Origin of the sequence: Anaeromyxobacter soli, from assembly GCF_022808855.1 — a bacterium.
Classification (GTDB): Bacteria; Myxococcota; Myxococcia; order Myxococcales; family Anaeromyxobacteraceae; genus Anaeromyxobacter; species Anaeromyxobacter soli.
In genome coordinates this window covers 57,672-112,921 of the sequence record NZ_JAKZLF010000011.1, presented here as the reverse complement: position 1 = coordinate 112,921, position 55,250 = coordinate 57,672, and the positions used below count along the sequence as shown (strand labels likewise).

The 55,250-nt window shown below is 74.8% G+C and carries 54 protein-coding genes, 1 tRNA gene and 1 pseudogene (2 of these 56 cut by a window edge); 20 read left to right on the top strand and 36 right to left on the bottom strand.

Annotated features, from left to right (window positions below; genetic code table 11):
- The 3 genes from MLV88_RS10585 to MLV88_RS10575 all read right to left on the bottom strand — a co-directional run.
- On the bottom strand, window positions 1-1,037 hold the 5' portion of the coding sequence (locus MLV88_RS10585; RefSeq protein WP_242338939.1) for an HNH endonuclease. It extends 169 nt beyond the left edge of the window; the window shows 1,037 of its 1,206 coding nt (coding positions 1-1,037); the start codon lies at window positions 1,035-1,037; its stop codon lies beyond the left edge, outside the window.
- 649 nt (window positions 1,038-1,686) lie between these two features.
- Window positions 1,687-2,469 (bottom strand): alpha/beta fold hydrolase, encoded by a 783-nt coding sequence (locus MLV88_RS10580; RefSeq protein ID WP_243337424.1) that lies wholly within the window; start codon window positions 2,467-2,469, stop codon window positions 1,687-1,689.
- 10 nt (window positions 2,470-2,479) lie between these two features.
- Window positions 2,480-3,442, bottom strand: coding sequence for a phosphoribosylaminoimidazolesuccinocarboxamide synthase (locus MLV88_RS10575; protein WP_243337423.1), 963 nt, complete (start codon window positions 3,440-3,442; stop codon window positions 2,480-2,482).
- A 53-nt stretch (window positions 3,443-3,495) separates the two neighbouring features.
- Between MLV88_RS10575 and MLV88_RS10570 the strand changes: the two genes are divergently transcribed.
- A complete protein-coding gene (locus MLV88_RS10570; RefSeq protein ID WP_242360933.1) occupies window positions 3,496-4,257 on the top strand; it encodes an RNA methyltransferase in 762 nt (253 codons plus the stop codon).
- Window positions 4,258-4,270: 13 nt separating this feature from the next.
- Here the strand turns inward: MLV88_RS10570 and MLV88_RS10565 are convergent, their stop codons facing one another.
- From MLV88_RS10565 to MLV88_RS10510, 12 genes are all read right to left on the bottom strand, one after another.
- Window positions 4,271-4,558 (bottom strand): hypothetical protein, encoded by a 288-nt coding sequence (locus tag MLV88_RS10565; protein ID WP_242355572.1) that lies wholly within the window; start codon window positions 4,556-4,558, stop codon window positions 4,271-4,273.
- 39 nt (window positions 4,559-4,597) lie between these two features.
- Window positions 4,598-5,713, bottom strand: coding sequence for a S1C family serine protease (locus MLV88_RS10560; RefSeq protein ID WP_242338930.1), 1,116 nt, complete (start codon window positions 5,711-5,713; stop codon window positions 4,598-4,600).
- Between the two features lie 121 nt (window positions 5,714-5,834).
- Window positions 5,835-6,152, bottom strand: coding sequence for a hypothetical protein (locus MLV88_RS10555; protein WP_242338928.1), 318 nt, complete (start codon window positions 6,150-6,152; stop codon window positions 5,835-5,837).
- A 169-nt stretch (window positions 6,153-6,321) separates the two neighbouring features.
- Complete coding sequence (locus tag MLV88_RS10550) at window positions 6,322-6,951, bottom strand: HAD family hydrolase (protein WP_242355570.1); 630 nt, start codon at window positions 6,949-6,951, stop codon at window positions 6,322-6,324.
- Window positions 6,948-8,468, bottom strand: coding sequence for an OmpA family protein (locus MLV88_RS10545; RefSeq protein ID WP_243337422.1), 1,521 nt, complete (start codon window positions 8,466-8,468; stop codon window positions 6,948-6,950). The genes MLV88_RS10550 and MLV88_RS10545 overlap by 4 nt, the downstream gene beginning before the upstream one ends.
- Window positions 8,469-8,625: 157 nt before the next feature.
- The gene (locus tag MLV88_RS10540; RefSeq protein ID WP_243337421.1) at window positions 8,626-9,570 is read right to left on the bottom strand and encodes an HD-GYP domain-containing protein; all 945 of its coding nucleotides are present in this window, start codon (window positions 9,568-9,570) and stop codon (window positions 8,626-8,628) included.
- Window positions 9,567-9,926, bottom strand: a complete 360-nt coding sequence (locus MLV88_RS10535) for a response regulator transcription factor (RefSeq protein ID WP_243337420.1) — start codon at window positions 9,924-9,926, stop codon at window positions 9,567-9,569. Before MLV88_RS10535 ends, MLV88_RS10540 begins: the two co-directional genes overlap by 4 nt.
- A 28-nt stretch (window positions 9,927-9,954) precedes the next feature.
- Window positions 9,955-10,608: a molybdopterin converting factor subunit 1 gene (gene moaD / locus MLV88_RS10530; protein ID WP_243337419.1), complete on the bottom strand. Its 654-nt coding sequence runs from the start codon at window positions 10,606-10,608 to the stop codon at window positions 9,955-9,957.
- Between the two features lie 117 nt (window positions 10,609-10,725).
- On the bottom strand, window positions 10,726-11,769 hold the full coding sequence (locus tag MLV88_RS10525; RefSeq protein ID WP_243337418.1) for a M50 family metallopeptidase: 1,044 nt from the start codon (window positions 11,767-11,769) through the stop codon (window positions 10,726-10,728).
- A complete protein-coding gene (gene amrA, locus MLV88_RS10520) occupies window positions 11,766-12,320 on the bottom strand; it encodes an AmmeMemoRadiSam system protein A (protein ID WP_243337416.1) in 555 nt (184 codons plus the stop codon). The genes MLV88_RS10525 and amrA overlap by 4 nt, the downstream gene beginning before the upstream one ends.
- A complete protein-coding gene (locus MLV88_RS10515) occupies window positions 12,317-12,739 on the bottom strand; it encodes an NUDIX domain-containing protein (RefSeq protein ID WP_242338914.1) in 423 nt (140 codons plus the stop codon). Before MLV88_RS10515 ends, amrA begins: the two co-directional genes overlap by 4 nt.
- A gap of 59 nt (window positions 12,740-12,798) precedes the next feature.
- Entirely contained in the window at window positions 12,799-13,995 is a 1,197-nt protein-coding gene (locus tag MLV88_RS10510; RefSeq protein WP_243337415.1) for a hypothetical protein, read from the bottom strand.
- A 189-nt stretch (window positions 13,996-14,184) separates the two neighbouring features.
- Between MLV88_RS10510 and MLV88_RS10505 the strand changes: the two genes are divergently transcribed.
- On the top strand, window positions 14,185-14,451 hold the full coding sequence (locus MLV88_RS10505; RefSeq protein ID WP_243337412.1) for a hypothetical protein: 267 nt from the start codon (window positions 14,185-14,187) through the stop codon (window positions 14,449-14,451).
- A 105-nt stretch (window positions 14,452-14,556) separates the two neighbouring features.
- Here the strand turns inward: MLV88_RS10505 and MLV88_RS10500 are convergent, their stop codons facing one another.
- Window positions 14,557-16,617 (bottom strand): AsmA family protein, encoded by a 2,061-nt coding sequence (locus MLV88_RS10500; protein WP_242355564.1) that lies wholly within the window; start codon window positions 16,615-16,617, stop codon window positions 14,557-14,559.
- A gap of 102 nt (window positions 16,618-16,719) precedes the next feature.
- Here MLV88_RS10500 and MLV88_RS10495 point away from each other — a divergent pair, with 102 nt between their 5' ends.
- Entirely contained in the window at window positions 16,720-18,330 is a 1,611-nt protein-coding gene (locus MLV88_RS10495; RefSeq protein ID WP_243337410.1) for a phospholipase D-like domain-containing protein, read from the top strand.
- Window positions 18,331-18,335: 5 nt separating this feature from the next.
- Here MLV88_RS10495 and MLV88_RS10490 read toward each other — a convergent pair whose 3' ends face one another.
- The 5 genes from MLV88_RS10490 to uvrA all read right to left on the bottom strand — a co-directional run bounded on the left by MLV88_RS10490 (window position 18,336) and on the right by uvrA (window position 26,128).
- Window positions 18,336-18,746, bottom strand: coding sequence for a VOC family protein (locus MLV88_RS10490; protein WP_242338904.1), 411 nt, complete (start codon window positions 18,744-18,746; stop codon window positions 18,336-18,338).
- A gap of 37 nt (window positions 18,747-18,783) precedes the next feature.
- Entirely contained in the window at window positions 18,784-20,721 is a 1,938-nt protein-coding gene (pepF, locus tag MLV88_RS10485) for an oligoendopeptidase F (RefSeq protein WP_243337408.1), read from the bottom strand.
- Between the two features lie 163 nt (window positions 20,722-20,884).
- Window positions 20,885-22,471, bottom strand: coding sequence for an NHL repeat-containing protein (locus tag MLV88_RS10480; protein ID WP_242360922.1), 1,587 nt, complete (start codon window positions 22,469-22,471; stop codon window positions 20,885-20,887).
- A gap of 29 nt (window positions 22,472-22,500) precedes the next feature.
- Window positions 22,501-22,896, bottom strand: coding sequence for a hypothetical protein (locus tag MLV88_RS10475; RefSeq protein WP_242338898.1), 396 nt, complete (start codon window positions 22,894-22,896; stop codon window positions 22,501-22,503).
- A 316-nt stretch (window positions 22,897-23,212) separates the two neighbouring features.
- Window positions 23,213-26,128, bottom strand: coding sequence for an excinuclease ABC subunit UvrA (gene uvrA / locus MLV88_RS10470; protein ID WP_243337406.1), 2,916 nt, complete (start codon window positions 26,126-26,128; stop codon window positions 23,213-23,215).
- Between the two features lie 149 nt (window positions 26,129-26,277).
- On the opposite strand from uvrA, the gene MLV88_RS10465 reads away from it, so the two are divergent.
- The 5 genes from MLV88_RS10465 (at window position 26,278) to cutA (ending at window position 30,516) form a co-directional block, all read left to right on the top strand.
- Window positions 26,278-27,300, top strand: coding sequence for a DMT family transporter (locus MLV88_RS10465; RefSeq protein ID WP_374112100.1), 1,023 nt, complete (start codon window positions 26,278-26,280; stop codon window positions 27,298-27,300).
- Window positions 27,297-28,247: a DMT family transporter gene (locus tag MLV88_RS10460; RefSeq protein ID WP_243337404.1), complete on the top strand. Its 951-nt coding sequence runs from the start codon at window positions 27,297-27,299 to the stop codon at window positions 28,245-28,247. The genes MLV88_RS10465 and MLV88_RS10460 overlap by 4 nt, the downstream gene beginning before the upstream one ends.
- 150 nt (window positions 28,248-28,397) lie before the next feature.
- On the top strand, window positions 28,398-28,952 hold the full coding sequence (locus tag MLV88_RS10455) for a chalcone isomerase family protein (RefSeq protein ID WP_242338889.1): 555 nt from the start codon (window positions 28,398-28,400) through the stop codon (window positions 28,950-28,952).
- Between the two features lie 74 nt (window positions 28,953-29,026).
- A complete protein-coding gene (locus MLV88_RS10450; protein WP_243337402.1) occupies window positions 29,027-30,172 on the top strand; it encodes an acyl-CoA dehydrogenase family protein in 1,146 nt (381 codons plus the stop codon).
- Between the two features lie 20 nt (window positions 30,173-30,192).
- Window positions 30,193-30,516, top strand: a complete 324-nt coding sequence (gene cutA, locus MLV88_RS10445; protein ID WP_243337401.1) for a divalent-cation tolerance protein CutA — start codon at window positions 30,193-30,195, stop codon at window positions 30,514-30,516.
- Window positions 30,517-30,544: 28 nt separating this feature from the next.
- On the opposite strand, the gene MLV88_RS10440 is transcribed toward cutA, so the two are convergent.
- On the bottom strand, window positions 30,545-30,889 hold the full coding sequence (locus MLV88_RS10440) for a hypothetical protein (RefSeq protein WP_242338883.1): 345 nt from the start codon (window positions 30,887-30,889) through the stop codon (window positions 30,545-30,547).
- Between the two features lie 38 nt (window positions 30,890-30,927).
- On the opposite strand from MLV88_RS10440, the gene MLV88_RS10435 reads away from it, so the two are divergent.
- Window positions 30,928-32,400 (top strand): serine/threonine-protein kinase, encoded by a 1,473-nt coding sequence (locus tag MLV88_RS10435; RefSeq protein ID WP_243337399.1) that lies wholly within the window; start codon window positions 30,928-30,930, stop codon window positions 32,398-32,400.
- Window positions 32,401-32,429: 29 nt separating this feature from the next.
- Here MLV88_RS10435 and MLV88_RS10430 read toward each other — a convergent pair whose 3' ends face one another.
- From MLV88_RS10430 to thyX, 4 genes are all read right to left on the bottom strand, one after another.
- A complete protein-coding gene (locus MLV88_RS10430; RefSeq protein WP_242336089.1) occupies window positions 32,430-33,617 on the bottom strand; it encodes an HD domain-containing phosphohydrolase in 1,188 nt (395 codons plus the stop codon).
- A gap of 79 nt (window positions 33,618-33,696) precedes the next feature.
- On the bottom strand, window positions 33,697-35,088 hold the full coding sequence (rho, locus tag MLV88_RS10425) for a transcription termination factor Rho (RefSeq protein ID WP_242336086.1): 1,392 nt from the start codon (window positions 35,086-35,088) through the stop codon (window positions 33,697-33,699).
- Window positions 35,089-35,427: 339 nt separating this feature from the next.
- Window positions 35,428-37,929 (bottom strand): signal peptide peptidase SppA, encoded by a 2,502-nt coding sequence (sppA, locus tag MLV88_RS10420; protein WP_243337398.1) that lies wholly within the window; start codon window positions 37,927-37,929, stop codon window positions 35,428-35,430.
- 105 nt (window positions 37,930-38,034) lie between these two features.
- Window positions 38,035-38,856: an FAD-dependent thymidylate synthase gene (gene thyX, locus MLV88_RS10415; protein WP_242336080.1), complete on the bottom strand. Its 822-nt coding sequence runs from the start codon at window positions 38,854-38,856 to the stop codon at window positions 38,035-38,037.
- 97 nt (window positions 38,857-38,953) lie between these two features.
- Between thyX and MLV88_RS10410 the strand changes: the two genes are divergently transcribed.
- Entirely contained in the window at window positions 38,954-39,433 is a 480-nt protein-coding gene (locus tag MLV88_RS10410) for an acyl-CoA thioesterase (protein WP_242336077.1), read from the top strand.
- A gap of 31 nt (window positions 39,434-39,464) precedes the next feature.
- Here MLV88_RS10410 and MLV88_RS10405 read toward each other — a convergent pair whose 3' ends face one another.
- The 4 genes and pseudogenes from MLV88_RS10405 to MLV88_RS10390 all read right to left on the bottom strand — a co-directional run.
- Window positions 39,465-39,947 (bottom strand): FHA domain-containing protein, encoded by a 483-nt coding sequence (locus tag MLV88_RS10405; protein ID WP_242336074.1) that lies wholly within the window; start codon window positions 39,945-39,947, stop codon window positions 39,465-39,467.
- A 134-nt stretch (window positions 39,948-40,081) separates the two neighbouring features.
- Window positions 40,082-41,794, bottom strand: a complete 1,713-nt coding sequence (locus MLV88_RS10400; RefSeq protein WP_242372582.1) for an aldehyde dehydrogenase family protein — start codon at window positions 41,792-41,794, stop codon at window positions 40,082-40,084.
- Window positions 41,795-41,925: 131 nt separating this feature from the next.
- Entirely contained in the window at window positions 41,926-42,318 is a 393-nt protein-coding gene (locus MLV88_RS10395) for a metallophosphoesterase family protein (RefSeq protein WP_243337395.1), read from the bottom strand.
- A gap of 130 nt (window positions 42,319-42,448) precedes the next feature.
- Window positions 42,449-42,775 (bottom strand): annotated as a pseudogene (locus tag MLV88_RS10390) (metallophosphoesterase); the annotation flags it as partial.
- A gap of 324 nt (window positions 42,776-43,099) precedes the next feature.
- On the opposite strand from MLV88_RS10390, the gene MLV88_RS10385 reads away from it, so the two are divergent.
- The gene (locus MLV88_RS10385) at window positions 43,100-43,549 is read left to right on the top strand and encodes a peroxiredoxin (protein WP_242336064.1); all 450 of its coding nucleotides are present in this window, start codon (window positions 43,100-43,102) and stop codon (window positions 43,547-43,549) included.
- A gap of 105 nt (window positions 43,550-43,654) precedes the next feature.
- On the opposite strand, the gene MLV88_RS10380 is transcribed toward MLV88_RS10385, so the two are convergent.
- Window positions 43,655-43,861 carry a helix-turn-helix domain-containing protein gene (locus MLV88_RS10380; RefSeq protein ID WP_011985507.1) on the bottom strand — a complete coding sequence of 69 codons (207 nt, stop codon included), beginning with the start codon at window positions 43,859-43,861 and terminating at the stop codon, window positions 43,655-43,657.
- A 125-nt stretch (window positions 43,862-43,986) separates the two neighbouring features.
- Here MLV88_RS10380 and MLV88_RS10375 point away from each other — a divergent pair, with 125 nt between their 5' ends.
- Together MLV88_RS10375 and MLV88_RS10370 are read left to right on the top strand one after the other, a co-directional pair.
- Entirely contained in the window at window positions 43,987-44,499 is a 513-nt protein-coding gene (locus MLV88_RS10375; protein ID WP_242336061.1) for a peroxiredoxin, read from the top strand.
- A gap of 10 nt (window positions 44,500-44,509) precedes the next feature.
- Window positions 44,510-45,208 (top strand): selenoprotein B, encoded by a 699-nt coding sequence (locus MLV88_RS10370; protein ID WP_243337394.1) that lies wholly within the window; start codon window positions 44,510-44,512, stop codon window positions 45,206-45,208.
- Between the two features lie 85 nt (window positions 45,209-45,293).
- Here MLV88_RS10370 and MLV88_RS10365 read toward each other — a convergent pair whose 3' ends face one another.
- A complete protein-coding gene (locus MLV88_RS10365; protein ID WP_242336055.1) occupies window positions 45,294-46,802 on the bottom strand; it encodes a hypothetical protein in 1,509 nt (502 codons plus the stop codon).
- 201 nt (window positions 46,803-47,003) lie between these two features.
- Here MLV88_RS10365 and MLV88_RS10360 point away from each other — a divergent pair, with 201 nt between their 5' ends.
- The gene (locus tag MLV88_RS10360; protein WP_243337393.1) at window positions 47,004-48,011 is read left to right on the top strand and encodes a DUF4388 domain-containing protein; all 1,008 of its coding nucleotides are present in this window, start codon (window positions 47,004-47,006) and stop codon (window positions 48,009-48,011) included.
- Window positions 48,012-48,126: 115 nt separating this feature from the next.
- Complete coding sequence (gene trhA / locus MLV88_RS10355; RefSeq protein WP_243337392.1) at window positions 48,127-48,792, top strand: PAQR family membrane homeostasis protein TrhA; 666 nt, start codon at window positions 48,127-48,129, stop codon at window positions 48,790-48,792.
- A gap of 6 nt (window positions 48,793-48,798) precedes the next feature.
- Here trhA and MLV88_RS10350 read toward each other — a convergent pair whose 3' ends face one another.
- Both MLV88_RS10350 and MLV88_RS10345 read right to left on the bottom strand, forming a co-directional pair.
- Window positions 48,799-49,809 (bottom strand): GTP-binding protein, encoded by a 1,011-nt coding sequence (locus MLV88_RS10350; protein ID WP_242336045.1) that lies wholly within the window; start codon window positions 49,807-49,809, stop codon window positions 48,799-48,801.
- Between the two features lie 102 nt (window positions 49,810-49,911).
- Window positions 49,912-50,583, bottom strand: a complete 672-nt coding sequence (locus tag MLV88_RS10345; protein WP_242336042.1) for an HAD family hydrolase — start codon at window positions 50,581-50,583, stop codon at window positions 49,912-49,914.
- Between the two features lie 121 nt (window positions 50,584-50,704).
- On the opposite strand from MLV88_RS10345, the gene MLV88_RS10340 reads away from it, so the two are divergent.
- The 5 genes from MLV88_RS10340 to MLV88_RS10320 all read left to right on the top strand — a co-directional run bounded on the left by MLV88_RS10340 (window position 50,705) and on the right by MLV88_RS10320 (window position 54,137).
- Window positions 50,705-52,021: a bifunctional ornithine acetyltransferase/N-acetylglutamate synthase gene (locus tag MLV88_RS10340; RefSeq protein WP_242336039.1), complete on the top strand. Its 1,317-nt coding sequence runs from the start codon at window positions 50,705-50,707 to the stop codon at window positions 52,019-52,021.
- Between the two features lie 154 nt (window positions 52,022-52,175).
- Entirely contained in the window at window positions 52,176-52,766 is a 591-nt protein-coding gene (locus MLV88_RS10335; protein ID WP_242360437.1) for a hypothetical protein, read from the top strand.
- Window positions 52,767-52,805: 39 nt separating this feature from the next.
- Window positions 52,806-52,877, top strand: a tRNA-Cys gene (locus MLV88_RS10330).
- 183 nt (window positions 52,878-53,060) lie between these two features.
- Window positions 53,061-53,726, top strand: coding sequence for a 4Fe-4S binding protein (locus MLV88_RS10325; RefSeq protein ID WP_243337391.1), 666 nt, complete (start codon window positions 53,061-53,063; stop codon window positions 53,724-53,726).
- A gap of 96 nt (window positions 53,727-53,822) precedes the next feature.
- Complete coding sequence (locus MLV88_RS10320) at window positions 53,823-54,137, top strand: hypothetical protein (protein ID WP_242360435.1); 315 nt, start codon at window positions 53,823-53,825, stop codon at window positions 54,135-54,137.
- A gap of 3 nt (window positions 54,138-54,140) precedes the next feature.
- Here MLV88_RS10320 and MLV88_RS10315 read toward each other — a convergent pair whose 3' ends face one another.
- The gene (locus MLV88_RS10315) at window positions 54,141-55,175 is read right to left on the bottom strand and encodes an NAD-dependent epimerase/dehydratase family protein (protein ID WP_242370951.1); all 1,035 of its coding nucleotides are present in this window, start codon (window positions 55,173-55,175) and stop codon (window positions 54,141-54,143) included.
- Window positions 55,172-55,250, bottom strand: partial view of an AMP-binding protein gene (locus MLV88_RS10310; RefSeq protein ID WP_243337390.1) — the end only. 4,646 nt of this gene lie beyond the right edge of the window; only the last 79 of its 4,725 coding nucleotides appear in the window; the start codon falls outside the window, past its right edge — the gene reads right to left on this strand; its stop codon occupies window positions 55,172-55,174. The genes MLV88_RS10315 and MLV88_RS10310 overlap by 4 nt, the downstream gene beginning before the upstream one ends.

The following is a 55,250-nucleotide window of genomic DNA, read 5'->3' as shown; positions in this document are numbered from 1 at the left end:
TTCTCGACCGTGGGCGGTCCCCCGAGGGCGGCGGGCTGGATGTGGTCGAGCTCGAGCTTCCAGCGGCTGTTGCAGCGGCAGCCGTCCGGGCCGACCCAGGCGCAGCGCCCCCCGTCGCGCTTCCACACGGCGCGGCGCACTATCGCCGGGATCGTGGACCTCGCCGCCGACGGCTTGACCGCGGCCATATTCGCCGCTGCCTCATTCGAGGCGGCCTGCTTCGCGCCCTTCGTCTTCCGCTCCGGCGCGACCGCGCCCTTCCGCTTGCCGTGCTTCTCGATGGCGCAGCGGATCGCCTCGCGGAGCACCGCCGCGAGGTCGCCGTCCGGGACCTTGTGCGACAGGAGCGACCGGAGCGTCTCGAGGTCCTCCTTGCAGGCACGGTCGAGGGTGACCCGGAGCGACCAGTGGGTCTCCGAGACGGCGAGGGTCTCGGCCCTTCGCTTCGGCTGCGCGAGGATCGGTGGGGTCGCTGGGAGCGGACCGGTGGTGGGTCCCGGATCGAGAGCCGGCTCCGCGGGGCCGTGCGCCGTCGCCATTTCGGCCCGCTCCGATCCCGAGAGGGGCAGCGCTGCGCTCGCCGCGGCGGGGGCGCGCTCGGCCAGCTTGCGGAGGCCTGCGCACGGAGCGGTGCGCGCCTGGATGGAGGCGACGAGGTGCTCGACCTCGGCCCGGGTCCTGAAGGCTGCGCGAGCGAGGAGGTCGTCCACGTTCTCCTCGGTGAGCACCTGGCCGAGGAGCGCCACGGTGGAAAGGCAAAGGCGCCCATCGCGCAGCGGAGCCTCGAGGACCGGGAAGCGGCGCAGCACGCGCATGGCCTGGATGCGCCGGCCTGCGGCGCCCTCCCGCAGGTGGAGCGCCTCCAGGCAGTAGCTCCAGAGAGACGCATGGCCGGCCTCGACGAAGGCGCGGCGCTGATCGAACTCGTCGAGGTGCAGGAGGAAGTCGACCTGGACGTTCCGTTCCTCTCCGGCGAGCTCGCGCAGGCGGATCGCGAGCGCGTTCGATTCGAGAGAAGCGGGGGCGAGCGCAGACATGGGGGTGCACCTCCAGTACATCCTTCGTAGCACGCGATTTCCGGAGCTCCGGAGACGCTCCAGGTCCGCGTCTGGCCGCCGTTCTCCGGCGCTCCCTCGTCAATGCCCCAAGGCGACCGGCGCGTGCTTCACGCGCGAGAATCGTGCGCGAGAGCGGCCTTTCCGCGCCGCCCGTATGCCCGAGGGCGATCGAGGCGAGAAGGCGTCAATGGGAAATGTTTCACCCGCCGCATCTGGGACGTCTTGCCTCGTCGCGAGAAGAGCCGCGGCACCGGGCGGCACTACCGCTGGCGATAGTTGTCGCCCAAGGTGAATACGGTCGACCTCGAGCTGCGGAAACGCCTTCGAGAAGTCCGCGCGCACCTCGCGCGAAGTCACGCCGTCGCCGCGCCCGGTTCGACACGACGAGACGCTCGCCTGCTCCGCCGCCTTCCCGCGTTCATCGGGGTCGAGCACGAGCGCGTGCGCCGACCCCGTCGATGCTCCGAATCCGTCATGCGCACGGAAGCCGTGGTCGAAACACCCGCCGCTCGTCCGGCGAGTACCCGCACTTGTGACGAATGATGAGGGCTTCGCCCCTCCCGCGCTTCGCGCGGGGCCCCTCCCGCGAAGGCCCGTTCGACTGTGCGACCACCCTCCCGTGCTGCGGCTAGGCTCTGCGACCCCGCGCCGGCGCGCGCGGGCGTGCCGCGACGCGGGCCGCGAGCTCCTCGAGGTGCGCGAGGCAGGCGTGCGGGGCGCGCTGAAGGATCATGTGCGGCGCTTCGAGCTCGACCACCTCTGCGTCGGGGCGCAGCGCGAGGAGCTCCTCGCCGACGTCGGTGCGGATGAGCCGGTCGCGCCTCGGCGAGAGCACGAGGATGGGCGCGTCGACCTGCAGGAGCGCGTCGCGCACGTCGACGCGGAGCGCCTCCATCGCGCGGAGCGCCATGACCTCCGGCGCCGTCCTCCCCACCGCCTCCTGTACCTCGCGGACGAGCGCGTCGGGCGCCTCCCAGCCGGTCATGAAGTGGCGGACGAGGAGGGCAGGCATCGGCAGGCCGAAGAGCCGGGCGCCGACGAGCCCGCGGATCGGGTGGAGGAGCGGGTGGAGCGGCCGGTGCAGGAACGTCGCGGCGAGCACGAGGCCGGCGAGGCCGCGCGGCCGCTCGGCCGCGAGCCGGATCGCGATGGGACCGGAGAACGACTCCGCCACCAGCAGGAACCGGCCGGGCGGAAGGGTCGCGCGGACGCGATCGACGAGCGCGTCGTAGCCGAGCGGCGCGCCGGGAGGGAAGGAGACCACCACCGGCGCGATGCGCCGCGGCGCGGCGGCGAGGAGGGGCGCGAAGAGCCGGCCGCTCCCGTCGATGCCCGGGAGGAGGAGGGCGGGCAGGACAGCGCGGGGGCGCCGCGCCTCGCTCGCCACGCGCGTCGTCCGGCCCCGGCTCAAGCGCGGCCGGCTAGCCGAGGTAGCCCTTCGCGCGGAGGTTGCGCTGGATCCGCTCCTCGACCGAGCCCACGTCCGACGCGAACGTCTCGCCGGTGAGCCGCTCGAAGACCTCGATGTACTTGCGCGCCAGCATCACCCGCACGTCGTCGGAGAGCGCCGGGGGCGTGCCGTGGCCGGAGAACCCGTGCTCCTTGATGAGCCACTGCCGGATGTTCTCCTTGTCGAGCATCTCCTGCTCGGCGCCCTTGGCGAAGCGATCCTCGTAGCCGTCGGCGACCCAGTAGCGCGAGCTGTCGGGCGTGTGGATCTCGTCGATGACGACGAGCTTCCCGTCGATGGTGCCCATCTCGTACTTGGTGTCCACGAGGATGAGGCCGCGGCTCCGCGCCCACTCCTGCCCGCGCTGGAAGAGCCGCTCCGCGACGGCGGTCGCCTCGCGCCAGAGCTCCTTCGAGACGAGGCCCTGCGCGAGGATCTCCTGCTCGCTGATGGGCTCGTCGTGCTTGCCGTACTCCGCCTTGGTGGAGGGCGTGATGATGGGCCGATCGAAGCGCTGGTCCTTGCGGAGCCCCTTCGGCCACTCGATCCCGTAGGCGCCCGCCTTGCCGGCCTGGTAGTCGCGCCAGAGCGAGCCCGTGATGTAGCCGCGGATCACGATCTCGATGGGCAGCGGCTTCGCCCGCTTCACGACCATGACGCTCGGGTCGGGCAGGTCGACGACGTGCGTCGGCGCGAGGTCCTTCACCTTCTCGAACCAGAAGGCGGTGAGGCGGGAGAGCACCTCGCCCTTGAACGGGATCGTGCCGAGCACGTGGTCGAACGCGGAGATGCGATCGGTCGTGACCATCACGATCTCGTCGCCGCGGGCGTAGTTGTCGCGGACCTTGCCGCGGTACAGCTCGCCGAGCGCGGGCAGGTCGATCTGGCGGAGGGTGTGGGGGAGCTGAGCGCGGAGCTTGTCGTCCGGGATCATGGGCGGGATGTTATACGTCGCGCCCTCACATGGAACCGGGAAAAGTACGGATCGTGCTTCACCGCCCGCAGAGCGCCGACAACATCGGCGCCGTCGCCCGGGCGATGAAGAACTTCGGCCTGTCGCGCCTCGCGATCGTGGCGCCGCCGTCCTGGGCGGGGCGTCCCCGCAGCGGGGGACCGGGCACCGCCCGGGAGGACGTCCTCGCGCGCGCCCGGCGCCTCGCGCGGCATGCGTCCGACGTCCTCGAGGCCGCCGAGGTCCACGCGGACCTGCGTGGCGCGCTCGGCCCCGCCTCCTGGACCTGCGGCACCACCTCGCGCGCGGTGGAGGGGCGCCCCTTCCTCGATCCCGCGGCCCTCGCCGCGGAGGTCGCCCGGCGGAGCGTCCAGGGTGAGGTCGCGGTCGTGTTCGGGCAGGAGCGGCGCGGGCTCTCCGACGCGGAGCTCGAGCTCTGCCAGGCGGTCTGCTCGATCCCGACCTCGCCGGCGTACGACTCGATGAACCTCGCGCAGTCCGTGGCGGTGCTCGCCTACGAGATCGGCCGGCCGCGGCAGGTTTCCACGCCGCAACCGGCCGCGGCGGAGCCCGCGCGGCACGCGACGCCAGCGCGGCACGCGACGATCGAGGCGCTGTGGGACCGCATGAGGGCGCTCCTCGGCGCCGCGGGCTACCTGAACCCGCAGAACCCGGAGCACATCCTCGCGGACCTTCGCCGCCTGCTCGCGCGCGCGGAGCCCACGCAGCGCGAGGTGGAGCTCCTCGTCGCGGCGGTTCGCGCGCTCGAGCGGACGTTGCGCGAGCGCGCGCGGTGAAGGAGCCGCCGGGCTAGGCCGAGGCGGCCGCGGCCTGGTTCTTCTTGCGGCTCTTCTTCCAGGCCTCGAAGTGCTCCTGGCAGAGCCCGTGCTCGACGACCTTCTTCTTGCAGTCGGGCTTCGAGCAGGTGTCGTAGCGTCCGGGCCGGCCCTCGAGCTCGCCGCGGCGGAACTGCTTGTAGTGGAAGAAGCAGAGGCCCTTCGCGCGGTAGGCGCGCTTGCAGCCCGCCACCGTGCAGGTCTTGGTGCCGCCGCCCTTCGCGCGAGGCGCGGCCTTCTTCGTCTTGGTCGTCTCGGCCATAGAGGGGCGCTAGATACCCGACCCGAGGTCGGATGGCAACTAGCGACCCTCGCCCGCGACGGCGGCCCGGGCCTGGGCGGCCTTCGCGCGCTCCTGCGCGGGGACCTCGGCGAGCGAGATCCGCAGCGAGCGCTCGGGCCCCTGGCCGCGGCGCGTCCTGACCTCGACCTCCCGGCCCACACCGGCCGTCGACACGTACCAGCGGAGCCTCGAGGGGGTGCGGACGTCGTGCCCCTGGAATCCGGTGATCACGTCGCCGACCTTCACGCCGGCGGCGGCGGCGGGCCCGCCGTTCGCGACCTCGGTCACCACCACGCCGCGGGTCTCGTCTCCGCGCGGGACCTCGCGGACCGCCACGCCGAGCCAGCTCCGCACCACGCGGCCGTGGTCGCGCAGCTGGCCGATGATCTCCTTCGCCATGTTGATGGGCACGGCGAAGCCGATCCCCTGGCCGGTCGCGTTCACCGCCGTGGCGATGCCGATCACCTCGCCGCGCAGGTTCAGCACCGGGCCGCCCGAGTTGCCCGGGTTGATCGACGCGTCGGTCTGGATGAAGTCGTACGTGCCGGGACGGCCGAGCGGCGCGATGTCGGTCCGGCCGGTGTGGCTCACGATCCCGAGCGTCACGGTGTGGTCGAGCCCGAAGGGGCTGCCGATCACGAGCACCCACTCGGCCACGGCGACGTGGTCGGAGTCGCCGAGCGGGACGAACGCCAGCGGCCGCTTCACCTCGATCTTGAGGAGCGCGACGTCGGACTCCGCGTCGACGCCGACCACGCGGGCGGGCACGCGGGGCGTGTCCGAGCCGAAGTCGACCTCGACCCCCTCGGCGCCCTCGACCACATGGGCGTTCGTGACGACCCAGCCGTCGCGGTGGATGACGAAGCCGGAGCCGATCCCCTTGCGCGGGCCCTCGTTCAGCTTCTCGAACAGGTCGCGGAGCTCCTCGTCGTTCGCACCCGGCGGCGGCGCCTGCGTGGTCACCACCCCGACCACCGCGGGGATCGCCGCCTCGGCCAGCCTGGAGAGATCCGGGAGCCCCTGCGCGGCCTGCGGCACCACCTGCGGAGCCTTCGCCTCGGTGTACAGGGGGCGTGCGGCGTCGCCCGGTCCCGCCGCCACCCACGCCGCCGCCACGAGCGCCGCCCAGGACATGACCACCTCACACCCGCGAAGCGCGGGCTCCCGAACAAGGTGGGGACCGCGCCGGAGGCGGCGCAAGGAGGCGAAGCTGGGGGTCGTCCGCGCGTCCGGCGCGCGCGCCGCGGCGCGGCCGCTAGGGGTGGGCCCGGAGCTCGTCCTGGAGGACGCGATCCAGCGCGCGCCGGTCGGCCTCGGTGTGAGCCTCGCTGGGCCGCGTGCGGGACGGTCCCTGCGCGACGCGAGCCTGCGAGCGGGCGGTCGGCCGGCGGTCGGCCGGCGGCTTCGAGCCGAAGTGGCCGGCGAGCTCGTCCCAGCCGCGCTCCACGAAGACCGGGAAGCTCCCGGCGCGGTCCCAGCGTGCCGCGAGCGTGCGGCCGCCGACGGGCACCCAGAGCCACAGCGCCGCGAGCACGGCGCCTGCGAGGACCAGCTTCGCGAGGAGGCGGAGCATGCGAACCGGGTAGCACGGGGGCCGCCGGCGAGCGAGTTTTGGGCGAGCACCCGTGGGGGCGGCTCGCGCGGAGCCCGGTCGATGGGGTCGCGTCACGACGCGCGCGCTGGCGCCGGCGCAGGCCGCCCGCGTGCGCCGCGGCGGCGACGGGATCGAGAGGTCCTTCGCCTCAGCGCAGGTAGGGGGCGAGCTCGGCGGCGTCGTCCACGAGCACGGTCGCGCCCGCCCCGGCGAGCTCCGCGCGCGACCCGAGCCCCCAGGTCACCGCGACGACGGCCACGCCCGCGGCGCGCGCGGTCGCGACGTCGACGCGGCTGTCGCCGACGAACACGGTGTCGGCGGGCGCGGCCCCGACCTCGGCCATGATCTCGAGGGTCCCGGTGGGATCCGGCTTCCGGGGCGCCTCGTCGCCCCCGACGATGGCGACGAAGCGATCGGCGACGCCGAGCCCGGCGAGGATCTTGCGAGCCATCGCGCCCGGCTTGTTCGTGTGGACCGCGAGCGCGCGCCCGGCCGCGGACAGCGCGGCGTCGAGCCCGGGATAGAGCCGCGTCCGGTCGAGGCAGTGCGCCTCGTAGTGCTCGCGCCAGAGGACGAGCGCCGGCTCGAGGAGCTCGTCGTGCGGGGCGATCGCGCGGGCGAGGAGCAGGCGCGCCCCCTCGCCCACGAACCCGCGGATCTCGTCGCTCCTGCGGGCCGGCAGGCCGAGCGCGGCGAGCGCGTGGTTCACCGAGGCCGCGAGGTCGTCGATCGAGTCGACGAGCGTGCCGTCGAGATCCAGGATCGCGAGGCGGGTCAACGCGTCCCCGCACCGCCGTCGAGGATGGTGAACTCCACGCGCCGGTTCTTCGCACGCCCGAGCGCGGTCTTGTTGGAGGCGACCGGGTGGTCCTCGCCGTAGCCCGTCGGCTCGAGCCGCTCGCGCGCGACGCCCTTGCCGGCGATGTAGCGCGCCACGGTGCGGGCGCGCCGTTCGGAGAGGTCCTTGTTGTACGCGTTCGAGCCCACGTCGTCGGTGTGGCCCTCGACGCGGACGCGGCGGAGCTCCGGGTGCGCCGCGAGGATCCCGCCGATCGCGTCGAGCACGGGGAACGACTGCGACCGCAGGGTGTCGCGCCCGGTGTCGAACTGGATCGCGTCCTTGAGCGAGAGCCGCTCGGTCTCGATCTCGACGAGCGGCTCCTGCTCGCCCACGGGGCAGCCGTCACGCGTCGCCGGGCCGGGCACGGTGGGGCAGCGGTCCTCGCGGTCGGGGATCTCGTCGCCGTCGCGATCGGGGCAGCCGTCGAGCTCGGCCGGGCCCGGCTCCGCGGGGCAGGCGTCGCGCGCGTCGGGGACGCCGTCGCGATCGCGATCCGGCTCGCCGGCGTCGCCCGTCCGCGCCGTGTCGAGGGCGAAGCGGATCCCGCCGAAGACGCGCCACGACTCGCGCCCGTAGCCGGCTGCGCCGAGGCCGGTGCCCCCGCCGAGCTCCACGGCGACGCGATCGGAGAGGAAGGCGCGGAGCCCCGTGCGCGCGGAGAGCGGGGCGCGGTGGCGATCCGTCGAGAGGTCGTTGCCGCGCGGCCAGCCGCCGCCCACCTCGGCGATCGCGCGCCACTGCCGCGCGGCGCCGGGAGCGGTGAGGTCGTAGGACCCGCCGAGGGACCAGGTCGGCCCGTCGTTCACCACGAGCTGCGCCCACTGGCCGCGCTCGCGGAGGACGTAGCCGACCTGGGCGTCGAGCCGCGCGCGGCCGAAGGCGCGGGTGAGCACCACGCCGGGAACGGCCATCGGCCCCTCGCCCGTGAAGGCGGTGCGGTCGCCGGTGGGCGCGCGCAGGTCGAGGAGCGCGGCGACGCCGATCCCGAGCGGCGCGCTCGCCGCCTCGAGCAGGGCGAGCTTCGCGACGAGCCGGACGTCGCCGAGCGCGCTCCGCGCGATGGGGGCGACGAGCGGCCCGGTCACCCCGCGGTCCTGGAGCAGCGAGAGATCCGATCGCTGGTAGAGCGCGACGGGCAGATCGAGGCCGAGCTCGAGCCGACCGAGCGACGCGGCGGCGAGCAGGTGCGCGGAGAGGCGCGAGGCGAGGGCGTCCTCGCGCGCGTCGCCGAGCTGGAGCGCGAGCAGCCCGTCGGTCCAGTCGAGGAGGAGAGCGGCGCCGATCCGCCCGCGCGGCGCGGTCGCCGCGGTCTCGAGCGTGAAGCCGCCGTCGAGCGACAGCGCCGGGCGCGTGGGGTCCGGGTCGAACCCGCGAGCAGTGGGGTCGTCGGCCGGGGCCGCCGGGACGGCAGCGAGGAGCGCTGCGAGCGCCAGGACAGGTCGGACGGTGCGCATCCGGCGAGCTTAGGCGAACCGTGCGAGGAGGCAAGCCGACGTCCGCCCACATGCGCGCCCGGAGGGCGCACAGCGCCCCCGGACCTCGCTCGCTCCGGCGCGGCGTCGTCCCGCCTGCGCGCCGCGTCCGCGAGCGGCCACGCACGTCGGGCGCGCCTCAGGCGGCGGACGGCGCGCGCGCTGCGGCGGCCCGGCGGCGCAGGACCGCGAGGAGCGCGTCGTGCACGGCGGGGTCGATCTGCGTCCCGCGCAGCTCGGCGAGGAGCGGGAGCGCGTCTCCCTCCGCGAGCCCGGACTGGTACGGGCGGGTCGTGGTGCAGGCGTCCCAGGTGTCGGCGGCGTTCACGATGCGGGCGACGAGCGGGATCTCCTCGCCACGCAGGCGGTCCGGGTAGCCGTCGCCGTCCCAGCGCTCGTGGTGTCCGCGGATGGCGGGCACGGCGCTGCGCAGGAACTCGACGCCGGCCACGATCTCGGCGCCGGTCACGGGGTGGACCTCCACGAGCGCGCGCTCCTCCGGCGTGAGCGGCGAGCGCTTCGCGAGGATCGCGTCGGGCACGCCGATCTTGCCGATGTCGTGCAGGATCCCGCCGTACACGAGGGCGGCGACCGTCTCCCGCGGCAGGCCCAGCTCGCGGCCGATCTCGGCGGCGAGCTCGGCCACGCGCTCGGAGTGACCGCGCGTGTAGGGGTCCTTCGCGTCGATGGCGGAGGCGAGGCTCCGCAGGGTGTCGAGGTAGCCCGCCTCGAGGTCGTGGATGAGCCGGCGGTTCTCGGCGTCGTAGCGCGCGAGCTCCCGCGACATGTGGTTGAAGCCGAGGGCGAGGTCGCCGATCTCGTTGTGCGCGCGGACCGCGACCTCGCGGCCGAAGCGGCCGCGCGCGATCTCGAGCGCGCCGCGGACGCACTCGGCAATGGGCCGGGTGACGCTCCGCGCGACGAGGGCCGAGAGCACGGCCGCGACCACCAGGGCGCCGGCGGACGTGGCGACGCTCGCGGCGTCGAGCTGCGCGTGACCGCGGGCGAGGAGCCCCACGACGAGGGAGGCGGGCGCGGCGGCCGCGCACGCGACGAGGAGCAGGAGGGTGCGCTGGAGCCTCATGCGGTGGCCGCGGCGCGGGCGAGCGCCCGCGCCAGGCTCCGGCGGGAGACGGGCTTCTCGAGCACCACGGCCACCAGGTCGGCCCCCTCGAGCCCGCGCGCGCTGCCGTCCGTGACGGCGGTGAGGAGCACGGCCGGCGCCGCCACGCCCGCGGCCCGCATGGCGCGAAGCGCGTCGAGGCCGGAGAGGCGCGGCATGAGCAGGTCGAGCACGAGCACGTCCGGGCGCTCGCGCGCGGAGAGCGCCACCGCCTCCACGCCGTCCGCCGCGGCGACCACCGCGTGGCCGAGCTCGGCGAGGAGATCGGAGACGAGCGCGCGGATGAGCCCGTCGTCGTCGGCGATGAGGACCTTCACGGGCGGGGGAGGATAGCACGGGCGGGCATCACGGCCCGAGGCCCACCCACACCGACCCGTCGTCGTACACCTCGCGCTTCCAGATCGGCACGTCCTGCTTCAGCCGCTCGATGCAGGCCTCGCAGGCGCGGAACGCCGGCGTGCGATGCGCGGCGGCGCAGGCGATGACCACCGCCGCCTCCCCCGGGGCGAGGGCGCCCACGCGGTGCACGATGGCGACCTCGACGCCGTGCGCGCGCGCCACCTCGGCGCCGATCTCCGCGAGCTTCCGCTCCGCCATGGGCGCGTACGCCTCGTACTCGAGCCGGACCACCCGCTTGCCGTGCGACTCGCCCCGCACCGCGCCGGTGAACGTGACGACGCCGCCGCGGCCCGGGCCCGAGACGGCGTCCACCACCTCGGCGAGCGTGAGCGGCCGGTCCACCACCAGGAAGCGCGGTGCGCCGCCCGAGACGGGGGGCACGATGGCGACCTCCGCCCCGTCGCGCAGCGGCGCGTCGTCCGGGGCGAACTCCTGGTCCACCGCGATCCGGCAGCGCGGCAGGATGCGGGCGAGGGCCGGGTGGGCGGCCTCGAGCGCGCGGCGCAGCTCCGCGACGGAGGCGGGCGCACGCTCGAGCGTCTCGCGGGAGGCGCCGGCCGCCTCGCGGGCGCCGGCGAAGTAGAGGATCTGGATCGGCATCGGGTCTAACCTAAAGCACGGTTCGCGGTGCGCGATCACGTTCGCGCGCCGCGCCGCCGTTCGGGGCCGCGCGCCGGCCGGCCGCCCCAGGCAAGACCCCGCGGTCCAGGGCCGCCATCACCGGCCGAGGAGCCGCGCCAGGTCGCCGAAGACGGTCACGGCGATGATGAGGACGAGGAGCGCCACGAAGCCGGCGAGGTGGACGTAGCTCTCGACCTTCTCGTTCACGCGCCGCCGCGTGATCATCTCCCACGCCAGGAACACCAGCCGGCCGCCGTCGAGCGCGGGGAGGGGCAGGAGGTTCAGGATCGCGAGGACGATCGAGATCGTCCAGACGAGGGCGAGGAAGGGCTCGGCGCCCTGCCGCGCGCCGCGGACGAGCTCCTGCGCGATGCCGACCGGCCCGGAGAGCTCCGCGCGCTGCTTGCCGGAGAACATGCTCCCGAACGCGGCGAGCTGCGCCCCCGCGGCGGCGTTCGTCCGGCGGAGGCCCTCCACGAGCGCGCCGGCGGGGCCGCGCCGCACCGCGACCTGCGCCTGCGCGAACCCGACGCGGCCCACGCCCCCGTCGTCGCGCGGCGTGATGGGCAGCGAGCGCCGCTCGCCGCCGCGCTCGAGCTCGAGCACGATCGGCTCGCCGGGGTGGCGCTGCAGCTCGGCCACGAGCGCGCGGAAGGAGTCGACCGGGGCGCCCGCCACGGAGAGGATACGGTCGCCGGGCTCGAGGCCCGCGACGGCCGCCGGCATGCCCGGCATGAGCGCGCCGACGCGCGGTGCCGGGTCCGGGGCGCGGAGGCCGATGGTCGCGAGGAGCGCCGCCGCGACGATCACCGCCGTGACGTAGTTCGCCGCGGGGCCGGCGACGATGACGAGGAAGCGCCGCCAGGCGGCCTGGTTCGCGTAGGCGGTGGGATCGTCCGGCGCGACGTCGTCGCCGGGCGACATCCCGGCGATGCGCACGTACCCGCCGAGCGGCAGGGCGGAGATGGCGAACTCCGTCTCGCCGCGCCGGAACGAGGCCACGACCGGCCCGAAGCCGACGCTGAAGCGCTCGACGCGCATGCCGGACCGGCGCGCGGCGAAATAGTGCCCGGCCTCGTGCAGGATGATGAGGAGCGACACCGCCAGGACCGCGGCGGCGATGGCGAGGACGGTGCTCACGACTCCGCTCCCTCGCCGAACTCGTCGGCCTCGAACACCTCGACCTCCGTCTCGGGCTCCTGCCACGCGCGCGCGGGGAGCCCGGCCTTGAGACAGCAGCGAGAGAGGAACGTCTCCGCGTCCCAGCCCTGCTCGAGCGCCACCTTGGGCAGGAGCGCGCCGCGATGCCAGCCTCGCCGGACGAGGACCCCGTGCGTGCCCACCTTCACGGCCCGCCGGTCGTCGAGCCGGTGGGGCGGGGTGAGGACGGACACCGCCACGCGCAGCTCGGCGATCTCGTCGGGGCGCAGGGGCGAGAAGCGCGGGTCCTCCTTCGCGGCGGAGACCGCCATGCGCGCGACCGTCGCGGCGAGCGAGCCCTCCGGGCGGAACGTGCCGACGCACCCGCGCAGCGCGTCGCCGACGTGGAGGGTGACGAACGCGCCGCGCGCCTCGGCGAGCGATCCCGAGGCGGGGAGCGCCGGGGCCGGGGCGACGCCGAGGTGGCCGAGGATCGAGCCGCGGGCGATGCCGAGGAGCGCCGCGCGCTCCGTGGGGGAGAGCTCGCTCATGGACGCCGCCGCGCGCCGGTGAGCAGGTAGGTGCGCGCGTCGCGCAGGATCTCCGCGTGGTCGAAGGCGAGCGGAGCGGGGAGCGCGTCCCAGGGGAAGGCGCGCGCCTCCTCCGCGTCGTCGGCGCCGGCGGGGTCGCCCGAGGCGCGCCCGAGGAACACCGCGCTCACCGTGTGGCGGCGCGGATCGCGGCGCGGGTCGGAGTAGACGTAGAGGAGCTCCTCGAGCCGGACCTCGAGCCCGGTCTCCTCGCGCGCCTCGCGGATCGCCGCCGCCTCGAGCGTCTCGCCCACGTCCACGAAGCCGCCGGGCAGCGCCCAGCCGGGCGGCGGGAACTTGCGGCGGACGAGGACGACACGATCGCCGGGGAGGAGGACGACCACGTCCACCGTCGGCGAGGGGCTCTGGTGCTCCGGCATGGGCGAGACCTAGCGCGAGGGCGGGCGGGGGGTCAAATCGTGAAGGGCCAGGGCGGCGCTCACCGGGGCGTGACGATGAGGGGCGGCGCGCCGGGAGAGGGCGGGGCGCCTGCCGGCTCGCCGGGCCCCGGCGCGAGCGGGAACGCCTTCTCGACGAGGAGCCGCGCGAACGGCACCGCGTGCGGTGGAGCCCCCGCGACGAGCGCCCGGGCGGTCGCCGCGGCCGAGCGCGCGTGGGCGACGTCCCCCCGCGCCTCGAGGTGCTCGGCGACGGCGAGCAGGCGGCTCGCGTGCCGGCGGCGCCGCCCCTCGTCGAAGTAGGCGTCCACGGCGTTCGCCACCACGCGCGCCATCTGCTCGGCGCGCTGCCGGTCGTCGATGTACAGCGGGGACACGCCGACCTCGTCGAGCTTCGCGGCGACCTCGCGCAGGTAGCCCTCGTCGGCGAGCCAGCCGCGGAAGAGCGGCAGGTCGTGGAGCTTCGCCGAGGCGGCCACCGCCTCGCGCTCCTCCTCCTCGGCGAGGGGCGGGAAGCGCGCCGCGGGGTCGGCGAGCGGCGCGGCCGGGCCGAGCTGCGCGAGCCACAGGTCCGCGCCCTCCGGCACGCGCTGCCCGCTCGCGTCGTTCAGCGCCCGCGCCGCGGCGACGAGAGAGCGGGCCCGCGCGCGGTCGATCTCGCCGACGCCCATGGTCGCGCCGCGCTCCACGAGCCCCTTCGCGAACGCCCGCCACTCCTTGCGTCCGAGGAGCCCGACCTGGAGCTCGACGAGCCCGCGAACGTCGGACACGACCGCCTGCGCGACCTCGATGCCCTTGCCCGGCACGTTCCGGGGGAGCCACACCGCGCGCTCTCCCTGACCGTCGATCGCCGAGGCATAGGCGGGCAGCGGCGGCTCGGCGGGCGCGGCGGGGGCCACCGCGGGGGCGCGCGGCGGCTCGGGCACCGCGACGCCTCGCGAACGCAGGACGTGCAGGCTGCGCTTCGCCTCCTTCGCGACCTCCTTCCCCGAGTGGCCGGCGAGCGCCGCGAGCACGTCGGCGCGCCCGGCGACGAGCGACGCGCGGCAGAGCGCCGCGGCGAGCGGAGGCGGCAGGGTCGCGATCTCCTCCGGCTTCGCGCGGGAGAGGCCGAGGAGGAGCCGCGAGGCGCGGCCGGCCTCCTCGCGCGGCACGCCGGCGAGCGTGGCGATCTCCTGGCTCTCCACGTTGGGATCCCGGAGGAGCGCGAGCAGCCGGTCGACGTCGAGGGTCGTCATCGAGGGCAATGTAGCGGCGGGTCCGGAGGCGATCCACCTCGTGTCCTGCCCCGTGCGAGTGCGCCGCGGGCGGCCGCGCCCTCCTGCCGCGATCGGCCTTCCGCGTTGACACCGCTCGGGAGGCCTCTCTACGCTGCATCCGGTTCGCGGCCGCCTGCGCGGTACGTCACCCACGGAGGTTCACACATGATGAAGACCCTGCTCGCGGCGACGGCCGCGCTCGCCCTCCTCGCGGCGCGACCTGCGTCGGCGTGCGACGGCGACTGCAAGAACTGCCCGCAGCATGCCCAGGCCGCCGCTGCCGGCGAGGGGAAGAAGGGCGCGGAGGCCGCGCCTGCCGCCCAGTGTCCCTGCGCCAAGGAGGGCAAGGCGTGCAAGTGCGGCGAGAAGTGCCAGTGCCCGCACTGTGCCGCCCACAAGGGCCCCCCGAAGAAGGCGGAAGAGAAGAAGAGCTAGCCCGGACGTCGCCGGATCCGAGGCCGACGGCTGCTCCGGAGACGGGGCGGCCGTCGCACGTCTCGAGCGCGGGTGAGCCGTGAATCGCTGAGGGTGCGCGGGCCGTCACCGCTTCCCGCCGAATCCCTTCAAGAGCCCCTCGACCGCGTCGCGCCCGCGCTCCACCTGCTTGCGGGCGCCCTTCACCGCCTCGTGCGCCTCCCCTCGCGCGAGGTTCGCGACCGCGGTGTCCGCTCGCACCGAGACGCTGGGCGACTCGAGCGTGCCGCCGAGCGCGAGCGGGACCTCGAGCGTCTGCGGCAGCGGCAGGCCGCCCGGGACGACGCGGGCGAGCGCCGCCTTCGGGACGGAGGACGTGCCCTCGAGCGCGAGCCGGCCGTCGAGGCCGACGCGACCGCCGAGCGCGAGCTTCCCGAACGGCGTGTCGACGGTCACGGGCGCCCTCGCCACGAGGAACCCGTCCTTCACGTCGAACTCGCCGGCGAGGTTCTTGAACTCGGTGCGCCCCTTCGCGCCGCTCACCTTGCGGGCCGCGCCGCCGCGGCCGAGCTGCTCGAGCCCCCGCGCCACGCCGCCGAGCACCGCGTCGCCGAGGTCGGTCGTGACGAGCGCGCCGTCCTTCACGGTGAGCGCGGCGAGGCCGGTGAGCGCCTGGCGCAGCTTCGCCCAGTCCGTCCCCTTGCCGACGACGTCGAGCGTGCCGTCCAGCTTGCCCGTCAGCGGCTGCGCGCCTGCGAACGCCTGCAGCGCGCCGCCCAGATCGAGCGCCGAGAGCTTCGCGGCGAGCCTCCAGGTCGGGACCTTCTCCCCGAGCGCGATGTGCGTGCCGGCCCCCGAGACCCGGCCGCCGAACACGGCCGCGTCGAGCTCCTCCACGGTGAGCACGCCCTTCACGAGGCTCACGCGGGCCTTCACGTTCTTCGCCTGGAGCCGGCCGCTCCTCACCTCGGCGAGGGCGACCGTTCCGCGGACGCTCGCGGCGCGGAGCCGCTCGCGCATCGCGGCGGGCACCAGGTCGCCGCCGCGCGGCGGCGCCGCCTCCGCCTTCTCCGGGAGGAGGCCCATCACCGCGTCGAGATCGAGCAGCGACCCCGTCACGACGAACCAGGCCGCGAGCGGCGGGGTCCCGACGGAGGCGTGGCCGCCGAGGTCCACGCCGGGGCCGCGGAGCGTGAGCTCGGTGAGATCCACGCGCGAGGCGGCGGGCCGCGCCGGCGACCAGGTGGCGAGCGCGCGGAAGTGGCCCGACGCCGGTTGGCCACGGAGCCTCACGTCCTTCAGCCCGCCGGAGCCGTCCACCTTGTAGGCCCGCCCTTCGCCGGTGGTGACCTTCGCCTCGAGGGACGCCGCGCCGCCGCGGACGAGCGCCCCGAGCTCTGCGGGGAGCAGCGCGCGGAATCGATCGAGCGGGAGCGCGCCGATCTGGAGCCCGCCCGTGATGAGCGGCCAGTCCTCCGGCCGCCGGGGCACCCCGTCCGGCAGGTGGTCCACCGAGAGCTGCGCGTGGAGGTTCTGCTGCGCGCTCGCGAACGCCGCCGCGACGCGCACCTCGAACGGGAGGCCGGGGCCGACGCCCGTCGCCTCGAGATCGAGCTGCTCGAGCGCGACGCCCGCGTCGTCACGGCCCGCGCTCCGGTCCACGAGCCGGATCGCCGCCCCCTCGATCCGAACGCGCTCCACCACGACGCGCGTCGCCGCCCCCGCGACCTGCGGCGGCTCCGCGGCGGTCTCGGGCTTCCCTTCGCCGAGCCCCGCGTAGTTCCAGGTGCCGTCCTTCGCGCGGACGAGGTTCACGATGGGCTTCACGAGCACGACCGAGCGGACCTCGACGTCCTTCCCGAGCGAGCGGAGGAGCGGCCACAGGCCGAGGTGCACGTCGAGCGACTCGGCGGCGACGAGCCCCGGCTCGCCCGCGCGGCCCGCCACGGTGAGGCCCCGCAGCGCGACGCGGGCCTCGGGGAGGAGGTGGAGCTTCGCGGTCGTGACGGCGACCTCCCGGCCGAGCGCCCGGGACGCCTGCGAGAGCACGAGATCCGCGACGCGCCTCGTGACCGCGGCCGAGTCCACGAGGAGGAGGAGCGCGGCGACGAGCACGACGAGGAGCCCCGCCGCGGCGCCCGCGAGGAGGAGGAGCCTGCGCGCGACGGGACGCCCGCCGGTCGCCATGGTCGAAACGTCTGCTCCCGCTGGCGGGACCGCAAGGGGCGCAGCGCGCGGCTGCCCGGGCGGGAGCGTGCAACGAGGGCTCCGGCGGGGAATGCTTGGGGTGTGACTCGTGCCCAGGGATCGGCCGTCCTCCCCACCGCCCGGGGCGCCGCGGGCGCTCCGGGCGGCCGCCGCGCGGGCCGCGCGACGCTCCGCTTCGTGGCCGAGCAGGCGTTCACGCGGGCCGCGGGGGCGCCGCTCGTGGGGGGCAACGCGGTGCGTCTCCTGCGCGACGCCGGGGAGAACTTCCCCGCGTGGCACGAGGCCATCGCGGCCGCACGGGAGAGCGTGCTCTTCGAGGCGTACATCTTCGCGGACGACCGGGTCGGCCGGCGGTTCGCGGAGCTCCTCGCGGAGAAGGCGCGCGCCGGCGTGCGCGTGCGCGTCCTCCACGACTGGCTCGGCGGGATCGGCGAGGCCTCCTCGCGCTTCTGGCGGCGGCTCGCGGACGCGGGGGTCGAGGTCCGCACGTTCAACCCGCCGCGTCTCGACAGCCCCATCGGCTGGATGGGGCGCGATCACCGCAAGAGCATCGTCGTCGACGGGCGTGTCGGCTTCGTCACCGGGCTCTGCATCGCGGAGCGCTGGGCGGGCGACCCGGCCCGCGGCGCGGAGCCGTGGCGCGACACCGGCGTGGAGGTGCGAGGGCCGGCCGTGGCGGATCTCGCCCGCGCGTTCGCGCAGGTCTGGGACGAGGCGGGAGCGCCGCTCCCGGACGAGGAGCTCCCGGACCCCGCTCAGGTGGCCGCGGCGGGCGAGGTGGCGTTGCGCGTCGTCGCGAGCGAGCCCGCGACCGCCGGGCTGTACCGGCTCGACCAGCTCGTCGCGGCGATGGCGCGCCGCTCCCTCTGGATCACCGACGCGTACTTCGTGGGCACGGCGGCCTACGTGCAGGGGCTCCGCGCCGCCGCGCACGACGGCGTGGACGTGCGGCTCCTCGTGCCGGGCGACTCGGATCTCGGCCTCGTGAAGCGCCTCTCGGTCGCGGGCTACCGACCGCTGCTCGAGGCGGGGGTGCGGATCTTCGAGTGGAACGGGGCGATGCTCCACGCGAAGACCGCCGTCGCGGACGGGCGCTGGGCGCGCGTGGGATCGTCGAACCTGAACCTCTCCTCCTGGCTCGCGAACTGGGAGCTCGACGTCGCCATCGAGGACGAGGGCTTCGCGCAGCGGATGGAGGACGCGTACGAGGAGGACCTCGGGCGCGCGACGGAGATCGTGCTCGACGCGCGTCACCGCGTGCAGCCCGTCCGTCCCGTACCGCGCCTGCGCCGGCCGCGACCGCCGGGACGGCGGCGCCGCCGCGAGGGCTCGGCGGTCGCCGCGGCCGGCGCGCTCCGCATCGGCAACGCGGTGGGCGCCGCGCTCGGCGGCTATCGCGTGCTCGGCCCCACCGAGGCGCGCGTCCTCGCCGTCGCCGCGGGCGTGGTCCTCGCGCTCGGCGCGGTCGCCGTCCTCTGGCCGCGCGTCATCGCGACGCCGCTCGCGGCCCTGGGACTGTGGCTCGGGATCTCGCTCGCCGCGCGGGCGTGGCGGCTGCGGCGGCACGGGGCGGGCGCCCCCACTCCCGTGGAGCGCTCCGCCGAGGAGGCCGCCGTGGCCCGGCGCGCGCTCGCCGGGGAGGACGAACCGGACCGCTCCCGCGAGGACGCGGGGCGCGACGCGCGCGCCTGAGCAGCTCAGCCGGTCGCGATGGCGTCGTAGCCTCGGCCGCTCAGCTGGAGCAGGCAGAGCCCGTGCCCGAACGGATCGGCGAGGAGCGCGAGCCGGCCCCACGCGTGCGCCTGCACCTCGCCCTCCTGGGTCGCGCCCGCGGCGAGCGCGCGGCGGAGCGCGGCGTCGAGGTCGGGCACGACCACGTCGAGGTGGACGGGGGTCCAGTGCCGCGCGAAGTCCCGCACCTGCGCGGACGCCGCGCTCGCCCGGCTCCCGGGCGCCTTCGCGAGGAGGTCGATCGGGCACGGGCCGCCCAGCATCTCGACGCCCCCCGCCCCGAAGCGGCGACCGGGGGAGAGCGAGAGCGCCTCCGAGTAGAACCGGACGGCGCGCTCGAGGTCGGGGACGTCGACGCAGATGCGGAGCTCGGTCATCCGGGACGTGTAGCGCGAGCGCCGGGCGCGCGCCCGCTCACCGCGCCGCCCGCGGGTGTCCGGCGCGCCCGAGGATCGCGTCCATCTCGTCCATCACGCGGTTCATCTCGTCCATGGCGGCGGCGAACGGCGCGGAGGTGGTCATGTCGACGCCCGCGTCCTTCAGGAGGTCGATCGCGTAGCGCGACCCGCCCGCGGAGAGCATCGCGAGGTAACGGTCGCGGGCCGCGGTCCCGCCCGTCACCGCCTCCTCGCGGATGGCCTTCGCGAGCGAGGTGGAGGCGACGAGGCTCGTCGCGTACTGGAACACGTAGAAGTCGTAGTTGAAGAAGTGGGGGACCGAGGCCCACTCGACGCCGTAGCGCGCGTCGACGCGGCAGAGGCCCTGGGCGTGCCCGTAGTACTTGCGGACCAGCTCGAGGTAGAGCGTCGAGAGCGCCTCCCCCGAGAGCGCCTCGCCCTTCTCGGCGCGCTCGTGCACGGCGAGCTCGAACTCCGCGAACATCGTCTGGCGGAAGAGGGTGGTGCGGAGCGTCTCGAGGTGCCGGCCGAGGAGGAAGAGCCGCGTCGCGTCGTCCTTCGTCCGGTCGAGGACCCGGTGCAGGAGCAGGTTCTCGTTGAGCGTCGAGGCGACCTCGGCGACGAAGGTCGGGTAGTCGTACTTGGGGAACGGCTGGGCCCTGGCGGCGAGGGCCGAGTGCATGGTGTGGCCGGACTCGTGCGCGAGGGTGGAGACGTCCTCCCACTGCCCGTTGAAGTTGAGGAGCTGGTACGGGTGGACCGCGTACACGCCCATCGAGTACGCGCCCGAGCGCTTCCCGGGGCGGGGGAGGAAGTCGGTCCAGCGGCCGTCGAGCGCGCTGCGCAGCGCCTCGACGTAGGGCGCGCCGAGCGGCGCCACCGCCTCGAGCGTGAGGGCGACGCCCTCGGCAGGCGTGTAGCGCCGCTCGACGTCCTTCACGAGCGGCGCGTAGAGGTCCTCGTAGCGCAGCTCCGAGAGGCCCAGCATGCGCTTGCGGAGCGCGAGGTAGCGGTGGAGCGTGGGGAGGCTCCGGTTCACGTCGGCGACGAGCTGGTGGTAGACCGCGGGCGGGATGTTCGCGGCGAAGAGCGCCGACTCGAGCGACGACCGGAAGCCGCGCACGTCCTTCTCGAAGCGGTGCCCCTTCACCTGCGCGTCCATGACTGCGCCCAGGGTCCGCTCGTAGGTCTTCACGGCGTCGAAGAAGGCTCGGAACACCTTCTCGCGGTCCGCCGCCGACGGCGCCGTGCGCGCCCGCTGGTAGCCCGCGGGATCGAGGCGGACCTGCTCGCCCGTGGAGAGCTTCACCGTGGGCCAGGGGATGTCGGCGTTCGTCAGGACGCCGTGCACCGCGGGCGCCGCGCCCTCGAGCTCGCCCGCCTGCGCGACGATCCGCTCCTCCCGCGGCGAGAGGGTGTGGTCCTTCCAGCGGAGGAGGTCCGAGAGGAAGAAGTCGAACTGGGCGAGGCGCGGGTCCTCCTTCAGGAACGCCTTCACCTTCGCCGCGTCGACGGCGAGGAGCTCCGGGCGCACGAACGAGGCGGCCGCCTCGAGCTCGACGCCGAGCCGCTCCGCCTCCTGCCTCAGCTCCCGCGGGCGCGCCGCCTTGACGTCGCCGTCGCTCCGCAGCATCGCGTAGGCGAAGAGCCGCTCGTACCGCTCGCGGAGCTGCGCGAGGTCCGCGAGGCCGTCCGCGAGCGCCTTCGCGGAGGCGCCCAGGCGCCCCTCGTGCCGCCCCCGGAACCCCGCGACGTCCTTCCCGAGCGCGGCCTTCGCCTCGGACCAGGCGGCGTCGGAGGGGTAGAGCGCGGTGAGGTCCCAGCGGAGCGCCTCGGGGTCGCGCGTCTCGGCGGAGCGCGGCGACCGAGGGCCGGGAGGCGCGGTCTTCCGGGTGGCCGCGGCGGACGTCGGCGCGGCGGCGAGGAGGAAGAGCAGGGCGATGATGGGGCGCATGAGTCTCCCATTGCAGGGGGCAGGGCGGCTGCGCAACGGAGGGCGCGAGGGGCGCGATGTGACGACAGGTCGCGTCAGCGAAGAAAGGAGCTTCGTCTCAGGAGCGCGATTCTACGCCCCCACCCGCTGCACTTCTCGGGCGCCCGTACGGGCGCAGCGGCCGTCACGGACGTCCGTCCGGACGGAGGCGGATCACGAAGGCGTCGAGGCTCCCGGCATTCGGCGCGGCCACGTCACCGCTCGTGCTGCCCGCCACGTACGCGTCGCCCGCACCGTCGATCGCGATTGCCGATACGACGCTCCCGAAAGGACCGTGGCTGCGCGTCCACAGCTCCGAGCCTCCCGCCGAGAGGCGCACGATCATGATCGTCCCGGACGGCCCGGACGCGCCGACCCAGAAGCCCGCCGCCGGGTCGGCGGCCACCGCCGAGACGAGGGTGATGCCTTGCGCGGGTGCGGGCGTCCAGGTCCACCTCGGCGCGCCGGCCGGATCGAACGCGGCCACCCACGGCCGCGTGGTGCCGGTCGATCCCACGCCGTGCCCCGCGACGGCCGCGACGCCGTCCGCGCCCACCCCCACGCCCGTCGGCACGTCGAGGTCGCTCGTCGCCAGGGTGCGCATCCACTCGACGCCTCCGCTCGCGTCGAGCTTGGCGAGGAACACGTCCGACGTGGTGGGCACCGCGGGGTCCGTGGCCTGTCCGGCGACGTACGTGTTCCCCGCCGCGTCCACCGTGAGCGCCACCGGACGGTCCTCGAGCGGCGTCGCGAGGGCCACCTCCCAGACCACCTCACCGCCGGCCCCGTATTTCGTGACGAGCGCGTCGCCCTGCCAGTCGAGCGAGGCGGCGATGACGATGCCGCCGGGCCCCCCCGTGACGAGGGAGTAGACGACGCCAGGCGACCGCTCCCAGACGACCGTGCCGTCGCGCGCGACCTTGCGCACGAAGGCGCCCGACGTGCCGTCCAGGTCCCACCCCGCGTACGTCACGCTGCCCGCTCCGCCGGCGGCCGCTGCGACGATGTTCGTGCCCGGCGCCGACCACGGTCGAACGGGGAGGACCGAGCCGTCGCGCGTGACGGTCGCGACGAAGCTCTCGAAGAGACCGGGCCACGGCGCGAGGAGAAGGTCGAAGCTGTGGCCGATGAGGTGCAACTCCCCTTCGCGATCGAGCGCGATCCCGTGGGCCGTGTCCTGCCCCTCCCACCCGAGCTGCCGCGCGCCGCTCCATGACGGCAGCGCCGGAGCGTCAGGGCCGCAGCGAAACCGGGCCCGGCACTCCGTCTGGCCACGATCGAACCTCACCAGCACGCGCGCGCCGGCGCTCGTCTCGGTGCGGCACGTCGCGTCGCCGCCCGGCTCGCCCCCCAGCGCGACGCACGCCGCCCGCGAAGCGACCGGCACCACGACGAGCTCCTCCGCGCTGCGTCCGACCGGCAGGGTGAGTCCGGCCAGGAGCCGCGAGCCGAACGTCCAGGAGGATGGGCCCGCCCGCACGGCGGGGTCGCCGTCGAGCCCGGTCACCACCGAGGGCGCGTCGGCGACGTTCGTCACCGCGACGCGGAACACGAGGAGCGCTGGATAGGCGTCGACGTCGAGGACGGTCGCCGCGGGCGCGATCATGAGGGGCCGGCCATCCATGCCGATCGCCGGCTTCCCGTGCAACGGTGCGGCGAGGCCCACGCCGAGCTCGCACGTGAGGTCGTGCGCCGCGGCGGACCCGGCGAGCAAGAGCGACGCGATCGCCAACGTCCACCCTCGAGCCATCTCCGCCTCCCTCAGAAGTGCAGCGACGCCTGCGGGACGAGCAGGAGCGCCCCGGTAGAGGGGTCGCGCTGGAGCGACCGCGCGAGATCGAGCTGGATGACGAGGCGGCACCGTCCGGCGTCGACCTCGTCCGCGTCGAACGTGAAGGAGAGCGGGGCGGCGCACACGTCCAGCTCGCCGGACAGGGCCCCGCCGGCCACGCGCGCCGACTCGATCGCGAGGGTGGCCGTGACCGGGCCCGACGCCGGGAGCGGCACGTCCCCGACCCGGAAGCCGTCGCCTGCTGCGAGATCGAACGCGGCGGCGGGCGCCCCCGCCGCGCGGACGCCCACGCGGAACGACGCCACGAGCCCCGTGTGCGCCGCGGCGATCCACAGCGAGGCCGCGCCGCCGCAGCGCGCGGCCACCGCCGGCGGCTCGAGCGGGGGGATGCCGCCGCCCGACGGAGCGCCGCCCCCACCCGGAGCGCCATCCCCAGCGGGGGATCCTGGCGCGGGCGCCGCGCCCCGATCCTGCCCCGTCCCACACGCCGCCAGCAGCGCGGCGATCGCCGCACCCCACGCCCTCGACCTCATCGCAGCCCCCACCCGCGACGCGCCGGTGCATCGCCCCTGGGTGAAGGTCGCCATCCGGGAACCCGGGCGCCAACGTCACGCGCGGGGGGCACTCCATCACGCAGGCGACCGGGCTCGTCGTCCCTAGGGACCTGGAGGCCTTCGGGCCCTACGCCCCCACCCGCTGCACGCCCCTCGCCGCGCTCTGCCCCGGCGCGCGACGTGCGCGCTGGCGGTGCGCCTCGAGCACCTTCCCGAGGTACTGCCCGGTGTAGCTCTCCTTCACCCCGGCGACCTCCTCGGGCGTGCCCTCGGCGATGACGAGGCCGCCGTCGGCGCCGCCCTCGGGGCCGATGTCGATGATCCAGTCGGCGCACTTGATGACGTCGAGGTTGTGCTCGATGACGACCACCGTGTTGCCGGCGTCGACCAGCCGGTCCAGAACGGCGAGGAGCTTCTTCACGTCCTCGAAGTGGAGGCCGGTGGTGGGCTCGTCGAGGATGTAGAGCGTCTTGCCCGTGCCGACGCGGGCGAGCTCGCGCGAGAGCTTGATCCGCTGCGCCTCGCCGCCGGAGAGGGTGGGGGAGGGCTGGCCGAGCTTGAGGTAGCCGAGGCCGACGTCCTCGAGCGTGGTGAGGATGCGCGCGATCTCGCGGTGGTGCTCGAAGAGCGACTTCGCCTCGGTGATGGAGAGATCGAGCACCTCGGCGATGTTCTTGCCCTTGAAGGTGACCCGGAGGGTCGCCTCGTTGAAGCGCTTGCCGCCGCACACCTCGCACGGCACGAGCACGTCGGCGAGGAAGTGCATCTCGACGAGCTTCATGCCGTCGCCCTGGCACGCCTCGCAGCGTCCGCCCTTCACGTTGAAGCTGAAGCGGCCGGGCTGGTACCCGAACGCGCGCGCCTCGGGCGTCTGCGCGAACACCTCGCGGATGGCGTCGAACACCTTCGTGTAGGTCGCCGGGTTCGAGCGCGGGGTGCGGCCGATGGGCTGCTGGTTGATGTCGATGACCTTGTCGATGCGCTCCCAGCCGGTCAGCGCCTGGTGCTTCCCCGGGACCTCGCGCGTGCCGTACAGGTGGCGCATCAGCGCGGGGCGGAGGACCGCGTTCACGAGCGTGGACTTGCCCGCGCCGGAGACGCCCGTGACCGCGGTGAAGCGGCCGAGCGGGAACGAGGCGGTGAGGTCCTTCAGGTTGTTCTCGGTGGCCCCCGAGATGGTGATCGCGCCCTTGTCCTCGCTGCGGCGCCGCGCGGGGACGTAGATCTCCTTGCGCCCGGAGAGGTACGCGCCGGTGAGCGAGTCGGGATCGCGCTTCACCTCCGCCGGCGTCCCCGCGCTCACGATCTCGCCGCCGTGCGCGCCAGCGCCCGGGCCGAAGTCCACGAGCCAGTCCGCCTCCTCCATCGTCTCCTCGTCGTGCTCGACGACGATGACGGAGTTGCCGACGTCGCGGAGCCGCTTGAGGGTCGCGAGGAGCTTGCCGTTGTCGCGCTGGTGCAGCCCGATCGACGGCTCGTCGAGGATGTAGATGACGCCGGTGAGCTCGGAGCCCATCTGCGAGGCGAGGCGGATGCGCTGGCTCTCGCCGCCCGAGAGCGACGGGCCGGGGCGGTCGAGCGTGAGGTAGCTGAGGCCCACGTCCAGCAGGAACTTGAGCCGGTTCTTGATCTCCTTCAGGAGCTCGTCGGCGATCTTCGCCTCGCTCCCCTTGAGATCGAGCGAGCCGAGCCACGCGTGCGCGTCCTGGATCGTGAGCCGGGAGAGATCGACGATGCCCTTGCCGCGGATGCGCACCGCGCGGCTCTCGGGCTTGAGCCGCTCGCCGCCGCAGGTGTGGCAGGGCTTGTCCGAGAAGTAGCGCATGTAGTGGCGGCGCATCGCCTCGGAGCCCGTCGCCTTGAGCCGGCGGTAGAGCTGGTTCACGACGCCCTCGAACTCGATGCGCCAGGAGCGCCCGCCGTTCGACGCACCCTCGGTGCCGTAGAGGATGACGTCGCGGTGGACCTTCGGCAGCTTCGCCCAGGGCAGGTCGAGGTCGATCTTGAGCGAGCGCGCGAGGTGCTCGACGAACTCGAAGGTCCAGCCTTCGCCGCGCTCCATGCCGCTCGCCCAGGGCTCGACCGCGCCCTGGCGGATCGTGAGCGAGGGGTCGGGGATGATGAGGTCCGCGTCCATCTCGGCCCGCGTCCCGAGCCCCTGGCAGTCGGGGCACGAGCCGAGCGGCGAGTTGAACGAGAAGTTCTGCGGCGCGAGCTCGCCGAAGCTGAGCCCGCAGGCGTGGCAGGCGTTGAGCTCGGAGAAGAAGCGATCGTGCTTCTTGTACTCCTCGGGATCCCCCGCCCCGACCCGCTGCTCCTTGTCGGCGTCGGCGACGACGAGGGTGCCCTTCCCCTCGCGGAGCGCGGTCTCGATCGAGTCGGTGAGGCGGGAGCGGATCCCCTCCTTCACCACCAGGCGATCCACCACGAGCTCGATGTCGTGCTTCAGCTTCTTGTCGAGGACGAGCCGGTCGGTGAGCTGGTGGATCATCCCGTCGACGCGCACGCGCGCGAAGCCGCGCTTGGCGAGGTCGGCGAGGAGGTCCCTGTACTCGCCCTTGCGGTTCTGGACGAGCGGGGCGAGCACGAGGATGCGGGCGCCCTCCGGGTACTGGACGATCGCCTCGACGATCTGCTGGGCCGTCTGCTTGCCGACCGGCCGGCCGCACGAGGGGCAGTGCTGGAGGCCGATCGAGGCGTACAGCACGCGCAGGTAGTCGTGGACCTCGGTGATGGTCCCGACCGTGGAGCGCGGGTTGTTCGAGGCCGCCTTCTGCTCGATGGAGATCGTGGGCGAGAGCCCGCGGATGGTGTCGTACTTGGGCTTCTCCATCTGCCCGAGGAACTGGCGCGCGTACGACGAGAGGGACTCGACGTAGCGGCGCTGCCCCTCGGCGTAGAGGGTGTCGAACGCGAGCGAGGACTTCCCGGACCCGGAGACGCCGGTGAACACCACCAGCTTCTTCTTCGGGATCTCGAGAGCGACCGACTTGAGGTTGTGCTCGCGCGCGCCCTTGACTGAGATGAATTCGGGCTCGCTCATGTGGCGCGTTGTCTAACGGAACGTGGCTCTTTTGGCCAGCCGCGATGTCCCCCGGCGAGGCGTCGTGGACCCGACCCGGCGACACGGCCGGAGCGGCGGACGGGCGCCGCCTTCCCCCGCCGGGACGATGGTGATAGACGCGGATTCCCGTGAGTTCCGCTCCCCCGCAGCCCTCGCGCTCGCCCGGCGCCGCGCCCCTCGCGCCCGCCACGGCCGGGCCTGCGACCGGGCCCACGGCCGGTGCGCTCTACCCCGTGCGTCCGGGCGAGCGGGCGATGGCCCGGGCGCGGCTGCTCCTCTTCGGCGCGGGGGTCTTCTTCGGGCTGTCCGCCGTGCTCGCGCGCGTCGCGACGCAGGCGGGGATGAACGGCGGGCAGGTCACCTTCGCCCGCTTCGTCCTCGGGATGGCGTTCGTCGGCGGGATCTTCGTCGCGCGTCCGGGCACGTTCCGCCCGCGCCGCAAGGCGCTGCTCGTCTCGCGCGGCTTCTTCGGCGGCATCGCCGCGCTCCTCTACTTCCTCTCCATCGAGCGGATCCCCGCGGGCGAGGCGACCCTCCTCAACAACACCTTCCCGATCTGGGCGGTGCTCCTCTCGCTCTTCGTCCTGAACGAGCGCCCGACCATCCACCTCGGCGTCGGCCTTGCGCTCGCGAGCGCGGGCGTGTTCCTCGTCCTCGGCGGCGGCGGGGTGAGCCTCGGGCTCGGGGTGGGCGAGATCCTGGGCATCGTCTCGGCGGTGTGCGGCGGCGCGGCGGTGACCTCCATCCGCGCGCTCCGGACGACGGACAACGCACCGACCATCTTCTTCGCGTTCGCCGTCGGAGGCGCCGCGGCCTCGCTGCCGTACGCGTTCGCGCCGTGGCCGAGCGCGCCGCTCGCCTGGCTCGCCCTGGCGGGCGTGGGCGTCGTGGCGTTCCTCGCGCAGCTCTTCATGACCGAGGCGTACGGCGCGCTCTCCGTGCCTGAGGCGGCGCTCTGGCAGCAGCTCACGCCCATCGCGAGCTACCTCTGGGCGCTCACCATCGGCGAGCGGATCGGCGGCTGGACGCTCGTGGGCGTGCTGCTCGGGGTGGCCGGGATCGTCTACGGGTCCGTGCTCGGCCACCGGCCTCGCGAGGCGCGCTCGCCGGAGGCGGCGCTCGCCGCCGGGCTCCCCGCGGAGGAGCCATGAGCGAGGGGGGCGGGCGGCGGCCGGGGGCCCCCGCCTCGCCCTCCCGCGGCGCCGGCACGAAGTTCCGCGCGCGCCTGCTCCTCCTCGGCTCCGCCGCCTCGTTCGGGCTCATGGCCGTCCTCGCGCGACTGCTCTCCACGCGCGGGGAGACGTTCAGCGCAGGGCAGCTCACCGTCGTGCGGTTCGTGGTCGGCGCGGCGGTGTCGCTCGTGGCGTTCCGCGTCCGGCCCGGGCTCTACCGGCCGCACAACCGGCGGCTCCTGTGGACGCGCGGCGTGTCGGGCGGCATCGTCGTCGTCCTCTACTTCCTCGCCCTCCAGCGCATCCCCGCGGGCGAGGCGGGGATGCTCTACAACCTCTTCCCGGTCATCGCGACGGTGCTCTCGATCCGCACGTTCGGGGAGCGGCCGACGATCCACCTCCTCCTCGCGCTCCTCCTCGCCACCTTCGGGGTCGCCCTCGTGCTCGGGAACGGCTCCCTCCGGCTCGGGCTCGGCGCCGGCGAGGCGCTCGCCGTCGGGGCGGCGGTGTTCGCCGCGCTCTCCGCGGTGGTCATCCGCGCCATGCGCGCGACCGACAACGCCGCGACGATCTTCTTCTACTTCTCCCTGGGCGGGCTCCCCGTCGCGCTCCCCTTCGCGCTCGGGCCGTGGCCCACCGCGCCGGGGCCGTGGGTCATCGCCGTCGTGATGGGGCTCGCCGCGTACTCCGCGCAGGTGCTCATGACGGAGGCCTACGGCGCGCTCAGCGTCGGGGAGGCGGCCGTCTGGCTCCAGCTCACGCCCCTCGCGCAGTACCTGCTCGCGGCGGTGCTGCTCGGGGAGCGGGTGTCCGCGGCGGGCGGCCTCGGCATGCTCGTCGGCGTCGCCGGCGTGGCGTATGGCACGGTGCTCGGACACCGGCCGCGCAGCGCGGTGCCGCCGCCGCGTCCGGGCGCTCCGCGCTGAGCGCCCGCCATCGCCGGGCCACTTCAGGGCCCTCCCGGCGACGCGGCGCGGCATGGGCAGCCCGAAGCGCGCCGCCCCGCCCGGGTCCGGCGGTCGGACGGTGAACCCGGGTACAACGGGGGACCACCCGCCACGACACGGAGAGTCACGATGAAGAAGCTCGCCGCCGCCGCCCTCGCGCTCGCCGTCGCGCTCCCCGCCCACGCGAAGAAGGTCGCCGGCGTGGACTTCCCCGAGACCATCGAGGTCGCGGGGAAGGCGCTCAAGCTGAACGGCGCCGGGCTGCGCAAGAAGTTCATCATCAAGGTCTACGCGGGGGGGCTCTACCTCACCGAGCCCTCGCGCGACGCGGACGCCGTCATCGCCGCCGACGCTCCGAAGCGCGTCCGCATGGTGTTCCTGCGCGACGTGACGAAGAGCCAGATCATGGACGCGTACCGCGACGGCTTCCGCGCCAACTCGGGCGGCCCGAACCTCGACGCGCTCCTCCAGCAGCTGAAGACGATCGAGCCGGCGATCCCGAACATGCGCGAGGGCGGGGAGATGTTCGTGACCTACGTCCCCGGCCAGGGGACGATCGTCGGGGCGGCGGGCGGGAAGCCCGTGACCGTTCCGGGCAAGGACTTCGCCGACGCGATGTTCCGCAACTGGCTCGGGCGCGAGCCCGCCGACGGAGATCTGAAGAAGAGCATGCTCGGCCGGTAGCGGCTGCCGCTCGCGGCGGGCGCGGCCCTCCTGCGCCCTGGCGGGGCCGGGCGGGCTCCGGTATGCGAAGGCGCATGCCCGGGCTCGATCCGTTCACCGAGGACCACCAGGCCTTCCGGCGCACCGTCCGCGAGTTCTGCGAGCGCGAGCTCGCGCCGCACGCGCGCGCCTGGGACGCGGCCGCCGAGTTCCCGCGCGCCCTCTTCCGCACCTTCGGGGAGCTGGGCTTCTTCGGGATCCGCCACCCGCCGGAGTGGGGCGGGACCGGGCTCGACTGGTGGTACGTCGTCGCGTACGCCGAGGAGCTCGTCCGCTGCCGCAACGCCGGGCTCGCCATGGCCATGCTGGTCCACGGCGAGATGGCCATCCCGGTGATCGCCGATCTCGGGACGGACGAGCAGAAGCGCGAGTTCCTCGCGCCCGCGATCCGCGGCGAGCGCATCGCGGCGCTCGCGATCTCCGAGCCGGACGCGGGCTCCGACGTCGCGGCCCTCCGGACGACCGCGCGGCGCGACGGCGACGACCTCGTCGTGAACGGCGCCAAGACGTGGATCACGAACGGCGCGCGGGCGGACTTCCTCACGCTGGCGGTCCGCACCGGCGGGCCGGGCCACGAGGGCCTGTCGCTCCTCCTCTTCCCGACCGACACGCCCGGGTTCCAGGTCTCGCGCACGCTCGAGAAGGTGGGGAACCCGTCCTCCGACACCGCGCTCCTCTTCTTCGAGGACTGCCGGGTCCCGGCGCGCTGGCTGCTCGGCGAGGAGAACCAGGGCTTCTACCACGTGATGGCGAACTTCCAGGGTGAGCGGCTCGTCGCCGCGGTGCAGGCGGTGGCCGGGATGCAGCTCATGGTGGAGGACGCGCTGCGCTACGCCGGCGAGCGCAGCGCCTTCGGCCGCCCGCTCGCGCGCATGCAGGTGTGGCGGCACAAGCTCGCCGAGCACCTCACGGCCATCGAGGCGGCGCGCTGGCTCACCTACCGCGCCTGCGATCTCCTCCAGCGCGGCGAGCCGGCGGTGAAGGAGATCTCCATGGCGAAGCTCTTCGCCTGCGACCTCGCCCAGCGCGTCGCCTACGACTGCATGCAGCTCCACGGCGGCATGGGGTACGTGCTCGAGACCGACGTCGCGCGCGCCTGGCGCGACGTCCGCGTGATGACCATCGCCGGCGGCACCTCCGAGATCATGAAGGAGATCATCTCCCGCGCCGCCGGGATGTAGCGCGGCGAGGAGGCAACGCCATGGCCGACGCCCTCGTGGTCCTCGTCACCGCGCCGTCCGCCGAGAAGGCCGCGGAGCTCGCGCGCGCCCTCGTCGAGGAGCGGCTCGCCGCCTGCGGCAACGTCGTCCCGGCCATCCGCTCGATCTACCGCTGGGAGGGGAAGGTGGAGGACGAGGTCGAGGCGCTCCTCGTGCTCAAGACCACGCGCGGACGCTTCGAGGCGCTGCGGGAGCGCGTGCTCGCCCTGCACCCCTACGACGTACCGGAGGTGCTCGCGCTGCCCGTGGAGGCGGGGAGCGCGCCGTACCTTGCCTGGCTCGCCGGGGCGACGCGCGAGACGTGAGCGAGGCCGCCGGGGGAGGCCACGCCCCTCACTTCTTCCGGAAGAGCGCCTCGAGCGCGTCCCGCGGATTCTCCTCCGCCGGCGCCGGGGCCTCTCCGAACAGCGCCCCGAGCTGATCGCGCGCGGCCCGCGAGCTCTTGCGGCGGCGCGAGGCGCCGTCGCCGAGCTGGAACAGGTCGCAGGCGTTCGAGGCGATCTTGTCGATGATGTGCTCGGCGTGGGGCTCGCGGCACTCGTGCGCGGAGCCCTCGTCGTAGTGGCGGCAGTCGATGCAGCAGTGGAGGTCGGCGTCGCACTCGGGGCAGGTGGTCCGACGTCCCACCGGGCCGTCGATCCGGAGCGTCGCCCCGCACGCGTGGCAGCTCGTCGGCATGCGGTTATCATAAGCCCCCGGGGGGGACGGGCGCATCGATGCAGAAGCCCATCCCGTATGGCCGCTACGTCCTGCTCGATCGCATCGCGATCGGCGGCATGGCCGAGGTGTACGTGGCGCTCCGGCGCGACGACGCCTCCGCGCGGCTGTACGCCCTGAAGCGCATCCTCCCGACGCTCGCGGAGGACGGCGAGTTCATCCAGATGTTCCTCGACGAGGCGCGGCTCGTCGTCCAGCTGGACCACCCCGGCGTCGTGCCCATCCACGAGCTCGGGAAGCACGGCGAGGGGTACTACATCGCGATGGAGTACGTGCCCGGGCGCGACCTTCGCGCGCTCGTGCAGCGCACCCGGGCGCGAGGCGGGCTGCCCGTGCCCCTCGCGGCCTACCTCGGCTGGCGCGTGGCGGACGCCCTCGATCACGCCCACCGCAAGCGCGACGCGCGCGGCACGCCGCTCCAGATCGTCCACCGGGACGTGTCGCCCGCGAACGTGCTGCTCGGCTTCGACGGCTCGGTGCGGGTCATCGACTTCGGCATCGCCCAGGCGGCGCTCCGGACGCGCCGCGACGCCGCCCTCCGCGGCAAGTTCGGCTACATGAGCCCGGAGATGGCCTCGGGCGGGCCGGTCGACCGGCGCTCCGACGTCTTCGCCCTCGGGGTCGTCCTGCACGAGCTCCTCACCGGCGCGCGGCTCTTCACCGGCCCCTCGGAGCTCGCGGTCCTCGAGAAGGTCCGCCGCGCGGAGGTGCCGGCGCCCTCGCGGGTGAACCCGGCCGTGCCGCGGGGGCTCGACGCCGTCGTGCTCCGGGCCCTGGCGCGCGATCCGGCGGAGCGCTTCGGCTGGGCGAGCGAGCTCCGCGACGCGCTCGTGCCCTGGACGCACGCGGGCTCGCCCGCCGGCGATCCCCCCGCGCTGGCGCGCTTCATGGCGCTCGCCTTCCCCGACGAGCTCCGGCGTGAGCTCGACCGCGTCGAGGAGCTCCGCCGGACCGATCGCGCGCCCGCCGAGGAGGTCTCCCCGCCCGAGAAGACCCAGGTCATCGCGCTCAGGCTCGACGAGCTCCCCGCGTCCCCGGTGGTGGACGAGCCTGGCGCCCGGCCCGCGCGGCGGGGCAGGCGCGTCTCGCGCGCGGCCGCGGCGATCGGCGCCGCCGCGGGCCTCGCCTTCGCCGCCTCGCTCGTGCTCGCCGCGACCTCGCCCTCGCCGGCCCCCGCCGCGCAGGCGCTGCCCGCTCCGGCCCCCCCGCCGGCCGCCGCGGGCGCCTCCGCGGGTCCGGCCGCCTCCGGCGGCGCGGCGCGGCTCGTCGTGCAGCCGCGCGCCGCGGCCACGCTCGTCGTGGACGGCGAGGCGCGCCTCCCGCCGCTCGCCGCCGACGAGACCCGCGCCGTCGCGCTCGCGCCGGGCCGGCACCGGGTCGAGCTCCGGGCGAGGGACGGCCGGCGCGCGGCCGTGACGATCGAGGTCGGCGGCGGCGAGACCGCCGCGCTGCTCGGGATCGAGCTGCAGTAGCGCGGGCCGGGGTCCGCGGCGCCGCGGCGTCAGCCGCGCAGCGCGTCGAGCGCCGCCGCGAGGTCCTCGGGCGCCGGCGGGCTCTCGGCGAGGTCGGCGGAGAGCACCGCGACCGTCTCCACGTCGAGCCGGATCCGCTCCCAGTCCTCGGGCGGGACCGACAGGAACGCCTCGACGATCTTCGGGTCGAACTGCGTGCCCGTGCAGCGCGTGATCTCCTCGCGCGCGTGATCGAAGGGACGGGCCCGCCGGTACGGCCGGTCGCTCGTGATCGCGTCGAGCGTGTCCACCACGTGGAAGATGCGCGCCCCGACCACGATCTCCTCGCCGCGCAGGCCGGCGGGGTAGCCGGTGCCGTCCCACTTCTCCTGGTGCTGGAGGACGATGGAGGACGCGGGGCGCAGGTAGTCCACGCGCTGGAGGAGCGCCCAGCCGAGCTCGGGGTGGCGCTTCATCTCGGTCCACTCGTCGGTGGTGAGCGGGCCGGGCTTGAGGAGCACCCGGTCGCGCACGCCGATCTTGCCGATGTCGTGCAGGAGGGCGCCGTGCTCGACGACCGTGAGCTCCGGCTCCTCGAAGCCGAGCTGCCGCGCGAGCCGCCGCGCGAAGAGCGACACGCGCCGCGAGTGCCACTGGGTCTCGGCGTCGCGGTAGTCGAGGGCGGCGATGAGCCCCTCGAGCAGCGCCTGCGTGCGGGCCCGGACCATCTCCTCGAGCCGCGCGTTCATCTCGCGCAGCTGCCCGTTCTGGCGCTGCACCTCGGCGGTGAGCCGCTCGTTCTCGCGCTGGAGCCGCGCCGCCTCGGCCGCCTGCGTCACCGTCGCGATGAGCTCCGTCTGGTGCCAGGGCTTCGAGACGATCCGGTAGACCTCGCCCGAGTTCACCGCCTCGAGGGCGACGCGGAAGTCGTCCGCCGCGGTGCAGAGGATCCGGATCGCGGCCGGGTACCGCGCCCGCGCCTGGTTCAGGAAGGCGACGCCGTCCATCCCCGGCATCATGTAGTCGGAGATGATCACGACCGGGCGCTCCGACTCGAGCGCCTCGAGGGCGGCCTCGGGGGAGGCGTAGCAGCAGGGCGCGAAGCCCGAGCTCTCCAGGATGCGCGCGAGCGCCTTCAGGATGAGCTCGTCGTCGTCCACGACGAGCACGGGCTCGGGCGCGGGCGAGACGCCCGGGCCGGACACTACGAGGGCTGGAGGCGCGACGCGCGAGTCCATCGGGCGCGGATGATAGCGGCTCGCGGCGGGATTCGCATGGGGGACCGCGCCCGGCGACGGGTGGGCGGTCCCGGGAACGTCAGAAGCTCTGGAGGAACTCCTCGTTCGTCTCGAACTCGGAGAGCTTCTTGAGGAGCCGCTCCATCGCCTCGACCGGCTTCAGCGAGGCGAGGGCCCCGCGCAGGCGGCGGACCTTCTCGATCTCCTTCGGGGAGAAGAGCTTCTCCTCCTTGCGGGTGCCGGAGGCGCCGATGTCGATGGCCGGGAAGATGCGCCGCTCGGCGAGCTGCCGCGAGAGCACGACCTCCATGTTGCCCGTGCCCTTGAACTCCTCGAAGATCACCTCGTCCATGCGCGACCCGGTGTCGATGAGCGCGGTCGCGATGATGGTGAGCGACCCGCCCTCCTCGGCCTTGCGGGCCGATCCGAACAGCCGCTTGGGCCGCTCGAGCGCGCGCGAGTCGACGCCGCCGGTCAGCGTCCGGCCGGAGGACTCGACCTCCTTGTTGTAGGCGCGCGAGAGGCGGGTGATCGAGTCGAGCAGGATCACGACGTCCTTGCCGCCCTCCACGAGGCGCTTGGACCGCTCGAGGACCATCTCGGCGACGTGGATGTGCTCCTCCGTCGGCCGGTCGTTCGAGGAGCCGATCACCTCGCCCTTGATGTTCCGCTTCATGTCGGTGACCTCCTCGGGCCGCTCGTCCACGAGCAGGACCGTGAGGTGCACGTCCGGGCGGTTCGAGGTGATCGCCTGGGCGATCCGCTGCAGCATGATCGTCTTGCCGGCCTTGGGCGGCGAGGTGATGAGGCCGCGCGCGCCGAGGCCGATGGGGGAGACGAGGTCCAGGACGCGGCCGATCAGCTCGTCCGGGCGCGTCTCCATGACGAGCTTCTCGGTCGGATCGGTCGCGGTGAGGTTGTGGAAGTGGGTGCGCCGGGCGACCGCCATCGGGTCGGTGCCCTCGAGCTGGTCGATGCGCGTGAGCACCCGCTTCATGTTCCGCGTGGCGGCCTGGCCCTTCACGAGCAGCCCGCCCTGCAGGTGCATGCGGTCGATGAGCCAGCGCGGCACCTCGACGTCGAAGGGCTGCGGGAGGTAGCTGCGCTTCACGTCGCGCAGGTAGCCGTTCCCCTTGCCCTCGAACTCGAGGACGCCCTCGACCTCCTCGGTGGCCTCGGGCTGAGCCTGCCCGCCGGGCTGCGCCTGCGGCGCGGGGGCGGTCCCGTTCTGCGCGGGCGCCGCCGCCAGCGGCTGGCCGTTCGGCCCGACCGCCGGTCCACCCTGGCCCTGGGGGCCGCCACGACCTCGGCGACCACGCCGCCGCCGCCGCCGCCGTCCCCCCTGTCCGGGGGCTCCGCCCGGACCGCCGGGCTGCCCGCCGGCCTCGCCCTCATGGGCGGACGCGGTGGGCTGGGAGTTCTGAGGGGCCCCGCTCACGACCGGAGTCGGGGTCTGCTCGTTATCGCTCATGCTGTCGTCTGCTCCGGCAGCGGGGCGAAGGAATCGCCCTCGCGGCACGACCGTCATGCGTCCTGGATTGGCGCCGTTCGCGGCTCGTTGGCAGTCGGTGGGCCGCGAACCGCCGCCCCTGTCGCGTCGCTCGCAGCGCGCCGCGTGTCACGCGACGCGAACTCGCCAGCAACCTGCCGATCAGAGGCTCGTCTACCCGCCGCCGTGAAACGTAAAGCCTTCGCGGAGGGCAGACAAGTCATCACATAGCAAAAAAGATCGCGCAGCGAAAGCTTCGATGCGGCCCCGAGGGGGCCCGCCCGCCCAGCCAGCGGACGCGGCGCCCCTCCGGCCGGTGCTTCACGGCGCGGGTGGTGGGTCCACCCACTCGACGGGCAACGCGAGCACGGGCCCCATCTCCGACACGAGCGAGAGGGCGCGGAGCTCCGGGATCGCGGCGAGCGTGCGCGCGAGCGGGGAGGGCGCGGTGCCGAAGATGCCCACCGAGAACGGGTCCGCCCCGTCCTCGCCGCCCTTGGCCGTGCGGACGATCACGACGTCGTCAGGCGTGAGCCGGGCGCGCTCGCGCGCGAGCTGGATCGCGTCGCGCAGGGAGCCCAGGCCGTCGACGAGGCGCCGCTCCTGCGCCTGGCGGCCGGTCCAGACCCGGCCCCCCGCCACGGTCTCGACCTCGGCGGCCGTGAGCTTTCGCCCCTCCGCCACGCGCGCCACGAACAGCGCGTAGAAGCGCTCGATCTCGCGCTCGACGGCGGCGCGCTCCGGGGCCGACCAGGGCTTCGCGAGGCTCGTGAGCTGCGCGTTCTCGCCCCGCGCCGCGGCCTCGCGGACCACGCCGAGCTTGGCGAGCAGGCCGGAGAGATCGGGCTTCAGGGCGAAGACGCCGATCGAGCCGGTGAGGGTGGAGGGCTCGGCGAGGATCGTGTCGGCCCCGACCGCCACGAGGTACCCGCCGCTCGCCGCGGCGTCGCCCATCGATGCGATGACGGGCTTGCGGCGCCGGGCGCGCTGCACCTCGCGCCAGATCCGGTCCGAGGCGACGCCGTCGCCGCCCGGCGAGTCGATGCGGAGCACGATCGCCTTCACGTCGGAGTCGTCGGCGGCGCGCCGGAGCTGGGCGGCGATGGTCTCCGCGCCGGCGATCGCCGCGACGCCGAGCCGGTCGCCGCGGCTCTTCCCGCCCGCGATCGCCCCCTCCACGCGCACGACCTCCACGTACGCCGCCGGGCCCCAGCGCTGCGCCCGGCGCTCCTCGTCGGGCGAGTAGCCGCCCGTGACCTGCACGCGCCGCTTCGTCACCCGCCGGGCCCAGCCCTCGAGCTCGTCCGGCCACAGCACCGCGTCGAGGAGCCCCTCCGCCTTCGCCTCCTCCGCGCCGAACAGGCCGCGGTCCGCGAGCGCGCGCACGCGCTCCTCCGGGACCCGCCGCGCCGCGGCGACGTCCCCGACGAACCGGCCGAAGACGTCGTCGAGCAGCGAGCCGACCATCTCGCGCGCCTCCGGTGATCCCTCCGTCCGGACGAGCGGCTCGGGCGCGCTCTTGTACGCGCCGCGCTTCACCACCTCGAAGGCCACCCCGATCCGCGCGAGCGGCTCCTTCACGAACAGCGTGGAGGTGGAGACGCCGTTCACGAACAGCGTCGAGCCGGGCTGGGCGGCGATCTCGGTCGCGGCGCTCGCGATCCAGTACTCGATGGTGCCGCCCCCGGCCAGGTACGCGAGGACCGGCTTCCTCTCGCGGATGCGCGCCAGCGCCGCGCGCAGCGCCTCGGCGCGGCCGGCGCCCACCCCGAGATCGTCGATGCGGACCGCGACGGCGGCGACCTCGGGATCGTCGCGCGCCGCCTCGAGGCGCGCGAGGAGCCGGCCGTACGGATCCGGCTCTCCGAAGGTGAAGAACAGGAACGTGCGCGGCGGCTCCAGCGCGCGCTCGACGTCGATGGCCGGCACGTCGTGCCCGGTGAACGCGGCGCGGTAGCGCTCGCCCGAGAAGCGCACGCCGACGAGCGAGCCGGTGCGATCGCGCACCGGCACGGCGCCCCCCGTCCAGCCGACGTACGGTCCGTTCCAGGAGAGCGCGACCACCGCGGCGGGCCGGTCGCCGGTGGGCAGCCCCGACCGGAGCGGGAGCTGGAGCTGGGCCGAGACGGCGAGGCCGGACCAGACCTCCGCGCCGAGGCCGGTCGCGAGGTGCGTCACGCGCAGCGCGTCGCGGCGATCGTCGTCGCCGAGGAGATCGAGCGAGAGGGTGAGCCCGTCGCGCCACAGCCGCGTCGCGACGCCGAGGTCGTAGCGGATGGGGAGCGGCTCGCCCGAGAGCCGCGCGTCGCGGTCGCGCATCGCAGCGGCGACGCTGAGCCAGCGCGTCGGCCGAACCGTGAGGCCGACGTCCCAGCTCGAGAGCCGCTCGAGCGCGTCGTCCCGGGAGGCCCAGCGGTTCCAGCCGATCGCCAGCGAGAGGGCGCGCGTGTCGGTGAGGGCGAGGGCGAAGGTCGTCTTGCGGTAGCGCGGCCCGTCGCCGGAGCCGGGGCGGACCCACTGCATGCCGAACCCGACGCCGAGCGGGCCCACGCCGTCGGCGGCGAAGATGGCGTCCGCGCTCGAGCCCGGGGTGACGTCGCGCTCGTGGAACGCCTGCACGGCGAGCCGGGGCACGAACCCCACGCCGGCCGGGTTCACCGCGAGCGCCGTCGGCTCCTCGGCGGCGGCGGCGCCCGGGAGGGGCAGCGAGAGCCCGGCGGGGAGGCCCTGGTCGCGATCGAGCGCGCTCTGGACCTGGGCGCGCGCGGGCAGCGCGGCGGCGGCGATCACCGCGGCGAGCGCGGCCTTCACGTACAGTCTCATGTGGGCTCCGGCGCGGGATTCTACCGGAGCGTCACCCGGGCGGCCGGGACCGGCCGGGGCGGAAGGGGATCCAAGGGGGGCTGCCACCCCTCCCGGCCGAGGCCGCTACTCCTCGTTGCCCGCGTCCTCGACGGTCCGCAGGTGCTCCTCGGCGAGGGGCACGAGGTTGCCGGCCCGGTACTCGCGGAAGACGTCGAGGAGCTGCTCCTTGTGCGGCCGCACCTTCCCGAGCGGGCACTTCTCCCACTCCTTGCGCGGCTCGTCGCAGTAGCCCATGCGCTTGTCGCCGCACTTCGGCTGCAGGTAGCCGCCGATCTCCGGGATGGCCTTCATCACCTCGCGCCGCATGAGCGCGACCATGTGCCGGATCTCCCACTGCGCGCGCCAGCAGAGCCGGAGGTCCGCGATGTGCAGGAGCTCGGTGAAGTTCACCATCACCTGGAAGTTCGTCGGCGTCGCGTTGGGCAGCACGAAGCGGGCGTCCTCGGCGGGGATCCCCTTCTCGAGCGCCAGCTCGTACACGCGGGTGATCTCGCGCATGAGCCGGTCGTACTCGTCCGCCATGCCGTGCGCGTCGCGCCAGGTCTTCGGCATGACGTAGTCGAGCCGCTCCTCCTTGTAGCGGACGTAGCGCTGCGACTGCTGCTCGAACGAGATGCCGATCCGGTGGCGCACGAACTGGTGCGAGAGCGCCCGGGAGACGCCCGAGATCCCGAACCAGAACACCACCTGCTCGAGGGGCGAGGCGTGGCCGGTCTTGAGCCGCTCCGCGATGAACTCGCGGATGGCGTCGGGCGCGATGCGTCCGTCGCGGATCTCGCTCCAGACCTCGCCGGGCGTCTTGGGGGTGTAGCAGGTGCGGTAGGCGCCGTAGAGCTTCGCGAGCGGGTCGCGGGCGTGGTCGATGAGGGTGACTTCGAGCGGCATGGGACGAGCTCTCCGGAGAGGGGCGCGGATTCTATAGCGGCGACCCGACACGGGGGAAAGGGCGGCGGAGGCCCGCGGGCCCGCGTATAGAGGGGCCATGGAGCCGAAGCCCGCCTCCGCGTCCCGCGTCGAGGTCACCCACCTCGTCATGCCGGGCGACGCGAACTCCCACGGCACCGCGTTCGGCGGCATGGTGATGCAGTGGATCGACCTCGCCGCCGGGATGGCGGCGATGCGCCACGCGCGCCTGCCCGTGGTCACGGCGTCGATCGACCAGCTCTCGTTCCTCGCGCCGGTTCCGATCGGCCACATGGCGCTCCTCGTCGCGCGCGTGACCGCGGTGTTCTCGACCTCCATGGAGGTGAACGTCGAGGTCTCGACCGAGGACCCGCGCACCGGCGAGCGGCGCAGGTGCTGCGACGCGTACCTGACCTTCGTGGCGATCGACGACGCCGGGCGGCCCACGCACGTCGCGCCGCTCGTCGCCGAGTCGGACGACGACCGCCGCCGCGAGCGCGGCGCGCGGGTCAGGCGCGAGTCGCGGCTGGGGCTCCGGGCCGCGCTCGCGCGCGAGTGAAGCGGCGGGGGCCACGCCCCGCTCGATCCCTTCAGGCGCCGCGCAGGCGCAGGTAGAGCGTCGCGCCGTCGTAGAACGTGAGCCGCACGGCGCCCGCCTCGACGCGCGCCCCCGGCTCGAGCCGCAGCGGCGCGCGGCCGATGCGCAGCCCGTTCACGCTCGTGCCGTTGGACGAGCCTGCGTCCTCGACGGTCCAGCCGCCGGCACCGTCGCGCCGGAGGACGAGGTGCCGGCGCGAGAGGGTGCCGTCGTCGACCACGATGTCGTTCTCGGGCGCCCGGCCGACCCGGACCTCCGGACCCCCGTTCCTGGCCGCGAGCGCGATGACGAGCGACTCGCCGGCCGCCACGAGCCGCGTGCCGGGGTCGGCGAGCATGGTCTCCCGCCCGGCCGCGGGCGGCCGCCAGGGACCCGCCTCCCATACGAGCCAGTCCTCGGGCCGCTCGCGCTGGAACGACGCGAGGTCGCACCCGGAGTACTTCCTCGTCAGCCAGGAGAGGAGAAAGCTCTTCACGGTGGCCCCCGCCGCGCGCTTCTCCCCGCGAACGGGGCGATGACATCACGGAGGGGCGAGGGGTGTCGAGCCGCAGGGCCACGGGACGCCACCGCCGCGTCGTTCCCCTCCCGGACAGCGACCCCGGCCCGCGCTCAGCCCCGGAGGCCCGCCGCGAGGACGGCCGGGAGCGCGGTGAGGCCGCGCGCCTCGAGGCGCGTCAGCCCGCGCCCCAGCGCGTGCGCGGTGCGGTGGCTCGGGAAGTACGGCGGCTTCGGGAACGTCGCGGCCGGATGGCGGATGACCGTCTTCTCGACGCGCTCGAGCATGAGCGCGTTGTGCACGAAGCCGCGGCCGCTCTGGATGTCGGTGAGCGGCGCACCGGGGTAGGCGCCCCACGGCGTCGAGCCGAAGGCGAAGCCGTACCCGGCCCAGCAGTTCACGGAGACCGAGCCGTAGCGCAGCCGCCGGACCGCGCGCTCCAGCGCCGCCCCCGTCGTGCGGTCGGAGAGCGTGCGCGGGTGCACGGCGATGTGCGCCGCGAGCGTCCCCCACAGCGTCTCGTTCGCGAGCGTCACCGCGGCGTCGAGGTACTCCAGGGGATCGGCGCTCCCGATCTCGGTCTGCCAGAGCAGGGCGCAGAACGGCTCGTCGCGGAACGCCGCGTCGTCGGGATCGGGCGCGACGCCGCGCACGATCGCCCAGGGGAGCTCGCCCTCCGCCGCCTCCCCGATGCGCCGCACGTCGCCGCGGCCGTCGAGCAGGCGGTGGTAGCTCGAGGCGGAGCCCGGGTACCAGGCGCGGCGGGGCGGGGCGAGCGCGGTGAACCGCTCCACCGCCGCGAGGAACTCGTCGCGCTGGCGCCACCCGCGGGCGGTGACGAGCATCTTGCCGGCGATGCAGTTGTAGGACGCGTTGTGCGTGAGCATCCCCGCGACGCTCTCGGCCTGCGCGGCGAGCGTCCGCGCGTCCCACGCCCCCGGCACGACCAGCACCGGCGTGATGTTCCCGAGCTCGCTCGAGATCTCCTTGCGCAGGAGCGGGTCGTTCCTCGCCATCCGCGCGGCGCGCTCCGGCCCCGGCGGACCCCAGACGATGAGGTCGTGCGTGCGATCCGAGCCGGTGATGTGCACCTCGTCCACGCCCGGGTGGTGCGCGAGGTGCCAGCCCTCCTCCGCGCCGCCGTAGACGACGGCGAGGAAGCCGCGCGCGATCGCCTCGGCGAACGCCTCCTCGAAGAGCGGCCCGAGGTACGCGTTCACCGGGTTCATCTTGAGGACGCAGACCTTGCCCTCGTTGAAGAGCTTCGTCACGACGTCCGCGGGCGGGATCGCGTTGATGTTCCCCGCGCCGAGCACGAGGCAGACCTCGCCGTCGTGGTCGGGCGCCTTGTGAAAGCGCGCGCGGCCCTCGTCGAGCTCGGTCCTCCCGACGCCCTCCTCGAGGTGCACCTCCGCGCTGACGCCCCTGAAGAGCGCGCGATCGGTGGGGGAGGCGGGGAAGACACGGACCGTGAGGCGCCCGTCGAGCGTCTCGCCGACGGCGCCGATGGGCGTGTTGCCGCGCGCCGCGAGCGCCTGGAGCGAGCGGACGACGAGGCGGAGCTGGCGGAGGACGACGTACGGCCCGCTCAGCCACTCCTCCCCGGCGACGGGGGAGTCGAGCGGGATGCCCTTCGCCGCGCAGGCCGCCGCGACGGCGCGCTCGGCGGTGCGCTCGAGGCCGCGCGCCATGGAGCGCGCCAGGGCGATGCGCTCGGAGAGCGACGCGCGCGCCCAGATCGGCGCGCCGTCGCGCAGGCGCGCCACGGCCTCGTCGAGGCGGCGCGGATCGGTGACGGGAGACGGGGCGGCGGCCGGACGCGTCATCGGGCGTTCTCCGCCCGTGATCGTAAGGGATCTCCCGGCTCGCCGCTCGAAACTTCCGGTGCCGGGGCGCACGCCCGGGGGCGACCCGCCGCGCGCGGCGCTGCGATCGTCCCGGGATCACGCTCGGTCGCTCAGGCGGGCTCGGCCCGGCGCAGCGTCGCGAGCGTCACCTCGGGCGGCGCGTTCACGCGGACGCGGATCCCGGACATGCCGATCCCGCGGTTCACGTAGAGCTGGACCCCGCCGTCCAGCGCGTAGCGGCCGCGCAGGAACGGCTCGTGGACGATGGCCGAGAGGAACAGCGGCGTGAAGATCGGGATGTTGATCTGGCCGCCGTGCGTGTGGCCCGAGAGGCAGAGGGTCGGGCGGCCGAGACGCTGGAGCTTCTCCGCCGTGCGCGGTCCGTGCGCGAGCACGAGCGGCGTCGGGCCGGCGAGCCCTCTCAGCGCCTTCCCGACGTCGTCGCGCCGGGTGAGGTGGTCGCCCACCCCGACGACGGGGAGCGGGGCCCCCCGCAGCCGCACGGTGGTCCACGCGTTCTCGAGGACCTCGTAGCCGTGGCCCCGGAGCGCCGCGGCCGCGCCCTCCGGATCGACCCCACACGTCGTGGTTCCCGAGCACGGCGATCGTGGGCGCGGCGAGGCCGCCGAGCAGCTCGTGCATCGGATCGAGCTCGCGGCGGGAGTGCGAGAGGTAGTCGCCGGTGAGGACGACGAGGTCGGGCTGGAAGGCGTTCGCCTCCTCGATCGCGGCGCGGACGACCTCCGCGGGCGTCCGCGGCCCGACGTGGAGATCGGAGAGCTGCGCGACGCGCAGGCCGTGGTGCGCGGGATCGAGGCCCGGCACGTCGAACGTCACGCGCTCCGGCGTGGGCGCCGCGTGGCGGGCCTCGGCGGCGGACGGGAAGGCGCCGAGCGCGCCGGCGGCGCCGACGAGCGCCGCGCCCCTCAAGAACCCTCTCCGCCCGAAGCTCCGCTCCATCCGCGCTCGCGCTCCCTCGCCGGCCGCGCGGCATCGCGCTCGCGCCCCGGAACACTGGAACGCCCCGGGGCCGGCGGCGATTCCTTGGGCGGGGCGGGTCGTGGGGGCGTGCGGGGGCTCGCGCGGCAGGAGCGCGCGGCCCGCACGGCGGCGCGCCGGGTCCCCGGCCCGCTCGGGCGCCCCGGCGGGCGCGCGGTTGACGGAGCGCGGGGGCGCGGCTATCGAGCGCGGAGGAGAGGAGCGGGCCTTGAGCATCATCCTCGATCCGGCGCCGGACTTCAGGGCCGCGGCCGCCATCGGACTTCGCCAGGCGAGGTGCGCGAGGTGGCGCTCGGCGACTACGCCGGCCGCTGGCTCGTGCTGGTCTTCTACCCGCGCGACTTCACCCCCGTGTGTCCGACGGAGCTGCTCGAGCTGTCGCGCCGCGCGCGCGAGCTCTCGGAGCTCCGCGCCGAGGTCCTCGCCGTCTCGGTGGACGACGTGGAGACGCACCAGCGCTGGATCCGCGAGGTGCTCGGCCCCGTCGCCTTCCCGCTCGCGGCCGACCCGGCGGGCGCGATGAGCCGCGCCTACGGCGCCTTCCTCGAGCGCGCCGGCGTGGCGGCGCGCGCCACGTTCCTCGTGGACCCCGAGGGAATCGTCCAGTACGCCGCGTTCCACAACCTGGAGGTGGGCCGCTCGCCCTCGGAGATCCTGCGCGTGCTCGAGGCGCTGAGGACGCGCGAGCGGGTGCCCGCCGAGTGGCGGCGCGGCGAGCCTACGCTCGGGCGTTGAGGCGCGTCGCGCTGCGGGAAGGAATCACTTGGCGTGAACGCGGCGCGGCCACGCTCGACGCCGCGGCGCCCGCGTCGTCGAGACCGGTGCTCCGTCGGGCGCGGCTCACTTGCCGAGCAGGTTTGCGGGCGGCACGCCCAGCGCCTTGGCCATCTTCTCGATGGTCTCCAGCGGTGGAGAGCGCTGCCCGCGCTCGAGCATCGAGACGTACGAGACGGAGATCCCGACCTTGTCGGCCAGCGCCTTCTGGGAAAGCTTCTTCTTGGCCCGCAGGCGGCGCACGTTGCCAGCGAATCGCGTCAGGAGATCCATGCGAAACCCTTAGCAAAGTGACCCCGCGTGCTCATTGTCCTTTTCGGGGTGCCCCCCGGGCGTCCTCGACGCTGAGTGACGCGGTTACTAGTGTCTTTTTGTCCCACGACCAAAGGAGGACTCGAATGGCAGCGAAGCCAAAGGCCGTCTGGCGGCTGGAGGTCGGCGACGAGGCGCCCGACTTCGAGCTGATGGCGACCGGCAGCACTGCGGGTAAAGGCGACACGAAGCGGAAGATCCGGCTCTCCGACTATCGTGGCAAGAAGAACGTGGTGCTGGCGTTCTACCCGGCCGCCTACACCCCCGTCTGAACCGTCCAGATGCCCTCGTACGAGGAGGATCTCTCCGAGTTCGAGCGGCGGAATGCCCAGGTCCTGGGCATCAGCACGGATCAGGTCCACACCAACGAGGCGTGGGCGAAGTCGATGGGCGGGCTGTCGTTCCCGCTCCTGTCCGATCACTGGCCGCACGGCTACGTGGCGGCCCTCTACGGCGTCCTCCGCGGCGAGAACGGCATCTGCGAGCGCGCGATCTTCGTCGTCGACAAGCAGGGGAAGGTTGCCTACATCGACATCCACGACATCGGCGAGCAGCCCCCCACCGACAAGATCATGGCGGCGCTCGACAAGCTGAAGTAGCGGAGGGCGGATGCCGCAAGGAGCCGAGCCGAAGCCGCTCGAGCTGTCCCGTTACTGCGTGCCGTTCACGCCGTTCCAGGGGAAGCTCGAGGACGCCGCGATCTGCATCGTCTCGACGGCCGGGGTCCGGCTCGCGAGCGACGTGCCGTTCGTCACCGACGGCGACGCCACCTGGCGCGTCATCGGGGGAGACGCGGAGGCGAAGGACCTCCGCTACGACGACACGCACTACGACCACGCCTGCGTGGATCGCGATCTCAACTGCGTGTTCCCCATCGACCGGGTGCGCGAGCTCGCGCGCGAGGGGCGGGTGGGCGGCCTCACCGAGCGCCACTTCTCGCTCGGCTTCAGCCAGGCGCTCCGCGAGCTGCGCGAGAAGACCATCCCCGCGCTCGTGCGCGAGGTGGACCGCGAGCGCCCCGGCGCCGTGCTCCTCACCGGCGGCTGACGCCTCTGCCACCGCACGGTGGTCACCGTGCAGCGGATGATCGAGCTCGTGGGCATCCCGACCGTCGTCGTGACGGTCGAGCCGGAGGAGACGCGGCAGGCGCGGCCTCCGCGCGCGCTCTGCCCCCGCGGCTTCGTGGTGGGCCACTCGCTCGGACGCCCGTCCGACACCGCGCTCCAGAAGTGGATCCTCATGGACGCGCTCGGGCTGCTCGTCGGGGAGCCGCGCCCGGGCGAGGTGATCGAGCGGGACTACGCCTGAACCCCGCTGGCGGTCCCCGATCACCACCCGTGGTCGGGAACCGCCGCGGTTCAGGCACGATCCGGTCGGGGCTCGCGCCGTCCCGTCACGGACCGTCGTAGGCGGTCACGGCACCCGGCCCGAACCTCGACTCGAGGTGGGCCATGTACACCACGCGAGGGCTCGCCCAGCGGTCGATCTGGATCGACCGCACGGGCCCCCGCGCGAAGGCCGGCACCGAGTCCGGGGGGAGGTCCTGCACCCACGCGCCGTTCCGGTAGCGCCCGAAGCCGCCCCAGGCGAACCCCACCCACACCGAGCCGTCGGACGGATCGCACGCGACGGCGAGCGCGCCGCCCGCGCCGGCGGGGACGCCGACGGTGCTGAAGGTGGAGGCGCCCTTGCGCAGGAAGGCGAGGCCGTGCGCGTCCGAGCCGACCCACATCGTCCCGTCGTCGCAGAACGAGATCGACTGCACGCTGTCGCGCTTCGTGGCGTCCGCCGGATCCGCGTCCGAGCTCCAGATCCAGAGGTAGGGGCTGGGCGGCGACTGGTTCCCCCACCACGGGCCGTGGAAGTTCTGCGACAGCTCCGGCCGCCGCATCGAGGCGTAGCCGGGGAGGCTCGCCGTGCGGAACTGGTTCGCGTACCAGGGCACGTTCGTGGTGGGGTCGAACGCGAGCGCCCACGCCTCGCCGGTGAGGAACTCGCCGTGCGCGTAGATCGCGGGGTGCTCGTGCTCGAACACGCCCTTCGCGTCCTCCCAGGCCGGGTCGCCGCGGGTGAGGTCCTGGAGGCCGCGCGCGTCGGGGTTCGCGACGAGGATCGAGATCGTGGCGTGCGTGCCGCCCAGGAGCGCGTCGCCGTACGAGAGCGAGCGGCCCTTGTCGTGGTTCACGACGATGCGCTGCACCTGACGCAGCTTCCGGCGGCCGCCGAGCATGAACGGATCCCAGCCGTAGCACTGGGTGTCGTTCGAGCCCTCCACGAAGAACTCGCACACGTAGCCCGGGGGCGTCGCGATCCGGACGTGCCGCTCGCGCGCGAGCGTCGTGCCGTCGAACGTGACGACGTCGGCGCCCCCGGAGTCGACCGCCCAGTCGGCGTCCGTGTCGCCGTCGGTGCCGACGCCCTTGAAGCCGATGATCGCCTTGTTCGGCGTCGAGCCCGCGACCGAGATGACCGGGCACGTGACGGCGGGATCGGACGGGGTCGCGTTCGCGATCTGCGCCGCGTCGTGGCAGTTCTTCGTCAGCCCGGCGGCGTCCGCGTCGAAGCGCTTGAAGTCCTGGGCGGCGCGGGACTTCGCGTAGACGGCGGCGTCGCCGCCCGCGACGTAGACGTTGCCGGCCTCGTCCGCGGAGACGTCGCTCACCTTGGCCGGGAGCCCCTGCTCGGCGCCCCAGAACCGGAAGGCGCCGACGACGACCGGCGCCTTCACCGCCGGGGCACCGCCTCCGCCGCCGCCACCTCCCGTGCCGCCTCCGGTCCCGCCCCCCGTGTCGCCGCCGGTGCCGCCGCCGCCCGTGTCGGCCGGGGTCTTGGTGCCGCCGCCTCCGCCGCCGCCGCACGCGGTCAGCGCAGCCGCCGCGAGCACCGCCGCCCAACGCCGCATCCCGGCCATCCGCCGTCTCCCGCGCGCCCGCCCGGACGCCGGGCCGACGGGCCCTCCGGCACGCACGCGCAAGAAAAGCTGGCCCGAGCGACACGGTCCGCCAAGCCGGGGCGCCGGGGGCAGCACTCCGGGTGAGACCTCCCACGCTCGGACGGGGGGCGCGATCTGGCGCGCGCGGCCCGGCGCGGTCACAATCGGGCCATGCTGCAGGGAGACCTCGCGACCTTTCCCCTCGCCGAGCTGTTCCAGTGGCTCGATCAGAGCAGGCGCTCGGGGATCGTCGAGCTCGACGCGGGCGAGGGGACGCCGTTCTGGCTGCACGTCGTCGACCGCCGCATCGTCGCGGCGGCGCGCCCACCGTCCGAGCCGTCGGCGCTCGGCACGCTCGCCCGCTGGTCGCACTCGGAGCCGCCGGAGTCGCTCTGGCCGGAGGCGTGCGCCGACCGGATCGTCGATCTCTTCCTCGCGCCACCAGGGGGCCGGTTCACGCTCATCGTGGACGCCGGCGGCTTCGAGGACGGGGTCCGCCTCGACGTGGGGCTCGGCCAGATGGCGCTCGAGGGCCTGCGGCGGCTCGACGAGTGGCCCGAGCTCGACCGGCGCTACCCGTCGGACACGGCCGCGCTCGTCGCGGAGGAGGGCGCCGCACGCCCGCGCACGCCGGGGCAGCGCGCGCTGCTGGAGGCGGCGCGGCGCCGCGCGTCGATCGCCGAGGCGCGCCTCGCGCTGGCCCTCTCGCGCGCCGCGGTGCTCCGCCGGATCGAGACGCTCCGCGCCCTCGGCCTCGCGCGCGTCGAGGGCGTGTCCGCGCACCCGGACCCGGTGGCGTCACTGGTGGCGAAGGCACAGCTGCTCGTCGACGCGCGCCAGTTCGACGAGGCGGGCATCGTGTTCCGGAGCCTGCTCGCCGCGGATCCTTCCGACAGGCGCGTCCGCGCGCTCCTGCGCGAGGCCGAGCGCGAGCAGGTCGCCGTGCTCTACGCGGAGCTGTCCCCGGTCGCGGTCCCCGTCCTCCTGGCCGGGCTGGCGGCGCTCGACGGGCCGGCGGCGCGGCGGCTCGGCCCGACGGACCGCGAGGTCGCGGGCCGCCTGAACGGCAAGTGGGACGTCGCGAGCATCGCGCTCGCGAGCCCGCTGCGGGAGGTCGAGACGCTGAAGGCGCTCCGCAAGCTCGTCCGGCTCGGGCTCGTCGAGCTGCGCGAGGCCTGAGGCGCGGGGCGAGGGAGCTCGGCGATCCGACGCGAGCGCGCAGGGCGTCACGCGCGCGCCGTGACAGGGGCGTGACCCTCCGATGGCAGGATCCAACCGCTCTGGAGGGCACACCATGATCGACACCGCCTCGCACGACGCTCCGCGCGCCGCAGAGAAGCCGCTCCTGCGCGGCGTGTCCCACGAGATCGCCGCGTTCGTCGCGCTCGCCGCGTGGATCGCGCTCGCGCTCGTCTCGCCGTCGGCGCGCGCCCGCGCCGCCGCGAACGTCTACGGGGCGAGCCTCTTCACCCTGTTCGCCGTGAGCGCGCTCTACCACCGGCCGACCTGGCCGCCGCGCGCGCGGCGCTGGATGCGACGGCTCGATCACTCGGCGATCTTCCTCCTCATCGCCGGAACGTACACGCCGTTCTGCCTGGTCCTCGGCGGCGCGCGCGGCGAGGCGCTCCTCGTGATCGCGTGGGGCGGGGCGGCGCTCGGCATCCTCCAGTCGATCCTGTGGGTCCGCGCGCCGAAGCCCCTCATCGCGGTGATCTACGTGCTGCTCGGCTGGGTGATCCTCCCGGTGATGCCCGCGCTCGTGGCGCGCCTCGGCCCGGGCGCGATCGCGCTGCTCGGCGCCGGCGGGATCGCCTACAGCCTGGGCGCGGTGGTCTACGCGACGCGGCGTCCGGATCCGTTCCCGCGCGTGTTCGGGTACCACGAGATCTTCCACGCGCTCGTGGTGGTCGCGGCGGGGCTCCACCTCGCCGTCACGGCGCGGGCGCTCTTCTCGCTGTAGCCGATGCTAGCGGCCGGCGGCCCGGGCCGCTGCCTTCACCTTCGCGGCGACGAGGACGTAGAGCGCGAAGAGCGCGTCCCGCTCGGTGACCGCCGCGTCCGGCATCGCCGCGATGCGCGCGAGCCGGAGCAGCTCGTGCGGGTCGAGCCCGAGCCGCGCGGCCCGCCCGTCCTCCGCGGGCACCCGCGCCAGCACCGCGGCCACGCCGTCCGCGGCGATGCGCGCGGCCTCGCCGTAGGTCCGCTCGCGCAGCGCGTGCTCGGTGGCGGCGATCGCCGCGCCCTCTCCCGGGAAGAGCCGCGCGAAGGACACCGGGGCGAGCGCCGCCGGATCGGCCGGCCCGGAGGCCTCGGCCGCCGCGGAGAGCTGGGAGGCGAGCTCCGACCCGCCGCCGGAGAGCTCGAGCGGCCGCGGCGTCGCGCGGCGCGCGGGCTGGCGCGAGCGCAGGTCCTTCACCACGAGGCGGGTGATCTCCTTCAGCCCGGCGAAGACCCCGACGCCGCGGCTCGCGATGCTCTCGACCTCGGGCGCGCCGTGGCGGTTCAGGGCGGCGCGGAGGTCCTCCACCGGCAGCGCGCCGGGGAGATCGCGCTTGTTGTACTGGAGCACGTGGGGGAACTCGGCGAGGGAGATGCCGAGCTCGCCGAGGTTCGTGGCGAGGTTGTCGATGGACTCCGCGTTCGTGTCCCGCGCCGCCGGCTGGGAGTCCGCCACGAACACGACCCCGTCGGCGCCGTTCAGCACGAGCTTGCGGGTCGCGTCGTAGAACACCTGGCCCGGCACCGTGTAGATCTGGAGCCTGAGCGTGAGCCCCCGCACCTGCTCGATCTTGAGGGGCAGGAAGTCGAAGAAGAGGGTGCGATCACCCTCCGTCGAGAGCGACACGAGCTGGCCGCGCGTCTCCGGGCGGACGCTCTCGTAGATCTGGTGGAGGCTCGTCGTCTTCCCGGACAGGCCGGGGCCGTAATAGACGATCTTCGCCGAGATCTCCCGCGCGAGCGGGTTGACGGTGGACACGGCCGGCATCATAGCCCCGGGCGATCGGGGGGGCGACTTCGCCGCAGGCGCGAAGGTCCGCTCCCGGCGCCTCGGGAGAGGCGGCACGGGCGGGCGCGGCCTTCACCGCGCGAGGAGGGCGTCCACCACCGCCACCAGGTCCTCGCCCTGCACGGCGGGTGGGCCCATGGCCGGGTGGAAGCGCCGCTCCAGCCGCGCGCACCAGCCCCCCACCAGCCCGGCGCGCTGGGCCCCCTCGACGTCCCACGCGTGCACCGCGACGAGCGCGAGCCGCTCCGGCGGCTGCCCGAGGGTGCGCGCGGCGTGCAGGTAGATCTCGCGGCCCGGCTTGTAGCGGCGGATCTCGTCGACGCCCATGACGCGCGCGACGTGATCGAGGAGGCCTGCGCGGTCGAGCAGCCCGCGCGTCGCCTCCACGCCGCCGTTCGAGAGGGTCGCGATGGGCACGCCCGCGCCGGCGAGCCTGCGGAACGCGGGCGCGACGTCCGGCGCGGGGTCGAGCGTCTTGAAGCCGTCGAGGACGTCCTCGACGGCCGCGCGCTCCACCGGGCGGCTCCGCTGGGCGAGGAGCACCTCGAGCGCGCCGCCGGCGATCTCGCGGAAGGGCCGGAACGAGCCGCTCGCGTCGAGCGCGAACGCGTCCCGAAGGATCCGCGTGAACCAGGTGTCGAGGTCGAGGGGAGCGAGCCCCAGGGCGGCGAGGCGCAGGCGCAGGGGATCGAGCGGGAAGAGCGTCTCGATGACGTCGAAGATCACGGCGGCGGGGCGGGCCATGGGCCGGTGCGTACGCCGCGACCTCCGCCGGCGCAAGGCGCGGGCGGGGGTGGCGGCGCGGAGGCGGCCCTCGGCGTCGGGGCCCGTTGACGGCGGGGGGCGGAAGGGCGAAAAGGCGGCCATGCCGTCCACCTCGCTCACCTTCGCGAGCCGCGCCGAGCACCGCGCCTGGCTCGAGGCGCAGTCGGCCCTGCCCGAGGGCTTCTGCATCGGGACCACGAGCTTCGAGTTCGTCCCGGTCGAGGCGCCGAAGCCCGGCCGGATGAAGCTCACGCTCGTGGCGCTCGACCGCCCGACCCCCGCGTTCGCCGCGAAGTTCACCCGGAACGCATTCCCCGGCGCGCCGGTGATCGTGGGCAAGCGCCGCCTCGACGGGCCGACGCTGGGCGGCATCGTGGTGAACACCAAGATCGCCAATGTCTGCGCGCCGGGCGGGATCGAGGCGGCGGAGCGCGTCGGCGCCGAGGCGGCGCGACTCATCGGGATCGCGCCCGAGGAGGTGCTGCCTTCGTCCACCGGGGTCATCGGCTGGCAGCTCCCCGTCGAGCGGATGATCGCGGCGCTCCCCGAGGCCGCCTCCGCGCTCCAGTCCGGCACGATCCTCCCGGCCGCCGAGGCGATCACGACGACCGACCTCTACCCCAAGGTGCGGCGCGCGCCGCTCGGGGAAGGGACGCTCGTGGGCATCGCCAAGGGCGCGGGCATGATCGAGCCGAACCTCGCGACCATGCTCGTCTACCTGCTCACCGACGTGGACGTGCCGCGCGACACGCTGCGCGCCGCGCTCGACGCCGCCGTCGAGGTGACGTTCAACTGCATCTCCGTCGACACGGACACGAGCACCTCCGACACCGTCGTGATCGTCTCCTCCCGCAAGAAGGCGGCCCCGCCGCCCGGCGCGCTCGCCGCCGCGCTCGCGCAGGTGTGCGGCGACCTCGCCGAGGACGTGGTGCGGAACGGGGAGGGCGTCCACCACGTGATCCGCGCGAGCGTCACCGGCGCGCGCACGTTCGAGGAGGCGCGCGCGATCGCCAAGTCGGTGGTGAACTCGCCGCTGCTCAAGGCGGCGGTGAACGGGAACGATCCCAACGTGGGGCGGCTCCTCTGCGCCGTCGGCAAGCAGGCGGGCGCCTCCGGGATCCCGCTCGACCCCGCGCGCGTCACGATGCGCGTGGGCGACGACCTCGTGCTCGAGGGCGGCGCGATGCGGCTCGACCCCGCGAAGGAGGAGCGGCTCGTCGCCCACATGAAGTCGGCGGAGCTGTACGCGACGCGTCCGTCCGCGGACGGGCTCTTCCGGCCGCCGATCGACTACCCGCCGCACGAGCGGCGGGTGGAGATCGGGATCGACCTCGGCATGGGGAGCGCGGCGTGCGCGGTCCTGGGGGCCGATCTGACGCACGAGTACGTGACCGAGAACGCGGACTACCGGAGCTGAGGCGCGCGAGCCAACACCCGACCGCGCCCGAGTCCGGCGGGTCCGCGCGGCGGACCTTCGGGCCCGAGAAACCCCTCACGCCCCGCGCGCTGCTCCCGGCACCGACCGTGCACTCTCGCGCGCTCGCGCGGGGGCCGCGCCGGGGAGATCCACGATGAAGGTGACCGAGAAGGGCAGGGCGGAGGGCGGCTCGAGAGGCGCCATTGCGCAGCGGTTCGACGAGGTCCTCCGCAACGCCCGCCGAGGCGTCCGGGCTCCGCACCGGTCGCCTGCAGTCGCCGGCGTCGACGAGCGCGCCGGCGCACCCCGGAGCCTGCGCGCGCGACGCGCGAGCGCGGATCACGCGGGCAGCGTGCTGCGCGAGCGGCGCGCGGACGCCTTCGAGGCGGAGCGGCTGACGCGGCCTCCGCCCGCGCCGGTGGCGCAGCTCCAGCCCGCGCGCATCGAGGGGGTGGCGGACCTGCGCGCGATCGTGCGCACGCTGCCCGCCGCGATCGAGGCCGCGCGCGTCCGCGAGGGCGAGCCCCTGTCCCTGTCGCTCGGTCGCGCGCTCTCGGTCGATCTCCGGCGCGGCGCCGGCGGCCTCGAGCTCGTGCTCCGGCCCGACGCCGTGCTGCAGCGCGCCGCCGCCGCCGAGCTGCCCGGGCTCCTCGAGACGCTCCGCGCGCGGGGCATCGTCGTGGCGCGCGCGGAGGTGCGCGCGCAGCCGCACGCCGGCCCGCCAGCCGGGCGCTCCGCGCGTTGACGCCGTCCCGGCCCTCCGCTACAAAGGGCGCCTCGGTACGGCACCGTCGCCAAGTGGTAAGGCAAAGGTCTGCAAAACCTTTATTCCCCGGTTCGAATCCGGGCGGTGCCTCTCTCCGAAGGGCTCGAAGCCGCTCAGGTTTCGGGCCCTTCGTGTTTTCGCGCGGTGAACGGCGGGCCCCGCCGCGCAGGGCCCGGGACAGGCCGATCCCTCCGCGGCGCGCTGCGAAGCTCACGCGAGGCGTGTACGTTCGTCCCGGCAGGCGAGCGTCGAGGACAGGGGAGGGTGCGCGAGGTGCTCCGAGGGATCGACGATGGCGCGGAGTCGAGCGGTGCGAACGCGCCGCGCCGCCGGATCGCGGCGCGGGGCCGCCCGCTCGAGGACCCGGCGTGCGCCGGCTGCAGGCAGCTCCCGCTCCTGCGAGCGCTTCGCCGCGCGGGGCTCGCCGTCCGCGGCGGTCTCGGCTGCGAGCCTCCGGCCGCGGGCGAGCGGGACGCGCCGCCCGGCCGCGTCGCGCGGATGGCGGGCGCGGTCGAGGCCCTCGTCCGTCCCGGGGCGCTCGTCGCGGAGGCCCGCGACCTCGCGCTGCTCGTCGTCGCCGATCGCGGGCCGCACCGCGCCGCCGCCGTGGAGTCCGCGCTCGCCGCGGCGGGCGCGCGCGTCGTGCGCCTTCCCGCCGGATCGGGCGCGCAGGACGCCGAGCGGCTCGTGGCAGAGGCGCTCGCGAGCGTCCGCCCCGCGGCGCTCGTCGCGCTCGCCGAGTGCGCGCGCCGCGAGGAGGCACGCCCGCCGCTCGCGATCGAGCCGGCTCGCTGCAACCGCTGCGGCGCCTGCCTCGGCCTCGGCTGCGTCGCGCTCTCCGACCCAGGGGGCGAGGCGATGTCGATCGACCCCGCGCGTTGCGTCGGCTGCGGTCTGTGCGCCCCGCTCTGCCGCGGCGGCGCCATCCGGTGTCGCTGACGTGCTCCTGCCTCACCGGTACGGTCCGCTCCGCCCACGCAGGGCGCCCGGGCGACGGGGGCTGCCGGGACGCAGGCGGCGCGTTAGACGAGGGGCGTGGCGACCGAGATCTGCCAGTACTGCGGCGTCGACCTCGACGAGATCGAGCCGCGGCAGGAGACCGGCTGGACGTACGGCGTCGAGTGCAGCCGCTGCGCGCCGGAGCAGCGCCGCTCGCAGGTGCTCGCGCGCCGGGAGCGCGTGGCGGAGCTCGCTTGCCCGCAGTGCGGCGCGCGCATCGCGCCGGCGGAGGGGCACCCCGACGTGCTCGTCGTGAAGGAGCTCACCTACGAGGTGTGCGCGGCGTGCGGCGAGCGCTGCGGCGTCGCGGCGGTGCGGAAGGTGCGCGACGTGTCGGGCGGGACGATGTAGCGATCAGCGCGGGGACCGCGAGGAGCCGGCGAGGTCCGCGACGGTGCGGGGCCGCTGCCGGTTGCGCACGTGCTCCTCGAGCCAGCGGACCGTGTCGAACAGCGTCTCCTGCGCGTCGCGCGCGGAGAAGCCGAGCTCCGCCTCGGCCTTGCCGGACGCGCAGTACCAGAAGTGCTCGCCCATCTCGACGGATCGCGGATCGAGCGGCGTCTCGCTGCCGCGCCAGGCGTGGAACTTCTCGAGGAGCCGCGCGCCGGCGAGGTTCAGGTCGGACGGGAGCCGCACGCGCGGGCCCGCGACGCCGGTGAGCCGCTCGAGCCGGCCGAAGAAGTCGCGGAACGTCATGTTGGCGCCGCCGAGCAGGTAGCGCTCGCCGGGCCGCCCTCGCGTGAGCGCGGCGCTGAACGCGCGCGCCGCGTCGCGCACGTCCACGAACGAGAGGCCGCCCGAGGGCATCGCGGGGATGCGCCGCTCCATGAACTTGAACACGACGTCGGTCGAGGAGAGGCGCGCGTCGCCGGGCCCGAGCAGGAGCGACGGGTTCAGCACGACGAGCGGCAGCCCCGTCTCCGCGTGGATCCGGAGCGCGGCCTTCTCCTGGTAGATCTTGGACAGGTAGTACGGCCAGCCCGCGACCACGGCGATGGGGTGGTGGTCCGCCTCGGTGGCGACGCGCTCCTCGCGCGAGACCGCGATGGTGCCCGAGGAGGAGGCGAGCACGACCCGCTTCACCCCGGCCGCGACGCAGGCCTCGAGGAGCCGGCGCGTGCCCTGGACGTGCAGGTCGTAGAGCGCGCGCGGCTCGGCCGGATCGAAGTCCACCTGGCCGGCGAGGTGGTACACGGCGTCGACGCCGCGGACCGCCTCCCGCACGGCGCCCTCGTCCGCGAGGGAGGCGCGCACCACCTCCGCGCCGATCCGCTCCGCGTCCGGCGGGGCGGAGCGCTGCAGGAGCCGCAGCCGGTGGCCCTCTCCGGCGAGGAGCGGCACGAGGGCCGAGCCGAGGAACCCGGTCGCGCCGGTGACGAGGACGTTCATGGCTCGTCCTTCCGCCGCCGGGCGCGGGTACGCGTGGCGGTCGCGGCGCCGGTCTGGGTGGCGTGCGGGGTCGAG

Bases quoted from the DNA above. Each gene is read 5' to 3' on its own strand.
- MLV88_RS10575 (WP_243337423.1), bottom strand. From the start codon at position 3,442: ATGATCCCGGACGACAAGCTCCGCGCTCAGCTCCCCCACACCCTCCGC.
- MLV88_RS10565 (WP_242355572.1), bottom strand. From the start codon at position 4,558: ATGGCCGAGACGACCAAGACGAAGAAGGCCGCGCCTCGCGCGAAGGGC.
- MLV88_RS10560 (WP_242338930.1), bottom strand. From the start codon at position 5,713: ATGTCCTGGGCGGCGCTCGTGGCGGCGGCGTGGGTGGCGGCGGGACCG.
- MLV88_RS10555 (WP_242338928.1), bottom strand. From the start codon at position 6,152: ATGCTCCGCCTCCTCGCGAAGCTGGTCCTCGCAGGCGCCGTGCTCGCG.
- MLV88_RS10545 (WP_243337422.1), bottom strand. From the start codon at position 8,468: ATGCGCACCGTCCGACCTGTCCTGGCGCTCGCAGCGCTCCTCGCTGCC.
- MLV88_RS10540 (WP_243337421.1), bottom strand. From the start codon at position 9,570: ATGAGGCTCCAGCGCACCCTCCTGCTCCTCGTCGCGTGCGCGGCCGCC.
- moaD (WP_243337419.1), bottom strand. From the start codon at position 10,608: ATGCCGATCCAGATCCTCTACTTCGCCGGCGCCCGCGAGGCGGCCGGC.
- amrA (WP_243337416.1), bottom strand. From the start codon at position 12,320: ATGAGCGAGCTCTCCCCCACGGAGCGCGCGGCGCTCCTCGGCATCGCC.
- MLV88_RS10515 (WP_242338914.1), bottom strand. From the start codon at position 12,739: ATGCCGGAGCACCAGAGCCCCTCGCCGACGGTGGACGTGGTCGTCCTC.
- MLV88_RS10510 (WP_243337415.1), bottom strand. From the start codon at position 13,995: ATGACGACCCTCGACGTCGACCGGCTGCTCGCGCTCCTCCGGGATCCC.
- MLV88_RS10505 (WP_243337412.1), top strand. From the start codon at position 14,185: ATGAAGACCCTGCTCGCGGCGACGGCCGCGCTCGCCCTCCTCGCGGCG.
- MLV88_RS10500 (WP_242355564.1), bottom strand. From the start codon at position 16,617: ATGGCGACCGGCGGGCGTCCCGTCGCGCGCAGGCTCCTCCTCCTCGCG.
- MLV88_RS10490 (WP_242338904.1), bottom strand. From the start codon at position 18,746: ATGACCGAGCTCCGCATCTGCGTCGACGTCCCCGACCTCGAGCGCGCC.
- pepF (WP_243337408.1), bottom strand. From the start codon at position 20,721: ATGCGCCCCATCATCGCCCTGCTCTTCCTCCTCGCCGCCGCGCCGACG.
- uvrA (WP_243337406.1), bottom strand. From the start codon at position 26,128: ATGAGCGAGCCCGAATTCATCTCAGTCAAGGGCGCGCGCGAGCACAAC.
- MLV88_RS10460 (WP_243337404.1), top strand. From the start codon at position 27,297: ATGAGCGAGGGGGGCGGGCGGCGGCCGGGGGCCCCCGCCTCGCCCTCC.
- MLV88_RS10455 (WP_242338889.1), top strand. From the start codon at position 28,398: ATGAAGAAGCTCGCCGCCGCCGCCCTCGCGCTCGCCGTCGCGCTCCCC.
- MLV88_RS10450 (WP_243337402.1), top strand. From the start codon at position 29,027: ATGCCCGGGCTCGATCCGTTCACCGAGGACCACCAGGCCTTCCGGCGC.
- cutA (WP_243337401.1), top strand. From the start codon at position 30,193: ATGGCCGACGCCCTCGTGGTCCTCGTCACCGCGCCGTCCGCCGAGAAG.
- MLV88_RS10440 (WP_242338883.1), bottom strand. From the start codon at position 30,889: ATGCCGACGAGCTGCCACGCGTGCGGGGCGACGCTCCGGATCGACGGC.
- MLV88_RS10435 (WP_243337399.1), top strand. From the start codon at position 30,928: ATGCAGAAGCCCATCCCGTATGGCCGCTACGTCCTGCTCGATCGCATC.
- MLV88_RS10430 (WP_242336089.1), bottom strand. From the start codon at position 33,617: ATGGACTCGCGCGTCGCGCCTCCAGCCCTCGTAGTGTCCGGCCCGGGC.
- rho (WP_242336086.1), bottom strand. From the start codon at position 35,088: ATGAGCGATAACGAGCAGACCCCGACTCCGGTCGTGAGCGGGGCCCCT.
- sppA (WP_243337398.1), bottom strand. From the start codon at position 37,929: ATGAGACTGTACGTGAAGGCCGCGCTCGCCGCGGTGATCGCCGCCGCC.
- thyX (WP_242336080.1), bottom strand. From the start codon at position 38,856: ATGCCGCTCGAAGTCACCCTCATCGACCACGCCCGCGACCCGCTCGCG.
- MLV88_RS10410 (WP_242336077.1), top strand. From the start codon at position 38,954: ATGGAGCCGAAGCCCGCCTCCGCGTCCCGCGTCGAGGTCACCCACCTC.
- MLV88_RS10400 (WP_242372582.1), bottom strand. From the start codon at position 41,794: ATGACGCGTCCGGCCGCCGCCCCGTCTCCCGTCACCGATCCGCGCCGC.
- MLV88_RS10380 (WP_011985507.1), bottom strand. From the start codon at position 43,861: ATGGATCTCCTGACGCGATTCGCTGGCAACGTGCGCCGCCTGCGGGCC.
- MLV88_RS10365 (WP_242336055.1), bottom strand. From the start codon at position 46,802: ATGCGGCGTTGGGCGGCGGTGCTCGCGGCGGCTGCGCTGACCGCGTGC.
- MLV88_RS10360 (WP_243337393.1), top strand. From the start codon at position 47,004: ATGCTGCAGGGAGACCTCGCGACCTTTCCCCTCGCCGAGCTGTTCCAG.
- trhA (WP_243337392.1), top strand. From the start codon at position 48,127: ATGATCGACACCGCCTCGCACGACGCTCCGCGCGCCGCAGAGAAGCCG.
- MLV88_RS10345 (WP_242336042.1), bottom strand. From the start codon at position 50,583: ATGGCCCGCCCCGCCGCCGTGATCTTCGACGTCATCGAGACGCTCTTC.
- MLV88_RS10340 (WP_242336039.1), top strand. From the start codon at position 50,705: ATGCCGTCCACCTCGCTCACCTTCGCGAGCCGCGCCGAGCACCGCGCC.
- MLV88_RS10335 (WP_242360437.1), top strand. From the start codon at position 52,176: ATGAAGGTGACCGAGAAGGGCAGGGCGGAGGGCGGCTCGAGAGGCGCC.
- MLV88_RS10315 (WP_242370951.1), bottom strand. From the start codon at position 55,175: ATGAACGTCCTCGTCACCGGCGCGACCGGGTTCCTCGGCTCGGCCCTC.